The organism is Leucobacter komagatae (assembly GCF_000834055.1).
GTDB classification, from domain to species: Bacteria; Actinomycetota; Actinomycetes; order Actinomycetales; family Microbacteriaceae; genus Leucobacter; species Leucobacter komagatae_A.
Map to the genome: position 1 here is coordinate 1 of NZ_JXSQ01000024.1, position 49,139 is coordinate 49,139.

At 64.9% G+C, this 49,139-nt stretch carries 47 protein-coding genes; 19 read left to right on the forward strand and 28 right to left on the reverse strand.

Going from position 1 to position 49,139, the window contains the following annotated elements:
- A partial coding sequence (locus SD72_RS18040; protein ID WP_198141976.1) for a hypothetical protein occupies positions 1 to 220 on the forward strand: 220 nt, incomplete at its 5' end.
- 85 nt (positions 221 to 305) lie between these two features.
- Here SD72_RS18040 and hemQ read toward each other — a convergent pair.
- On the reverse strand, positions 306 to 1,031 hold the full coding sequence (gene hemQ / locus SD72_RS13475) for a hydrogen peroxide-dependent heme synthase (RefSeq protein ID WP_042544987.1): 726 nt from the start codon (positions 1,029 to 1,031) through the stop codon (positions 306 to 308).
- A gap of 11 nt (positions 1,032 to 1,042) precedes the next feature.
- Entirely contained in the window at positions 1,043 to 2,155 is a 1,113-nt protein-coding gene (locus SD72_RS13480; protein ID WP_042544988.1) for a ferrochelatase, read from the reverse strand.
- Between the two features lie 126 nt (positions 2,156 to 2,281).
- Between SD72_RS13480 and SD72_RS13485 the strand changes: the two genes are divergently transcribed.
- The 9 genes from SD72_RS13485 to SD72_RS13525 all read left to right on the forward strand — a co-directional run bounded on the left by SD72_RS13485 (position 2,282) and on the right by SD72_RS13525 (position 11,388).
- Positions 2,282 to 3,292: a FecCD family ABC transporter permease gene (locus tag SD72_RS13485; RefSeq protein ID WP_042544989.1), complete on the forward strand. Its 1,011-nt coding sequence runs from the start codon at positions 2,282 to 2,284 to the stop codon at positions 3,290 to 3,292.
- Positions 3,289 to 4,062, forward strand: coding sequence for an ABC transporter ATP-binding protein (locus tag SD72_RS13490; protein ID WP_052492700.1), 774 nt, complete (start codon positions 3,289 to 3,291; stop codon positions 4,060 to 4,062). Before SD72_RS13485 ends, SD72_RS13490 begins: the two co-directional genes overlap by 4 nt.
- Positions 4,063 to 4,099: 37 nt before the next feature.
- Entirely contained in the window at positions 4,100 to 5,110 is a 1,011-nt protein-coding gene (locus SD72_RS13495; protein ID WP_042544990.1) for an ABC transporter substrate-binding protein, read from the forward strand.
- Positions 5,111 to 5,197: 87 nt separating this feature from the next.
- Complete coding sequence (locus SD72_RS13500) at positions 5,198 to 6,097, forward strand: FadR/GntR family transcriptional regulator (RefSeq protein ID WP_042544991.1); 900 nt, start codon at positions 5,198 to 5,200, stop codon at positions 6,095 to 6,097.
- Between the two features lie 300 nt (positions 6,098 to 6,397).
- Positions 6,398 to 6,988 (forward strand): glucose-6-phosphate isomerase family protein, encoded by a 591-nt coding sequence (locus SD72_RS13505; RefSeq protein ID WP_042544992.1) that lies wholly within the window; start codon positions 6,398 to 6,400, stop codon positions 6,986 to 6,988.
- Entirely contained in the window at positions 6,985 to 8,481 is a 1,497-nt protein-coding gene (gene xylB / locus SD72_RS13510; protein ID WP_042544993.1) for a xylulokinase, read from the forward strand. Before SD72_RS13505 ends, xylB begins: the two co-directional genes overlap by 4 nt.
- Positions 8,481 to 9,473, forward strand: a complete 993-nt coding sequence (locus SD72_RS13515) for an NAD(P)-dependent oxidoreductase (RefSeq protein ID WP_042544994.1) — start codon at positions 8,481 to 8,483, stop codon at positions 9,471 to 9,473. Before xylB ends, SD72_RS13515 begins: the two co-directional genes overlap by 1 nt.
- Positions 9,470 to 10,411: a shikimate dehydrogenase family protein gene (locus SD72_RS13520; RefSeq protein ID WP_042544995.1), complete on the forward strand. Its 942-nt coding sequence runs from the start codon at positions 9,470 to 9,472 to the stop codon at positions 10,409 to 10,411. Before SD72_RS13515 ends, SD72_RS13520 begins: the two co-directional genes overlap by 4 nt.
- On the forward strand, positions 10,408 to 11,388 hold the full coding sequence (locus tag SD72_RS13525; RefSeq protein ID WP_042544996.1) for a phosphotriesterase family protein: 981 nt from the start codon (positions 10,408 to 10,410) through the stop codon (positions 11,386 to 11,388). Before SD72_RS13520 ends, SD72_RS13525 begins: the two co-directional genes overlap by 4 nt.
- A gap of 83 nt (positions 11,389 to 11,471) precedes the next feature.
- Here SD72_RS13525 and SD72_RS13530 read toward each other — a convergent pair whose 3' ends face one another.
- The 3 genes from SD72_RS13530 to SD72_RS13540 all read right to left on the reverse strand — a co-directional run bounded on the left by SD72_RS13530 (position 11,472) and on the right by SD72_RS13540 (position 15,133).
- Positions 11,472 to 12,464 (reverse strand): ABC transporter substrate-binding protein, encoded by a 993-nt coding sequence (locus tag SD72_RS13530; protein WP_042544997.1) that lies wholly within the window; start codon positions 12,462 to 12,464, stop codon positions 11,472 to 11,474.
- Positions 12,465 to 12,602: 138 nt separating this feature from the next.
- Entirely contained in the window at positions 12,603 to 13,631 is a 1,029-nt protein-coding gene (locus tag SD72_RS13535; protein ID WP_084767223.1) for an ABC transporter permease, read from the reverse strand.
- Positions 13,628 to 15,133 carry a sugar ABC transporter ATP-binding protein gene (locus SD72_RS13540; RefSeq protein ID WP_042544998.1) on the reverse strand — a complete coding sequence of 502 codons (1,506 nt, stop codon included), beginning with the start codon at positions 15,131 to 15,133 and terminating at the stop codon, positions 13,628 to 13,630. Before SD72_RS13540 ends, SD72_RS13535 begins: the two co-directional genes overlap by 4 nt.
- A 549-nt stretch (positions 15,134 to 15,682) precedes the next feature.
- On the opposite strand from SD72_RS13540, the gene SD72_RS13545 reads away from it, so the two are divergent.
- Positions 15,683 to 16,399: a FadR/GntR family transcriptional regulator gene (locus tag SD72_RS13545; RefSeq protein ID WP_042544999.1), complete on the forward strand. Its 717-nt coding sequence runs from the start codon at positions 15,683 to 15,685 to the stop codon at positions 16,397 to 16,399.
- Here the strand turns inward: SD72_RS13545 and SD72_RS13550 are convergent.
- Entirely contained in the window at positions 16,377 to 17,060 is a 684-nt protein-coding gene (locus SD72_RS13550) for a transaldolase family protein (protein ID WP_042545000.1), read from the reverse strand. The genes SD72_RS13545 and SD72_RS13550 overlap by 23 nt on opposite strands.
- A gap of 96 nt (positions 17,061 to 17,156) precedes the next feature.
- Here SD72_RS13550 and SD72_RS13555 point away from each other — a divergent pair, with 96 nt between their 5' ends.
- Positions 17,157 to 18,125: a ribokinase gene (locus SD72_RS13555; protein ID WP_042545001.1), complete on the forward strand. Its 969-nt coding sequence runs from the start codon at positions 17,157 to 17,159 to the stop codon at positions 18,123 to 18,125.
- Positions 18,122 to 18,937: a GntR family transcriptional regulator gene (locus SD72_RS13560; protein ID WP_042545002.1), complete on the forward strand. Its 816-nt coding sequence runs from the start codon at positions 18,122 to 18,124 to the stop codon at positions 18,935 to 18,937. Before SD72_RS13555 ends, SD72_RS13560 begins: the two co-directional genes overlap by 4 nt.
- A 100-nt stretch (positions 18,938 to 19,037) precedes the next feature.
- Here SD72_RS13560 and SD72_RS13565 read toward each other — a convergent pair whose 3' ends face one another.
- The 9 genes from SD72_RS13565 to SD72_RS13605 all read right to left on the reverse strand — a co-directional run bounded on the left by SD72_RS13565 (position 19,038) and on the right by SD72_RS13605 (position 31,204).
- On the reverse strand, positions 19,038 to 20,291 hold the full coding sequence (locus SD72_RS13565; RefSeq protein ID WP_232299788.1) for an alpha-hydroxy acid oxidase: 1,254 nt from the start codon (positions 20,289 to 20,291) through the stop codon (positions 19,038 to 19,040).
- Positions 20,288 to 21,013 carry an ABC transporter ATP-binding protein gene (locus tag SD72_RS13570; RefSeq protein WP_042545003.1) on the reverse strand — a complete coding sequence of 242 codons (726 nt, stop codon included), beginning with the start codon at positions 21,011 to 21,013 and terminating at the stop codon, positions 20,288 to 20,290. Before SD72_RS13570 ends, SD72_RS13565 begins: the two co-directional genes overlap by 4 nt.
- Before the next feature lie 2 nt (positions 21,014 to 21,015).
- Complete coding sequence (locus SD72_RS13575; RefSeq protein WP_042545004.1) at positions 21,016 to 22,743, reverse strand: branched-chain amino acid ABC transporter ATP-binding protein/permease; 1,728 nt, start codon at positions 22,741 to 22,743, stop codon at positions 21,016 to 21,018.
- A gap of 3 nt (positions 22,744 to 22,746) precedes the next feature.
- The gene (locus tag SD72_RS13580; protein WP_042545005.1) at positions 22,747 to 23,622 is read right to left on the reverse strand and encodes a branched-chain amino acid ABC transporter permease; all 876 of its coding nucleotides are present in this window, start codon (positions 23,620 to 23,622) and stop codon (positions 22,747 to 22,749) included.
- Positions 23,623 to 23,651: 29 nt separating this feature from the next.
- Complete coding sequence (locus SD72_RS13585) at positions 23,652 to 24,830, reverse strand: ABC transporter substrate-binding protein (RefSeq protein ID WP_042545006.1); 1,179 nt, start codon at positions 24,828 to 24,830, stop codon at positions 23,652 to 23,654.
- Positions 24,831 to 25,081: 251 nt separating this feature from the next.
- Positions 25,082 to 26,758 (reverse strand): ATP-binding cassette domain-containing protein, encoded by a 1,677-nt coding sequence (locus SD72_RS13590; RefSeq protein WP_042545007.1) that lies wholly within the window; start codon positions 26,756 to 26,758, stop codon positions 25,082 to 25,084.
- A 403-nt stretch (positions 26,759 to 27,161) separates the two neighbouring features.
- A complete protein-coding gene (locus SD72_RS13595; protein ID WP_042545008.1) occupies positions 27,162 to 28,175 on the reverse strand; it encodes an aldo/keto reductase family protein in 1,014 nt (337 codons plus the stop codon).
- A gap of 37 nt (positions 28,176 to 28,212) precedes the next feature.
- The gene (locus tag SD72_RS13600) at positions 28,213 to 29,043 is read right to left on the reverse strand and encodes an SDR family oxidoreductase (protein WP_042545009.1); all 831 of its coding nucleotides are present in this window, start codon (positions 29,041 to 29,043) and stop codon (positions 28,213 to 28,215) included.
- Between the two features lie 319 nt (positions 29,044 to 29,362).
- The gene (locus SD72_RS13605) at positions 29,363 to 31,204 is read right to left on the reverse strand and encodes an ABC-F family ATP-binding cassette domain-containing protein (RefSeq protein WP_042545010.1); all 1,842 of its coding nucleotides are present in this window, start codon (positions 31,202 to 31,204) and stop codon (positions 29,363 to 29,365) included.
- A 230-nt stretch (positions 31,205 to 31,434) separates the two neighbouring features.
- On the opposite strand from SD72_RS13605, the gene SD72_RS13610 reads away from it, so the two are divergent.
- The gene (locus SD72_RS13610) at positions 31,435 to 33,207 is read left to right on the forward strand and encodes a lipase family protein (protein ID WP_232299789.1); all 1,773 of its coding nucleotides are present in this window, start codon (positions 31,435 to 31,437) and stop codon (positions 33,205 to 33,207) included.
- Between the two features lie 149 nt (positions 33,208 to 33,356).
- Here the strand turns inward: SD72_RS13610 and SD72_RS13615 are convergent, their stop codons facing one another.
- Positions 33,357 to 33,545, reverse strand: a complete 189-nt coding sequence (locus SD72_RS13615) for a hypothetical protein (protein WP_042545011.1) — start codon at positions 33,543 to 33,545, stop codon at positions 33,357 to 33,359.
- 77 nt (positions 33,546 to 33,622) lie between these two features.
- Complete coding sequence (locus SD72_RS13620) at positions 33,623 to 34,300, reverse strand: DsbA family oxidoreductase (RefSeq protein WP_042545012.1); 678 nt, start codon at positions 34,298 to 34,300, stop codon at positions 33,623 to 33,625.
- 289 nt (positions 34,301 to 34,589) lie between these two features.
- On the opposite strand from SD72_RS13620, the gene SD72_RS13625 reads away from it, so the two are divergent.
- Both SD72_RS13625 and SD72_RS13630 read left to right on the forward strand, forming a co-directional pair.
- Positions 34,590 to 35,720, forward strand: a complete 1,131-nt coding sequence (locus SD72_RS13625; RefSeq protein ID WP_157000593.1) for a hypothetical protein — start codon at positions 34,590 to 34,592, stop codon at positions 35,718 to 35,720.
- A 34-nt stretch (positions 35,721 to 35,754) separates the two neighbouring features.
- The gene (locus SD72_RS13630) at positions 35,755 to 37,023 is read left to right on the forward strand and encodes a Glu/Leu/Phe/Val family dehydrogenase (RefSeq protein ID WP_084767225.1); all 1,269 of its coding nucleotides are present in this window, start codon (positions 35,755 to 35,757) and stop codon (positions 37,021 to 37,023) included.
- A gap of 48 nt (positions 37,024 to 37,071) precedes the next feature.
- Here SD72_RS13630 and SD72_RS13635 read toward each other — a convergent pair whose 3' ends face one another.
- The 5 genes from SD72_RS13635 to SD72_RS13655 form a co-directional block, all read right to left on the reverse strand.
- Positions 37,072 to 38,004 (reverse strand): 4-(cytidine 5'-diphospho)-2-C-methyl-D-erythritol kinase, encoded by a 933-nt coding sequence (locus tag SD72_RS13635; RefSeq protein ID WP_042545014.1) that lies wholly within the window; start codon positions 38,002 to 38,004, stop codon positions 37,072 to 37,074.
- Between the two features lie 24 nt (positions 38,005 to 38,028).
- A complete protein-coding gene (rsmA, locus tag SD72_RS13640; RefSeq protein ID WP_042545015.1) occupies positions 38,029 to 38,886 on the reverse strand; it encodes a 16S rRNA (adenine(1518)-N(6)/adenine(1519)-N(6))-dimethyltransferase RsmA in 858 nt (285 codons plus the stop codon).
- Entirely contained in the window at positions 38,879 to 39,823 is a 945-nt protein-coding gene (locus SD72_RS13645; RefSeq protein WP_420038430.1) for a TatD family hydrolase, read from the reverse strand. Before SD72_RS13645 ends, rsmA begins: the two co-directional genes overlap by 8 nt.
- Positions 39,820 to 41,415, reverse strand: coding sequence for a methionine--tRNA ligase (metG, locus tag SD72_RS13650; RefSeq protein ID WP_042545016.1), 1,596 nt, complete (start codon positions 41,413 to 41,415; stop codon positions 39,820 to 39,822). The genes SD72_RS13645 and metG overlap by 4 nt, the downstream gene beginning before the upstream one ends.
- Positions 41,416 to 41,535: 120 nt before the next feature.
- Positions 41,536 to 42,009, reverse strand: a complete 474-nt coding sequence (locus SD72_RS13655; protein WP_042545017.1) for an OsmC family protein — start codon at positions 42,007 to 42,009, stop codon at positions 41,536 to 41,538.
- A 45-nt stretch (positions 42,010 to 42,054) separates the two neighbouring features.
- Here SD72_RS13655 and SD72_RS13660 point away from each other — a divergent pair, with 45 nt between their 5' ends.
- Positions 42,055 to 43,395 (forward strand): aminotransferase class III-fold pyridoxal phosphate-dependent enzyme, encoded by a 1,341-nt coding sequence (locus tag SD72_RS13660; RefSeq protein ID WP_042545018.1) that lies wholly within the window; start codon positions 42,055 to 42,057, stop codon positions 43,393 to 43,395.
- 73 nt (positions 43,396 to 43,468) lie between these two features.
- Here SD72_RS13660 and SD72_RS17095 read toward each other — a convergent pair whose 3' ends face one another.
- Positions 43,469 to 44,197 (reverse strand): TetR/AcrR family transcriptional regulator, encoded by a 729-nt coding sequence (locus tag SD72_RS17095; protein WP_052492702.1) that lies wholly within the window; start codon positions 44,195 to 44,197, stop codon positions 43,469 to 43,471.
- Between the two features lie 103 nt (positions 44,198 to 44,300).
- Here SD72_RS17095 and SD72_RS13670 point away from each other — a divergent pair, with 103 nt between their 5' ends.
- The gene (locus SD72_RS13670) at positions 44,301 to 45,302 is read left to right on the forward strand and encodes an ABC transporter ATP-binding protein (protein ID WP_084767227.1); all 1,002 of its coding nucleotides are present in this window, start codon (positions 44,301 to 44,303) and stop codon (positions 45,300 to 45,302) included.
- Positions 45,299 to 46,087, forward strand: coding sequence for an ABC transporter permease (locus SD72_RS13675; RefSeq protein WP_042545019.1), 789 nt, complete (start codon positions 45,299 to 45,301; stop codon positions 46,085 to 46,087). Before SD72_RS13670 ends, SD72_RS13675 begins: the two co-directional genes overlap by 4 nt.
- A gap of 40 nt (positions 46,088 to 46,127) precedes the next feature.
- Here SD72_RS13675 and SD72_RS13680 read toward each other — a convergent pair whose 3' ends face one another.
- From SD72_RS13680 to SD72_RS13700, 5 genes are all read right to left on the reverse strand, one after another.
- Positions 46,128 to 46,514, reverse strand: a complete 387-nt coding sequence (locus tag SD72_RS13680) for a DUF1307 domain-containing protein (RefSeq protein ID WP_042545020.1) — start codon at positions 46,512 to 46,514, stop codon at positions 46,128 to 46,130.
- 118 nt (positions 46,515 to 46,632) lie between these two features.
- Positions 46,633 to 47,490, reverse strand: a complete 858-nt coding sequence (locus SD72_RS13685) for a PP2C family protein-serine/threonine phosphatase (protein ID WP_052492703.1) — start codon at positions 47,488 to 47,490, stop codon at positions 46,633 to 46,635.
- Between the two features lie 26 nt (positions 47,491 to 47,516).
- Entirely contained in the window at positions 47,517 to 48,299 is a 783-nt protein-coding gene (locus tag SD72_RS13690; RefSeq protein WP_042545021.1) for a YaaA family protein, read from the reverse strand.
- A 58-nt stretch (positions 48,300 to 48,357) separates the two neighbouring features.
- Entirely contained in the window at positions 48,358 to 48,618 is a 261-nt protein-coding gene (locus SD72_RS13695) for a F0F1 ATP synthase subunit epsilon (RefSeq protein ID WP_042545022.1), read from the reverse strand.
- A 2-nt stretch (positions 48,619 to 48,620) separates the two neighbouring features.
- A partial coding sequence (locus SD72_RS13700; RefSeq protein WP_042545032.1) for an ATP synthase beta subunit C-terminal domain-containing protein occupies positions 48,621 to 49,139 on the reverse strand: 519 nt, incomplete at its 5' end.

A 49,139-nucleotide genomic window follows, 5' to 3' on the forward strand; every position in this document is an offset into this window, starting at 1 on the left:
CGATCCAGATCCAGACCCAGACCCAGATCCCGATCCAGACCCCGATCCAGACCCGGACCCCGATCCGGACCCGGATCCCGATCCCGATTCGGTGACCTCCCCAGACGGAGATCTGGCTGAGAGCGGCAACGGCGGCCCACTGGCGGCGACTCTGCTCATGGCACTACTGCTCGCCGCAGCCGGCGGCGCGCTGGCACTACGGGCACGACGCACAAGCTAGGGCAGCACCGCACGGTGATACTCGAATGGGCCAGTCCGCCCCCACGGCAGCCTGGCCCATTCGAAGTTTTCAGGTGGAGTGTGCGCTACGCAGCAGCCCCGAGGACGCGAGCGAGCAGCGCCGCAGGCTCAGCCCGCGGCCCCGTGAAGAACGGGGTCTCCTCGATCACATGGCGGCGCGCATCGGTTGCGCGAAGCTCGCGCATGAGATCAACAATGCGCGTGAGATCTGCCGACTCGAACGCGAGCAACCACTCGTAGTCACCGAGTGCGAATGACGCGACGGTGTTCGCGAGCACGTCTCCGTAGTCGCGCGCTGCAGCGCCGTGCTCCCGAAGCATCTGTGAGCGCTCGTCGTCCGGCAACAAGTACCATTCCTTGCTGCGAACAAACGGGTACACGCAGAGATAATCGCCAGGAGTCTCATCCGCGAGGAACGCCGGAATATGTGAGCGATTGAATTCCGCTGCGCGGTGCACACCAATGTTCGACCACACCGGCGAGAGCCTGCCCTCCGCACCACTGAGCACGGTCCGGTAGGCGGCCTGCAGCGCCTCCGTGGTGGGCGCGTGCACCCAGAGCAGCACATCAGAGTCCGCCCTGAAGCCGGCAATGTCGTACCAACCGCGCACGGTAAGGCCAGCAATCTCGTCGAGGCCAGTGAGCGTGCGCGCGACCGCGCCGGCGGCGTCGGCCGGCGCCTGAGCGGCGCGCTCCTCACGGAACACGGCGAACATCGTGTAGTTCACCGCCTCATTGATGCTCTCTGCGATGGCGCTGTGGTCGATGACGGGGCGAACGTTGTCGGTCATGCTACTCCTCCTCAATCCTCGGTCCCGGCGATCACGGGAATTCCCGTGACCTCACCGTGACGCATGCGGCAGCTCCCTGGCGGAGCGACGTCTGGTAGCGCCGGGAAGGCCCCGACAGTGCGTGCGGGGGCGTCCTCGCCCCGTTCGCGCGCCGCGCGTTCGAGCACGAGGTCGACGAGGCCGCCAACGAAGCGATCGCGGACACCGACGGTGTCGGCGCGCACAGCGTGCATGCCGAGCTCCTGTGCGGTTTCCAGCGCCTCGGTGTCGAGATCGAAGGCCACCTCCATGTGGTCCGAGATGAACCCGATGGGCGCGATAACGACCTTCCGAACGCCCGCTGCCGCGAGCTCCTCGAGGTGGTCGTTCACGTCGGGCTCGAGCCACGGCGTGCGCGGGTCACCGGAGCGCGAGCAGTACGCGAGCGACGAGTCGAACGTGGGAGCGACGTCGCCTGCGAGCAGCGTATTGATGGTCGCGAGCACATCCTCGTGCTGCTCGCGGTACCCCGGGCCGGTCACGGCCGACGCGTCCTGCATCGCATCGGGAATCGAGTGCGTCACGTACACGATGTGCGCGCCGGCGAGGCCACCATCGAGTGTCGCCGCCGCCTCCGCGACCGCGTCAGCGTTCGCGAGCACGAAACCGGGATCGTTGAAGAACGGCCGCACAATATCAATCTCGGGCGCACCCTCGCCCAGCTCGGCCACGGCAGCGGCAAGGTGCTCGCGGTACTGCCTACTCCCGGAGTATGACGCGTATGCGCTCGTCACGAGAGCGAGCACACGCTTCGTTCCAAAGGCGGTGGCATCGCGGAGCGCGTCGACCGTGTACGGGTGCCAGTTGCGGTTGCCCCAGATCACGGGGAGCGTGACGCCCCGGCGCGCGAGCTCCTCCTGCAGCGCAGTCATGAGCTCAAGATTCTGCTCGTTGATGGGGCTTCTCCCACCGAAGTGCCCGTAGTGCTCGCCCACTTCGACAAGGCGGTCCTCGGGGATGTTCTTCCCGACGGTGACGTTGCGCAAGAAGGGGAGCACATCGTCCGGCCCGTTGGGGCCGCCGAAAGAACAGAGAAGCAGGGCATCGTAGGGAGCCGCAAGTGCGGCTGGCAAGATCTCAGTCACGCTCCGTACGCTATTCGACCGAACCTGAACGTCTGATGTGAAAGGTCTGACTTATTAGATCTGACCTACAGTTAGAGTGTATCCGGCGCCACCCGGCGCCCGCACCCCTCTGGCAACAGGAGACCCGTGAGCCGCACGCGACACCCAGTCCGCTGGACTGCGCTCGGCGGAATCCTAGCCCTCGCCGTCGCCGCGCTCGTGTCGCTCATGCTTGGTATCGTACGCCTGAACCCTGCTGAGACGTTCACCGCACTGTTCACTCCCGAACACGCCGATATCCAGGCTGCGACAGTGATCTGGTCGATCCGCTTGCCGCGAATCGTTGTCGCGGCGCTCGTTGGCGCAGCCCTCGCGGTCGTCGGTACGGTAATGCAGGCGATTCTCCGCAACCCGCTCGCCGAACCGGGCATCACAGGTGTCTCAGCGGGAGCGGCCGTCGGTGCAGTGGCCGGCATCACCCTCGGCTTTTCTGGCACCCACCAGTGGGGCATCCCGCTCGCCGCGTTTGCTGGCGCAGCAACGGTCGCGCTCGTCCTCCTCGGGGTGCTCCGAACGCGGCGCGACCTCGGGCCTGGCACCATCATCCTCGTCGGGGTCTCGATCAGTGCGCTCGCCGGGGCGCTCATCAGCGTCCTCATCGCCAACGCGAAAGACGACTCGCTCGTGCGGAGCGCAATGTTTTGGCTCGCCGGCGACCTCGAACTGCGCAGCTGGGATCACGTGCTCCTCGCGACCGGGCCCATCGTTATCGGCCTCACAATCCTCGCAACACGGGTGCGCGCCCTCGATGCCCTCGCGCTGGGCGAGCAGATAGCCGCGACGTCGGGGGTGAACGTAGCCCGCGAGCGCACCGTTCTACTGCTCGTCGCCGCGCTCGTCACCGGCGCTGCCGTCGCGGTGAGCGGCATCATCAGTTTCGTCGGCCTCGTTGTGCCCCACTTCCTCCGGCTACTCGTCGGCGCTTCACACGCTCGGCTCCTCCCCCTCGCCGCGCTTGGCGGGGCGCTGTTCCTCATCGTCGCCGACACGGTCGCAAGGACAGCGTTCGGCTCCGTTGTCGTGCAGACCGGCGTGGTCGCTGCCCTCGTCGGCGCCCCGGTCTTCCTTGCGCTCCTCCTACAAAGGAGCAGGGCATGATTCCGGCGCCGGCGTCGCATCGCCAATTGCAGCTCACCGAGTTCGGTGCGATTAGAGGAAACGCCGCGCTGCGGGATCCGCTGTCGCTCACGCTGGAGCCAGGAACAGTGCTCGGCATCGTCGGCCCGAACGGTGTGGGGAAATCCTCACTGCTCGGGGCTATCGCACAGTCAGGCGTCGCGAGCTTCGGGTCAGCCACATTCGGTGGCGAGGAACTCGTGAGCGCCCGCGCCCGCAGGCGAGCAGCGCTCGTCTCACTCATGGCGCAGGATCACGGTGCACCGGGCGAACTGCGCGTCCGCGAACTCGTCGGCGTGGGCGCGTTGGCCTCACGCCGGCCGGATCCAAGCCGCGCAATCGATGCCGCACTCATGCGCGCGGGGATTCCTCACCTCGCCGACCGCCGCTACGGGGCGCTCTCGGGGGGCGAGCGCCAACTCGTGCAGCTTGCGCGCGTGCTCGCGCAGGACACTCCGATTGTCGTGCTCGACGAACCGACGAGCGCGCTCGACCTCGCCCACCAGCGCACCGTCGAGCAGATCATGAGCGGGCTCGGCGCTCGGGGGCGGATCGTCCTCGCGGCGATCCACGATCTCAGCCTCGCACTGAACACCTGCACTCACCTGCTCCTCCTCGATCCAGGAGGCGCTTCCCACAGCGGCACCCCGCACGAGGTGCTCGGGCCTGACCGAGTGTTTGCCGCGTACGGTGTCCGCACCACGATCCACACCACCCCGCAGGGTCGCCGCATCCTCGCTGCTGACGACTAGCCAACGTGGCGCTCATGCGCCAGCGTGAAAGGAAGAGATGTCCACCTCAAGAACCACGGCCGCAGCGACGCTCGCGGCGCTCTCGCTCATCGCCCTGGCAGGCTGCTCCCCAGCCGCGGACACCCCCGAACCACAAGCGCCCGCCCCGGCAACTGCGGCCGAATTTCCGCGGACGATCGAGATCCCCGCCGGCGGTGGCGGGCAGGCACACAACCTCACAATCGATGCAGCGCCGCAGGCAATCGCGGCCCTCGACTACGAGAGTGCCGAAGTGCTCGCCGAACTGGGACTCGCTGACCGGCTCGTGCTCATCCCTGAGGCGGTACTCAACCCGACGCTCGGCGGGCACGTCGAATCGCTCTCGGGTGTGGCGACGACATTCCCCGTCGCGATGAACCTCGACACCGAGACCGTGATCGCCACCGCACCCGATCTCGTCGTGATGAGCCCGCGGCACGGCGCAGAGGACTCTATCGGCGCAGTACTCGAGCAAGCGGGCTTGGCCACCCTGCAACTCCCCGATTCATGGACAACCCCCGAGATGCTCGCGCAGAACGTCGCCCTCATCGGCGAGACAACTGGCACTGAGGATGCCGCGGGCGACCTCATCGAGGAGATGGAAGCAGGCTACGCGGCCGGAGCGGCCACCACCGCAGGCGCCGACAATGCCGACGCGCCTCGCGTGCTCGTGCTCACCAACCAGGCGGGCAGGCCGTTCGCAACCGCGGGTCACGCATTCCCGCTGCACCTCCTCAACCTCGCAGGAGCGGTCAGCGTCAGCGATGAGCTCGGCATGCGGGCAACCGGCCCCATCAGTGCGGAACAGATCGTGCAGGCCAACCCCGACGGGATTGTCCTCGTCGACATGAACGGCTCGGGCGACACGATGTATGCCGAGCTGCTTGAGAACCCCGCCGTTGCGACCGTTCCGGCGGCATCGGACGATCGACTCATGCGGGTCACCGGTCGCGACGTGCAGGCCCTCGGGCTCGGCGCCACGGTCTCCGGCCTCGCCTCCCTCACCGAGTGGGTCTCCGAACTCGGCTAGTTCCTACGACGCGTCGAAACACACATCAGGGAGCTACCTGAGCGCACGCGGCTCCCGGAGCTGGCGCGCGCTCGGTACACTCAGTGCATGTCCTCCACTCAGCTCGGTTCGCACAAGGTGCGAGAGGCTCATGTATTTCTCCGCTCACGTATCAGCAGCGGCGAGTGGGCCATTGGCCAGCTCATCCCCAAAGAGCCAGAACTCATGGACCTCATCGGTGTCGGGCGATCCACTGTGCGAGAGGCCGTTCGGTCGCTCACAACGCTCGGCATGCTCGAACCAGTGCCTGGCGTTGGCACCTTTGTGCGCGCCCGCACTCCCGTGAGTTCCCTGCTCACAGAGTTCCTCGTTGAGCAGGATCTTGAGGAAGTGCTTATCTACCGCCGGTCGCTCGAGATCGAGGCCGCGCAGACTGCTGCGGTGAAGCGCAGCGACGAGCAGCTTGCGGCCCTTCGCGCAAGCTACGAGCGCAGCCTCACCTTCGACGAGGCAACCGAGGGGGCCTCCCCCAACCCCGCGAACTGTGAGCGCTGCAACGACATCGCCCGACCCGACTCGTTTCACCGGCTCATCGTCGAGGCGAGCGGAAGCAAACTCCTTCTCGACCTCTACACCGGCGTCATGACGGTGCTCGGACGGGCAGTCGCGAGCGGGGTTGTATTCCTCGGCATCTCCTCTGACACCATGCATCTCGACCACGGTGCACTCCTCAAGGCGATTGAAGAGCGCGACGTTCGCGACGCGGCCCACTCGATGGCACTGCACGCAGACCGCGACCTCGGGGTCCACGCAGACATGCTTGATCTCAGCCCGAACACTGAGCGCGCGGAGAGCCTCATTGGCGCAGGCTACGACCCGCAGTCGATCACGGATGAGGCCATCATCTTGGCCAACATCGCCGACGCTCGAGATGTGGCGGCCGCGGTAGCCAACGCAGCCGAAGCTGACCCCGATGGCGCAGAGACCGCTGGAGCCTCGGGCAACTAGCCGCCAGCGCACACGGGGCCGCGGTGCGGCGGCTCCGCCAAACGGCGACCCCGCCAAGCGGCGACCCTGCCAAGCGTCGACTCTGCGGTGCGGCGGCTCTGCCAAGCGGCGACGCGGCGACTCTCCGGTGAGGCGACGCGGCGACGCCCGCCGGCCCCGGCGCTGACTTGTCGCCGCGTGCGAAGTGCGAAGTGCGACGTGCGACGATGTTCCCCCTAGACGCTACTTGTAATAACAGGGTAGTCTCTCCTGTAATTACAGGCAGCGCGTCCTGCCTTCCAGAGACTCGAGGGAGCCCACATGCCCGACTTCCATGCGCTGCCAATACAGCCCCAGGCAATCCAGTTCGACAGTGAGCGCCTCACGCTGACGCCCGAGGGGCCGACGCTGACGCGACGCATGTCTGATCTCGCTGGCCTCTTCCTCGACGAGGCCGCCCGGTCCGCAGCCGCAGCAAACGAGAACCCCGTCGTCTATACCGTGACGAGCTCACCCGTCCCAGAGGCAGACCGCGAACTCCCCCAATCGATCACCACGATCATGCCGGGAAACACCAGTGGCGAACTGTGGATGACCAAGGGACATCAACACCCGAACCACCAAGGCGAAATCTACCTCGCGCTCAGCGGCACTGGCGGGCTCCTGATGTTCGACGGCGAACAGACGTCGTGGATCGAGATGCGCCCCGGCACCATTGGCTACATTCCGCCAGGGTGGGCGCACCGGTCAGTGAACACGGGAGACGAGCCCTACGCCTTTCTCGCCGTATACCCTGGCGGTGCTGGCCACGACTACGGTTGGGTGCTCGAGCACGGAATGGGTAAGCGTGCGTTCCGCGGGCCAGACGGCGCCACCCTGCTCCGACCCTACGCGGAGCAACCCGGCACATGATCATTGCCCACGATCTCGGAACAACAGGCAACAAGGCCTCGTTGCACGGCGAAGACGGCCGACTCGTATCGGCCGTCACGGTGCCGTATCCCGCGAGCTTCGCCGCGGGCGGCATCGCCGAGCAGGATCCACTCGACTGGTGGAACGCAGTAGCTCAGGCGACCAGGGAACTCCTCGCACACGCCGGCACCGCCCCAGCATCGGTCACCGGCCTCGTCGTTAGCGGCCAGATGATGGGCGCTGTGCTCCTCGATGCTGACAGTCGCCCCGTGCGCCCAGCAATCATCTGGGCGGATACGCGCGCAGCGGCGCAGCACCGGGAACTCGAAGCGGCGCTCGGAGAGGCGCATGCGTACAGCATTCTCGGGCACCGTCTCAATCCCACATACTCCATCGAAAAACTCATGTGGGTGCGGGACAACGAGCCAGAGGTGTGGTCGAGGGTGCGGCGCTTCTGCGTCGCAAAAGACTACATTGTGCTCTGCCTCACCGGCCGTTTGGCAACCGAACGTTCTGACGCTTCAGGAACGAACGCGTACGACCAGATCGCCGGCGATTGGTCGGACGAGGTCATCGCCGCGGCCCGCCTCGACCGCTCCCTCTTTCCCGAGATCCTCGATTCAACGTCCATCGCCGGGCCGCTCTCAGCGACGGCGGCCGCCGCGCTCGGGCTCCACACTGGAGTCAGAGTAGTCATGGGCGGCGGAGACGGGCCGCTCGCCGCCGTGGGGTCGGGCGTTGTCGCCCCCGAAGACGGGGCCTACGTGAGTCTTGGCACCTCATCATGGATCTCGTTCGTGAGCCACGCACCGCTGCGTGATCCGCTCATGCGCACGTTTACCTTTAACAACGTTGTGCCCGACAGCTTCGTGCCCACGGCGACGATGCAGGCAGGCGGCGCCTCGGTGCAGTGGATTGCTGAGGCGCTCTCCCCCGACCCGCAACGACCGGACACCGCACAGCTCCTTGCCGACGCCGGAGGCGACCTCAACACCGACGATCTCTATTTTCTGCCGTACCTCCTCGGAGAGCGCGCACCACTGTGGGATCCGCACGCGCGCGGCGCGTTCATCGGCATCGGGCGACACCACACCCGCAGTCACCTCACCCGCGCCGTACTTGAGGGGGTCGCGTTCAACCTCTTCACCTGTATCGAAGCGTTCCGAGACTCTGGCGCCAGCATCGAACGTATCGACGCGGTCGGCGGTGGCGCGCAGAGCGACGTCTGGCTTGGGATCCTCGCCGATGTGTGGGGCATTCCCGTGCGGCGGCGCACGATCGTCGAGGAAGCGAACAGCCTCGGTGCCGCAATCACGGGCGCCGTAGGCCTCGGACTCGCCGACTTTTCGGCGGCCCGCGCACTGAGCGAGGTTACGGCAGAGTTCACCCCCGATCGCACACGCCACGCGAGCTATGCGAAGCGCCATGGGCGGTTCAGTGATGCCTACACGGCGCTCGCTCCGTGGTTTGGCCAGACGCGAGAGGCACACTGATGGCACATATTCTGGTGACGAGCAGGTCATTCTCCAGCGGCCAAATCGACCTGGTTGCGCGTGCGAGAGAGGCCGGCCACGACATCGTCCGCGGGCCATCTCATCATGCGCTCGACGAGCTCGCGCCGGCACTCGCACAGGCAGCCGGGTGGATCGCTGGAACCGGCCCAGTTCGCGCAGCGCACCTCGCTGCGGCGCCACAGCTGCGGATCATTGCTCGCTACGGAGTCGGAACGGAGGCAGTGGATCTCGCTGCAGCCGAGCGAAACGGCATCCACGTGACCAACACCCCCGGCGCAAACTCCGAGGCGGTAGCCGATCACGCCATCGCTCTCATCCTTGCCTCGCTCCGCTCGATCCCTCACGGCGACCGCTGCGTCCGGGCAGGCGACTGGGCTGTGACGCGCGGCAGGGAGCTCGGAGCTGCCACCGTCGGGATCATAGGTTTCGGCCGCATCGGCCAGGGAGTCGCCCGGCGTCTCAGCGGCTTCGGAGCCACCGTGGTCGCAGCGGATCCCTTCGTCGCAGCCGAAACGATCCTCGCGCACGGGGCGTCACCGGCGGATCCGGCCACAGTGTTCGCCACCGCGGACATCATTACGCTGCACGCACCGGGTGGTACGACGCTTGTCGATACGACCACGCTCGCGACCGTGCGACAGGGCTCACTCATCGTGAACACGGCGAGGCCAGACCTCGTCGACGAGCGCGCACTAGCCGCAGCGCTTCGTTCGGGCCGACTCGCGGGATACGCTGCAGACACGCTCGCAGGAGACACTGCGGCGAGCGCCAGCCCCCTCCTGGAGCCCGCGCTCGCGGACCGTGTGATCCTCACGCCGCATGTTGCGGCACAAACCACACAGGCGGTCGACACTATGGGGAGCATGTCGCTCGGCGAGGTCATCACAGTACTCGCTGGGGGGTCCCCGAAGCATCCGGTGCTCCCCCACCACGGCCTGGCCCTAGCACCCCAAGGAGAGCCCAAGTCATGACCGAACCCGCATCGTTTCAGCCAGGCGACTACATGGGATTCGTCGGGGTGAGCACCGCGTCTTCCTCGATCATGCGCGTGTTCCCGCGCTGGGCGGAGATCCTCGGCCTCCCCACACGCACGCTCGTTGGGCACGACCTCCCACTCACTGCTTCCCGCGACCAGTATCGTGCCCTCGTCGAGCAGATTCGCGACGACGCACACCACCGGGGAGCTTTGGTGACGACGCACAAGATGCGTGTGTTTGCGTCCGCATCCGATCTCTTTGATGACCTTGACCCGTTCGCTGTGTCGTGCGCAGAGATCTCGAGCATCGCCAAGCGCGGCGAGAGACTGTCGGGGCGCGCAAAAGACCCGATCACGGTAAACCTTGCGCTCGCTGATTTCCTGCCGCCAGACCACTTTTCCCGCACAGGGGCCGAGGTTGTGATCCTCGGCGCCGGCGGGTCAGGAACCGCGCTGAGTTGGGCGCTCGCCGAGCGCACCGACGTCCCAGCCAAGGTCACCGTGACCGCCCTCACCAGCGCCCCACTCGAGCAACTGCGCAGAGTGCACGCTGAGCAGGGTGCTCCGACACGGAACTGGGAATACGCGGTCACGGAAACACGAGAGCAGGCGGCCGCAATCGTTGCGGCGGCGCCGCCCGGGACGCTCATTGTCAACGCCACCGGGCTCGGGAAAGATCTCAAGGGATCTCCACTCCCTGATGGCGTCGTCTTCCCTCTCAACGCATACGTGTGGGAGTTCAACTACCGAGGGACGCTCGAGTTTCTGCAGCAGGCGAACGCGGTGCGGGCTGAGCGAGGCCTGCACGTGGTCGACGGCTGGAGATACTTCATTCACGGATGGACTCAGGTCATCGCTGATGTTTTCGACCTCATGCTCTCCCCCGCGACGATCGAGGAACTCGCCGCCGCGGCCGAGTTTGCGCGGCAATGAGCCCGAGCGCAGTACCGGCGGGGCCTGTCGTTCGCACAGTGCTCGGGGACCTTGCATCTGGTCTACTCGGCGCGACCAATTATCACGAGCACCTCTTCCAGGAGACACCGCTGCTGCCTGGGGATGAGCTCGATGACGAGAGCGCGTCAGCGCGTGAGGCTTCGCTGCTGCGTCAGAGCGGATTCGCTGCGATGGTCGACGCGACACCGTTCGGGCTCGGTCGCTCTCCGTCGGGCTTAGCCAGGATTAGCGCCGCTACGGGGCTTCGGGTCGTCGCAACGACAGGCAGGCATCGCGAGGCCCACTACGCGCACGACCACCCGACACGCGGCTGGGATGCCGACACCCTCGCCGCGCTGTGCATTTCGGACCTCACCACCGGGATGCCGGAAGACGACGCGGATCCGCTTGGCCCTCCCGCCGCAGCACCTGGCGGCGCTCCGGTGCTCGCAGGAATACTCAAAGGCGGGGTCGACTACTGGAGCATCAGCGAGTTCGAGCAAGTCACCCTCGAAGCAATCGCGGCGGCGCACGCGGCGACGGGTGCTCCCATCATGATCCATCTTGAGTTCTGCACGGCGGCACACGAGGTGCTTGACCTGCTCGAACGCGAGGGAGTACCGGCGCAAAGGGTTGTACTCGCGCACGCCGACCGCGACCCGGATCCGCTGCTGCACGCAGCACTCGCTGAGCGCGGCGCATATCTCGGGTACGACGGTGCAGCCCGGCCACGGACGCGCAGTGACGCTGAACTCGTAGCACTCACGGCGCGCCTCGTAGAAGCGGGGCACGCGGAGAGGATCCTGCTCGGCGGGGACGTCGCCCGGCGTTCGCGCTACGTCTCCTACGGCGGCATGCCTGGGCTTGGCTATCTCGGTGAGCGGTATCTTCCCAGGCTCCGCGCCGCCGTCGGCAACGCCGCCGTGAACACCATGGTGTGCGAGAACCCCGCGCGCCTACTCACGATCCAACAGTAGTTTTGGGCGACTGCCGCCGGAGACGGCCGTGTGGCCCCCGCCGTTTGGCGGGGGCCACACGTCCGTGCTGCGGGGTGAACTGATTAGTCGTAGAGCACCGCCGCGATCTTCGGATCGTCAATGTTCGATGCGTCGTACCACAGCGAACCGGTGTCGTAGAACTCGTCAACTGACTCACCGTTCGCAGCGTCGTACGCTGCCTGGACAACCTGGGCGCCGATGCCGATCGGGTCTTGGGTGATCGCACCGGCCATGAGACCGTCCTTGATTGCCTTGATCTGTGCTGCACCGGAGTCGAAGCCGATGATGACAATCTTGCCGTTCTCCAGGCCGAGCTCGTTGGCCGCGTTTACGACGCCGATTGCCGAGCCCTCATTGGTCCCGTAGATCCCCTTGAGGTCAGGGTGAGCGGTGATCATCGCCTTCGCGATATCCGCCGACTTCAGGTGGTCGCCATCGCCGTACTGGATGTCGACGATCTCAATGTCCGGATAGTCGGATTCGATCTTCTCAACGAAGCCATCGCGACGCTCAACGCCGGTCGAGTTGATCTGCGAGTGGCCGACAATGGCGACCTTGCCCGAACCGCCTACGAGGTCGGCCATATGCTCGGCCGCGAGCGCGCCCGCGACCTTGCTGTCTGTCGCCGAGAGGCTCAGCCCAACATCACCGTTGCACGGTGCGTCGAAGTACACGACGGGAATGTTCGCGGCATTTGCCTTATCGAGGTAGGGCACGCACGCTTCCGGGTCGAGCGAGGCGTAGGCGATCGCATCAGGCTTCTTGTCGATTGCCGTCTGCAGCATCTGCAGCTGCGCGTCGACTTCGGTCTCTGCCGCGGGCCCCTCGAACGTGATCTTCACGCCGAGTTCACTTGCGCGTTCCTCTGCGCCCTTCTTTACTGCCTGCCAGAACTGGTGCTGGAAGCCTTTCGAGACCAAGGCGATATACATTTCATCGCCGTTCGCCTCATTGCCACCAGCGGGCGCTTCCGAGTTGTTCCCTGAGCAGCCGGCAAGCACGAGAGCCGCTGACGCGAGCAGTGCCGCGTATGCAGTCTTCTTTCCAAATTTCATTACAACTCCGTTGTTATAAGTGCCAGCGAAACCGCCGGCCTGATAGAGATGGTTACTGTGCCTGTGCGGATTGCTCCGCGGGTATCGGCCATGGCCGATCAGACAGCGGTGGGCACGAGCGTCACCGCCGACTGGGGTCTACGTTCGATCGCGGTTGCGCAGCGAGTCGAAGAACACGGCAATGAGGACGACAACGCCGACGACAATGTTCTGCCATTCAGACTGGATCGACATGATCCGCAAGCCGTTCACGAGCACACCCATGATGAGCGCGCCGATGACGGTGCCGAGGATGGATCCTCGCCCACCGAGCAGCGAGGTACCGCCAATGATCACGGCAGCGATGGCTTGCAGCTCATAGCCCTGGCCGATTTGCGGCTGTGCGGAGTCGAGTCGCGCGGCGATGAGCACGCCGGCGACGCCGGTGAAAGCGCCAGACAGCATGTAGACAAAGATCTTCCAGCGCCGAGTATTCACACCCGATAGCCGCGCCGCCTCCTCGTTCGAACCGATCGCAAAGGTGTACCTGCCGAGCATGGACTTGTTGAGCACGAGGTATGCCACAACCGCCAGGCCCAACATGATGAGAACAGCGTTCGGTAGGCCGGGGATGAGCGTTCCCGTCGCCAGGAGCTTAAAGTTCGGCGCCGAAGAAGAGAAGTAGATCGGGGCAACACCGGAGATAACGAGGGCGAGGCCGCCGGCGATCATCATCATCGCGAGCGTCGCAATAAACGGTGGCAAGCGCAGGAATGTGATGTTCACGCCATTGATGAGCCCCATGACCACACCCGTGAGGATTCCGCCGAGCACGCCCACGGCGACGGGCAGCCCCATGTTGGTGATGAAGACGCCGGTCATCACCGAGCAGAGCGCCATGCCAGTGCCAAGCGACAGGTCGATCCCTCCCGTGATGATCACGAAGGTGGTGCCGACCGCGAGTACCGCGATAACGGCAGTAGCAAGCAGCACCCCGGAGATGTTCTCCCAGGTGAGGAAGTACGGGCTCGCCAGCGAGAAGAAAATGAGCAGAGCGATGAGGGTACCGAACGCGAGCGACTGCTGGAGCTGCTTCTTGAGGAAGCCGCGCACGCTGCGCGTATCGGTGTCCTCGTTGACGGCGATCTGCACAATCGAGGTAGTGGATCCGTGGTCGGGGATGCTCATGCGGCTTCCTCCCCGTGTGCTGCTAGCTGCATAATTTTCTCCTGGTTGGCCTCTTCATTGCGAAGGGTGCCGGTAATTCGTCCGTTTGCAAACACTGCGATGCGGTTGGCTACACGGAGAATCTCCGGAAGCTCAGATGAGATGACGATGATCGATTTTCCGGTGTCGGCGAGCTGCCGCATCAGACGGTAGATTTCTTCCTTCGCCCCAACATCAATACCGCGGGTCGGCTCGTCGAAAATGAGCACATCACAGTCACGCATCAGCCAACGCGCGATGACCACTTTCTGCTGATTGCCGCCTGAGAGGAGCTTTACGACCTGATTCACCGAAGGCGTTTTGACCCTGAGCTGTTCAACATATTTCTTCGTGTCGTTCTTCGCACTGCGGTCGCGCATCCACCCGATGCCACTTGCATACGACTCGAGCGAAGCGAGGATCGTGTTGAACGTGACATCCTGTTCGAGCATGAGGCCGAGGAGCTTTCTATCCTCGGAGAGGTAGCCGACACCACGCTTGACCGCGTCGGATGGCTGCCGGATCTTTGCGACCTTCCCAGCGAGCGTAATGGTTCCGCCGTCGCTGGGGTCTGCGCCGATGACCGCGCGAGCGGTCTCGGTGCGACCCGCCCCCATGAGTCCAGCGAAACCCAGGATCTCTCCTCGATGAAGCTGGAACGACACATCCTTCAACAGCGCCTTCGTTGACAGCCCCTGGACGTCAAGCACGACGGGGTCACTCAGGTGGTCCCGAGCCTGCGGCCGAGTTCCCTCGTCGATCGGGCGTCCGACCATCATCTCGATAATCCGTGGGATTTCGATCTCGTGCTTCTCGAGTGATCCGATGTACGCGCCGTCGCGGAGCACGGTGACTCGATCCGCGAGGCGACGGAGCTCATCCATTCGGTGCGAGATATAGACGATGCCCGTGCCGTTCGCGCGCAGTTGGTCGATGAGCACGAAAAGGGTCTCGACCTCGGTATCTGTCAGCGCCGATGTTGGCTCATCCATAATGAGTACCTGCGCGTCAAACGACAGCGCCTTCGCAATTTCCACCATCTGCTGCTCTGCGACAGTGAGTTCACCAACGCGCGTTCGAGGATTCAACCGAATCTTCAGCCTGGTGAGCAGTTCCGCTGCCTGCGCGTTGAGCTTGCGCTCAGACAGCAGTGGGCCAGCCTTCGGCTCGCGTCCGATGAAGATGTTCTGGGCCACGGTGAGGTCATTCATCAGGTTCAGTTCCTGGTGAATAATCGTCACGCCGAGCTGCTGGGCTTGCAGCGGACTCGTGAGTTCAACCTCTGCACCGTCGAAGGTGATCGTGCCCTCGTCCTTGCTGTAGATCCCCGAGAGTATTTTCATGAGCGTGGACTTGCCCGCGCCGTTCTCTCCGACGAGTACGAGCACCTCGCCGGCATAGACCTCGAGACTTACGTCCCTGAGCGCCTGCACGCCTGGAAAGCCCTTACTGATACCAGCCACGCGGAGTATCGGGTCCCCCATGCTTTCACCCACTTCCTTGAAGGTTCTATACGATGCCGAGGTTACACTAAACATCGGAGCAATTCTGCCTGAGCATTTGCCGCCGTGCAAGTTGTATCTAAATGTACCCAAGCGGGAGGAAAAGCGGAACACTTGTAATAACATCTTGGTCACGGCTACGCACCTCTGCCACCCGCTTCCACTTGAAACCCACCGCACACGGGCTCACGCACGCCGGTATCCAGCGGAATTCGGGCACTGAGCAGATTTCCCCTCACTCCAGTTGGACGGGGAGAGGGAGGTCGAATACCGCCAAAATACGGCGCAAGGTGAGAAAAAAACATCGGCGACGCGCCCACCAGGAATCTTCGGTCCACCAATGACTAGGCTGTGAGTATCCCGGTTGGGATCTCACAGTGCACCGACCTCAGCACGGCGAGGCCCGCAGGCGAGCGGCTCAGGTTTCCGCCGCTTCCCCGCCCGACTTTTTCTCCTTTTCCCCTCACCGTTCAGCGGCGCCGCGCGCAAAGGTCGGAGCGAAACATCCAACCCATGATTAAGATGACATGCATGGCTGTCACTGATGAGGCGATCGAAAAGATCAAGGCGATGATCGTGTCAGGCGAACTCGCGCCGGGAGACAGGTTGCCACCCGAGAAGGAACTCTCTGACCGGCTCGGGCTGTCACGCAACTCAATGCGCGAAGCAGTGAAAGCCCTCGAGGTGATCCGAGTGCTCGACGTTCGACGCGGAGACGGCACCTATGTGACAAGCCTTGAGCCGCACCTGCTCCTCGAAGCTATCTCGTTCGTGATTGATCTCCACGACGACGACTCGCTCCTCGAAGTATTTGCCGTTCGCAGAATGCTCGAGTCGCAAGCGACCGGGCTTGCCGCGACATATGCCACTGCAGGCACGCTTGCGGCTCTGCATGGTGAAATCGAAGCGGGCGCACGCTCCGAGACGTTGGACGAACTCGTCGAACACGACAGCAGATTTCATAGCGAAATCGCACGAGCAACCGGGAACGGGTACCTAGCGAGCCTCATTGAGAGCTTAAGCAGTCAGACGATCCGTGCCCGAATCTGGCGGGGGCTCACTGAGCAGGATGCGGTGCAGCGCACGCTCCTCGAACACCAGGCGATCGCCGATGCCATCGAACAGAAAGACGCAGTACTCGCTGCCGCGCTTGCTACCGCGCACATTGCTGGCGTCGAACGCTGGCTCGCGCAGGCCGCAGCAAGTGGCGACCCGAGCGCTCCGGCTACGGGACCAGCGGGACGCTAAGCCGAGCCATCTCCGCGTCGAACTCCGCTGCTGACGTTTCACTCACTGCGTGAAAGAGCATCTCTTCAATGACCGAAGGTGCAGCCGTGAAGTACGGGACATCAGCGAGCCGAAGGGCGACGATGTCTGCTGCCGACCGGAGACTCGCGGCGAGGACATTCGTGTCCGTCCCTGCACACACGGCCTGCATCGCGGAGATCAGTCCATCCCCATCCATCCCTGCATCCCGCATCCGCCCAAGGTAGGGCGCAATGTAGGCGACGCCGAGTGTCGCGCACGTGAGCGCCTGGGCGACGGAGTACACCGCCGTCACCAGCACGGTCACCCCCTGAGCGGCGAGCCACCTCGCGGCGGCAAACCCCGCTGCCGTTGCTGGAACCTTGACCACGACGCGCTCACCGAGAGCGATGAGTGCTTCCGCATTGCGCAAGTATGCGGCGGTGTCGCCACCCCACGTCTGAAAGAAGATCTCCCGCGCCCCCTCGGACTCCCACCTCGCGTAGAGCTCAGGAATATCACCCGCGACCTTCCCTCCCCTGGCGAGAATCGTCGGGTTGGTCGTAACGCCGTGGACGAGACCCGCATTGAGAAGCGAAGCAACCCGATCCACCTCGGCGCTGTCTACGTACAGCCGGGGGCGCACCGAAGCGAGATTGGTCATGAAGAGCCTCCGTATCACGCAGCCTGTCATTACAGGCATGAATTCCGCTAGTGTAATGAGCAGCAGTCCACGAAGTCAACGAGGATCAGGAGCACCATGTCCGTAACCGAGATCCCCAGCCGACGCGGCGTGGTTGTTGTCGGCAGCGTCACCGCCGACCTCACCACCTTCTCCCAGCGACTCCCGGCCAGGGGTGAGACGATCCTCGGCGATGACTTCACACTTGTACTCGGCGGCAAAGGCGCCAATCAGGCGGTCGCAGCCGGCCTCGCAGGCGCACCAACCAGCTTCGTCGGCTGCGTGGGCGACGACCTCTTTCACCGGCTCGTTGTCGAGAGCCTGAGCGCGGCAGGGGTAGACATCACCCACCTACGCACCGTGCAGGGGCCGACCGGCATCGCCCACATCAGGGTCGATGACTCGGCGCAGAACGACATCGTCACAGTGCCGCTCGCCAATTCCGCACTCGATGCGACCCAGATCGACCGTGCGCTCACCGCGCTCGCCCCGACGACCGCAGTTCTCCTTACGCAGCTGGAGACCCCGTCCACGCTCACCGAGTACATCACGGGGCGGGCGCGAGAACTTGGGATCACCACGATCCTCGACCCAGCACCCGCCGCGCCGCTACCCGACGCAGTGTGGCGCAACGTCGACATCGTCACACCGAACGAGACCGAGGCGACCCTGCTCAGCGGCATCACCGTCACCGATGCGCCCTCGGCAGCACTCGCAGGAGCGTGGTTCCTTGAGCGCGGCGTTGGGGCGGCCGTCATTACGCTCGCAGATCAAGGCTCGTGTGTGGTCACGCCAACGTCAACCACCGTGATCGGCGCGTTCCCCGTGACGGCGATCGATACCACGGCCGCCGGCGATGCTTACGCCGGCTACCTCGGGGCGGCGCTCGCAAGCGGCGCCGAACTCGCCGACGCGGTGCAGCTGGCCGCAGCAGCAGGAGCGCTCGCGGTGACCAAGCGCGGTGCCTCCCCCAGCCTGCCGGGGCGCGAAGAAGTCGATGCCCTTCTTGCCGAAAATGCCGCAGCCGAGGGGGCGACAGCGCTATGACTACCGAACTCAGGTCAATCGACCGCCACTCAGCTGCCCCGATGTACGACCAGCTGCGGCAGCTCCTGATCGACTCCATCGAGCGCGACGGGCTACAGCCGGGCGACCCGCTCCCCGGTGAGCACCGCTTGTGCGAGCAGTACGGGGTGTCCCGCACTGTGGTGAGACAGGCGCTTGCCCAACTCGAGCACGAAGGCCTTGTCGAGCGCGTCAAAGGCAAGGGGACATTCGTGTCGCGGCCCCGCACGAGCGAAACACTCGCGCACACGCTCGTCGGACTCTTCGAAGATGTCGGAAGCCGTGGTGGCCAGGTGCGCAGCGACGTACTACGCCACGAACGAGCCGAAGCAGACACGGAAATCGCTCAGGCCCTCGAACTGCCACTCGGGGCGCCCGTTGTCGTCCTCCAACGACTGCGCTACGTTGACGGGGAACCGTGGTCGCTCTCGACCACGTGGATGCCGGAGGGCGTCGGCCGCTCCACCCTAGGAGTGGACTTCTCTGAACGTTCGCTCTACCAGTTCCTCGCACGAAACGGCATCGCCTCGAGTCGTGGGGTGCGCTCAGCCGAGGCGACCGTTGCGACTCACGAGCAGGCACAGTATCTCGGGGTGAGTGCCGGCTCCGCGCTGCTGAGGCTCCGCAGCGTCAGTCGAGATGAAGCCGACCACCCCATCGAATACTTCGTTGCGTATCACCGCGGCGACCGCTCACGCTTCGAGTTCGAGGTCAAACGTGAGCAGTCACTCGCCTCGCTGCTACACATTGACGACAGTGGAGATGCCTCCCGGGCAGGCAGCATCCACCTCTAGCCACCACCGGGCCCCACGAACAATGGGTCCGCGCCCCACACCCGTCGAGGTGCGCGGTCACTCCGCGCCAGTCCGTGAGTCTCAGCGCGGCTACGTGTCGCTAGCGCGCGTCGCGGAGAGTGACCCTCCCACGCAGTTCCGCTACGCTTTCGACGCCGGTGAGCTGCATCGTCCGCAGCGCCTCCGAGCGCATGATCTCGAACATGCGGTCGACGCCTCGCTCGCCACCGGCCATGAGCCCGTAGAGGTAGGCTCTGCCAACCATGCAGGCATCGGCCCCAAGCCCAACAGCCGCGAGCACATCGGCCCCCGACAGAATCCCCGTGTCGAGGAAGATCTGGGCGCGGCCATTGACGGCCTCCGCGACGTGCGGGAGCAGCTCGAGGGGCGTTGGTGCGCGGTCGAGCTGGCGGCCACCGTGGTTCGAGACGACGATCGCGTCGACGCCAAGATCCACAACGCGCCTCGCGTCCTCGACCGACTGGATGCCCTTCACCACGAGCGAGCCCTCCCACTCGTCCCGCAGCCACTGCAGGTCCTCGAGGCTGAGGCTCGGGTCGAACATCTGCCCAACAAGCTCAGCGACGGTGCCGTCGAACGATTTCAGGCTCGCGAACTCGATCGGCTCGGTGGTGAGGATGTTCGCCCACCAGTTCGGGTACATCGCGAAGTCGATGAAGGTCTTCATGCTCAACGACGGCGGGATCGTCAGACCGTTGCGGGTATCGCGCAGACGATTTCCTGCCACTGGCGTGTCGACCGTGAGCACGAGTGTGTCGTAGCCAGCGGCCCGCACCTGCTCGATGAGCTGCCTCGTCGCGTCGCGGTCCTTCCAGAGATACAGCTGGAACCAGTTGTCACCGCTCGGAACCGCGCGCTTCAGGTCAGCTGGTGCGGTCGTGCCCATCGTGGAGAGCGTGTATGGCACGCCCGCACGTGCTGCGGACCGCGCGACAGCGATCTCGCCCTCGTGGTGCATCATCCGGGTGAACCCGGTCGGCGCGAGGATGAGCGGGAAGCTCGCCTCCCTGCCGAGGATCGTCGTGCCAGTACTCACTGCGCCAACATCGTGAAGCACCCGGGGCTCGAACTCCACACGAGAGAAGGCATCGCGTGCGCGCCAGATGCTCAGCTCGGACTCCGCGGCACCGTGCACGTAGTAGAAAACCGACTTTGGCGTGCGTCGCCGTGCCGCCGCCGCGAGGTCTTTCACGGTGAGCGCGCGCTGCAGGCGCCGCTCTACGGGGTCAAGTTCTGGTTTCTTGAACCCCAACAGCGGAGCGAACTCACTCCACTTGGGGAGCTTGCGTTCGATCTTCCGTTGCCCGAGCCCGTCGCCACTGGTCCCACTCACTTCGTGCTGCCACCCGTTCCGAGGTATGCCTGGATAATTCCGTCGTCCGCGAGGAGATCCGCTGCCGTGCCCGAGCGGACGATCTCGCCGTTCTGCAACACGTGCCCCTCATCGGCCGCCTGCAGCGCACGGCGTGCATTCTGCTCAACAAGCACGACCGTTGTCCCGTCAGAGCGGATCTCTTCGATGACGTTGAAGACCTCATCAACGATCATTGGTGCGAGGCCCATCGATGGCTCGTCCATGAAGATGACGCGCGGCTGCGCGAGCATCGCGCGACCGATCGCGAGCATCTGCTGCTCTCCGCCAGACAGCGAGCCGGCAGGGAGTTGCCTGCGCTCGCCGAGCACTGGGAAGCGGTCGTAGATGCCGTCGATCGCCGCAGCGGAGCCTGAACGCAGCAGCCGCGCACCGATCTGGAGGTTCTCGGCGATGGTGAGCGTGCTGAGCACCTGCCTGCCCTCTGGCACCTGCACGAGGCCGCGCTTGACGAGCTTATGCGAACCCGTCCGCGTGATGTCCTGCCCCTCGAAGAAAATCTTTCCGCTCGCAGGCTTGACGATGCCGGTGATCGCGTTGATGATCGAAGACTTCCCTGCGCCGTTGGCACCGACCAGCGTCACCAGCGACCCTGCACGAACATCAAAGGACAGTCCCCTGACTGCCTCGACTTTGCCGTAGGAAACCTTGAGGTCGGTCACGCGAAGAATTGGATCAGCCATGCTTAGGCCCTCCCGTCTGTCGGCGCGGAACCAGAGTCGCCCGCTGTCGTCTTGTCCGACTGGTCATCCTGGGCCGCACCGAGGTACGCCTCGATGACGCGCTCGTCCGCTTCGATCTCAGCTGGCGTGCCGCTCGCGATGAGCTGGCCGAAGTTCAGCACCGCGATGTGGTCGCAGGTTCCGAGCACCATTCCAACGTTGTGCTCGATGAAGATGATCGTGAGACCATCGTTCGCGAGTGATCGGATGAGTTCGGAGAGCGCCTCAGCCTCAACGTGGTTCATGCCTGCCGCGGGCTCGTCGAGGATGAGCACTGACGGGTCAGCGGCGAGGGCGCGCGCGATTTCAAGTCGGCGCTGGTCGCCGTAGGACAACCCCTTTGCTTCAACATTCGCCTTCTCGATGAGGCCGACGCGGTCGAGGCAGCGTGCTGCCTGCGCGAGCGCAGCGCGCTCATCTCGCCGCGCAGAAGGCAGCCAGATGAGACGGCGGAGGAACGTTGGCTTGGCGACCAGGTGCGTGCCGATGAGCACGTTTTCGAGCGCTGTCAGCCGGTTGAAGAGCTTCGAGTGCTGGAAGGTACGGGTGACACCGGCTGCTGCGATGCGATGCACTGGAGTCTTGCCAACCTCGACGCCGAGCACCGTTGCCGATCCGCTTGACGGCGGGATGAGGCCGCTGATCATGTTGACCAGCGTCGTCTTGCCCGCACCGTTCGGGCCGATGAGCCCGACGACGTCGCCGCTTCGCACGGTGAGGTCGACGCCCTGTACCGCGTGCACTCCCCCGTACTCTTTCGCGAGTGCGTTGAGCTGCACGACGAGCTCGCCCTTTGCGGGGTGAGAGCGCCCGGCAACTGGAACGTCAGAGACCCCGAGCGAGGACACGTCGATCTTCTGCTTGCGCCTCGGCACGAGACTCGCAATGCCGCCAGGCAGGTAGAGGATCACGATGAGCAGCAGGAGTCCCGAGATGAACGGACGCAGCCAGCCGGCTTCGATACCGATGCTGCGCTGGATCTCGGGGAGCATCGTCTGGAAGCCACTGCCGAGAATCGGCCCGAAGAAGTTCGTCGAGCCGCCAACCACCGCGGTAACGAGGCCATCAATCGCTGTCGAGAAGCTGAAGTCCTCCGGTGCGATGATCCGCATGAAGTACGCCCAGAGCACGCCGTAGAGGCCCGCGATCGCGCCAGCGGACACGAACGCCGCGAGGCGGTGTTTTCCAACGTCGATGCCGATCGAGCGAGCGGCGAGCTCGTCTTCGCGGATCGCCTCGAGCGCGCGGCCGTAGCGGGAACGCCCCTGCCGCCAGAACCAGTAGGCAACGACGATGAGCAACACCCACGCCACCTCGGGGCCGACAATTTTCGGCACGGACATGCCCTGTGCCCCGCCAGTCCAGGACTGGTTGAGGATGAAGATGCGGATGCCCTCGGCGAAGCCGAGCGTTGCGATTGCGAGGAATACCCCGCGGAGCCGCATGGTTGGCAGACCGAGGATCACGGCAGCGAGGGAGCCGACGACCATACCGATGACGATCGCGACGATCAGCGTCGGAACGGCGCCCCAGCTCGCCGGTGTCGGTGCGAGCGTCGCGGCAACGAACGCGGCAATGCCGGCGAACCCAGCCTGGCCAAGGCTCAGCTGACCTGCCACCAGCACTGCATAGAACGAGTACGCAAAGATGCCGTTCAGGGCAATGAATACGAGAACTGATTCGGTAAACATGGTTTAGACCTCACGCACCTTCCGCTTGCCGAAGATCCCCTGCGGCATCACGAGCAGAATGACGAACAGCAGCGCGAACGCGATGAAGTCGCGCCAGCTCGAGCCGATGTACTGGATCGCGAACACCTCTGCGACCCCGAGCACGAGGCCGCCGACGAGTGCGCCCGGGAGGGATCCCATGCCCCCGACGATGATGACGGCGAGGCCCTTAAGCTCAATCGCCGTCCCCATCCCGAGTTGCGCACTGTTCACGTTCAGGGCGAAGAGCACGCCAGCAACCGCGCCGAGCGCTGACGAGATCGCGAAGGTCATGGCAGTGACGCGGTCGACATTGATGCCGAGCACGCGAGCGGCAGTGGGGTTCTCTGCGACTGCGCGCATCGAGCGGCCAAGCGAGGACCGCTTCACGAGCACGTTGAGCGCAATAACGAGCCCGATGCAGATGATGACGATGGCGAGCTGCACATACGTTGCGCTCGCTCCGAGCATTTCAACCTTGCCCTCCGGCGCCGTGCCCTCGGGGAACCTGCGTGTTTGCGGCCCAAAGAAGGCTTGGAGCACCGCGACAATCATCCCCGCCATCGCTATCGATGCGATGAGGCCGGCGAAGTGGGCGTCTGGTCGGTTCTTCAGCGGGCGGAACGCGACCCGCTCGATAATGAGGCCGAGCACCGCACCAAAGAGAAACACGAGAACGAGGATCACCCAGATCGACAGCTCGAAGGCTTCGGCAAGGCCGATGCCAACGAACGCCGACGCTGCGAACACGGCAGGGTGCGCCAGGTTCAGGCGATCAAGAATGCCAAACACCAGCGTGAATCCGATGGCGAAAAGCGCGTAGATCGAGCCAATAAATAGCCCGTTAAGCAATTGCTGCATGGGTGATCCTCGTTCGAAGCGAAGCGGGCTTAGCGCAGAACGGCGAACTTGCCGTCCTTGACGATCTGCACGACAGCCGGGTGCTCTGCGTCACGATCCGCGTTGATGCTCACTGCACCGAGCGGGGTCGGGACGTCCGTGAGCTGTGCGATCGAGTCGCGCAGGTCGCTACGCTCGGCCGAGCAGTCGGTGCGGATCGCCTCGTCGATGAGGTACAGGGCCGAGTAGGCCTGCGCAGCGAACTGGTCGGGCTGTGCGCCAAACTTCTCTTCGTACGCTGCGAGGAATGCCTGGTTCTCGGGGTTGTCCGAAGCAGAGTTCCATGCCGCACCAACGACGACGCCCTCGGCTGCCGCGCCAGCATCAGCCATGAGCTTCGGGTTGTTGAATCCGTTGCCGCCAACGATGGGCTGATCGATGCCAAGCTCACGCGCCTGCGTGACGAGCGGGATCGCTGCCTCGATGAGCGCGGACACGACGATGGCGTCAGGGTTCTGATCCTTCGCAGCGGTGAGTAGGCTGCGGAAGTCGGTGTCGGCCTTCGAGAACGTGATGGTGTCGAGCACCTCGACGTCGCTCTCACCGAGCGTTTCGGTCATAACCTCGTAGCCCGACTCGGTGAACGCGTCGTCGTTGGAGTACATGACGACAACCTTCTTGAGGTCGTACTCATCGATCACGGCATCAATGGTCTGCGGGATGACCTGGGCCTCGGTGAGCGAGTCACGGAAGACGTACTCGCCGATGTCGGTGATGCCTCCCGCTGTGGTCGAGATGCCCATGACCGGCATGCTGCCCTCGTTCGCGATCGGCATCGCAGCGACGGCGGTGTTGGAGAGCGTCGGTCCGAGCACGATGCTGGTGCCGTTGCCAACGAATGTCTCCATAACGCTGATGCCCTGGCGTGCTTCCGAAGCATCGTCTTCGATGCTCAGCTCGTAGACAACGCCGTCCTTCTCGTTGAGCTCGGCGAGCGCGAGCTCGAGGCCTTCCTGCTGCGAGGCGCCGTAGCTGCCTGCGCCGCCCGTGAGGCTGAGCGCCGCTCCGACCTTGACGGGGCTTTCGATGACGCAGCTCTCACCCGAGCCGGTTCCGACGAGGCCGCCGGTTTCACCTTCTGAGCCACCCGTATCGCCAGAGTTGCTGCAGCCAGCAAGTAGCAAAGCAGAGGCTGATACGACGGCGGCGGCACGAAGCTTCATCTTCATTGAGTTCTCCAAGCAGATCAGGGCACGCTCACGCGTGAACCTCTTAACATATAGGTATCGGATAACGCTGGCACAGGAGTCCAGTTTTTTCAAAGACTCGCCGTGTGCGCGGACAAGATGTAGCCAAACCGCAACATATGTGGTCTGGTGGGGTGCAGAATTCTCGCCCGAGCCTGCGTGCGTCCGGCGATTCCGGCGATTCCTGCGATTCCTGCGATTCCTGCGATTCCTGCGATTCCGACGCTGAAGGCCTAGGCTGCGCGCCGTCCAGCCCCGGTTGCCTCCGCAGGATCGTGCGCGATGCAACGTGGAGCGCTTGCCGCGTCAAGCCTGAGTTCGCGATCGCACATGGCCCGCGCCACCGCCCTGCTCGACGTAATAAGCACGAGCGCAACGTCAGCCCGCTCGCGCACATCAGCGCAGAGCGCGAGTATGCGGTCCCCGGCACGGTCAAAGCGCGGCCCCTCGCACATCAGCACACTCGGATCGTGCGCGAGTGCTCTCGCAATCGCGATCCGCAGCGCCTGCCCGCTCGACAGGTCGCACATCCGTGCGATCAGCAATTCTGGCCCTACTCCCACAAGTGAAAGCAACTCGAGCGCGCGGGTGCCAACGCCGCTCGATGACGCCGCAGGTCGAGTGCGTCGAATGACCCGGCGAAGATGCGTTCGCACCGTGTGTGTCTCGGCCGTCGCACGCGCTGGATCATGCACCACGAGCTGGATCGCCCTGCGCTGCTCCGCGGTCCGCGCTGCGGCCCTTGGCTCCTGCGCCTCACCGGAGAGCAACAACTGGCCTCCAATTCGCAGCGCTGAGCTGGGCCGGAGCCCTCCGACAATCGCCTGTGCGAGCATGCTCTTGCCGCTCCCAGGCCCACCGGTGATCGCGAGCGCACCTCCTGCGGGTAGCTCGACCGAAATGGGCGGCGTGACACGCTGCCCGTCAGGGAGCACGACGGAGAACTCACGCAGCTCTAGCGCGGGGATTGAGGGGGTGTGGTCGCTCGCCTGGCCTGCCCGATCCGCCCCCTGAGCGCCCGCCGCCCGAGGCTTGGTGGCGACGCCCGCGGCGGCCACACGCGCTCCCGTCACGACGCTCATGTTCGTGGCGTCGCGCACAAGCGATACCGCTTGAGCCGCAGAAAAGGCCCGCTCAGGGGTGAATGTCTCGATGATCTGGCCGCCCTCGAGCACGGAAATCTCGTCGGCGAAGCGCTGCGCAAGCGCGAGGTCACGGGTGAGGAGGACCACGGAGGCTTGCAAGACTCGCCGCATTCCGGCGAGCGCGTCAACCACTTCGTCAGCAACCGCGCTGTCAAGGCCGAGCAGCGGCTCATCAAGCACGACGAGCTTAGGGTGCTGCGCCGTCGCTGGCCTCGCGAGCGCCTGGGCGAGGGCCACCCTGCGCCGCAGCCCGGCGTCCAGTGTTGCAGGATCGCGGTCAAGCAGCTTCGCGTCATTCATGCCAAAGCGCGCAAGTGCGGCGACCAGCGTGAGATCGTCGAGCTGCCACCCCGGGAATCGCCCTGCCATCACGGCAGCAATCGCATCCCGCACCGTCGCGAATCCGCCCAGTGCCCCCTCCGGATCCTCTCCAAGCCACGCGACGTGCTCGGCTGGGGAACCAGCTGCGCGATCGAGCGGATCGAAGGCGCCGATGTGCACGCTCCCCGAGGTTCGGGTCAGCCCAGCGCCGAGGGCGCCGCGAAGCGCGGAACCCAGGACGGTCTTTCCTGATCCCTCTCCACCGACGATCGCTCTTACCTGGCCGTGAGGAATACGTGCGGTGAGGTTTCGCAGCACCACCCCGCCTGACTTCGCGTCGCAGCCGACCGTGAGGCGCTCACACGTGATCATTGTCCACCCCTCTTGCCCGCACACCGGTGCCGACTCGTCCTCGCCGCGGCCAAAGTTGCGCTTCGGCCACATTCATCTGATGATTGATATAGGCGAGATCGTAGCACCTTTCTTAGGTAAACCTCACACACATCTGATGTGGAGCGGTGTCGTCTCTCTGTAGGGTCGAACTCACCAGGCGCGCCAAACCGCGCCCGCCGACGCGCACCGCTCCCCGCCGAAGCCCGTGGGCACGGCGGGCATCGGCGCGTCTCAGCGCGGACGCTGGCTCCGGCCAAAGCATACGGTTTCCGCAAAAGTACATGGAATCTACGCGCAGAAACCATGTGCTTTTGCAGAAACCATATGCACTCGTCGGCGGGCGCGGCGCACGGGCGGGCGCGGCGCACGGGCGGGCGCGGGCGGGCTCGGGTCGACCCCGGGGCGGGCGACGAGCGCCGACGGTACCCGTTGGCCGCGGGGTCGGTGCCGCCCGCTAGCTTAGACGGGTCCTAGGCGCGACGTTGTACGTGTCCTCAGCGTCGCGGTTCACCACTGTGCCCAAGGCGTCATCGATCGCGGTGAGCGTGTCGGCGTCGAGCGTGATCCCAGAGGCCTTGACCGTGTCCGCGAGCTGCTCCGGCCGCGACGCCCCCACAAGCGCGGCTGAGACGTTCGGGTTCTGCAGCACCCACGCGATCGCCAGCTGCGGCATCGTGAGGCCGGCCTCCTGCGCGACGGGCTTCAGCCGCTGCACGGCATCGAGCAGGTCGTCGCGCATGAACGACTCGATGAACCGCGAACCACTGTGCGGATCCGTGGCCCGTGAGCCCTCGGGCCGGTCAGCGCCAGGCAGGTACTTGCCCGAGAGGACGCCCTGCGCCATCGGGGACCAGACGATCTGCGAGATCCCGAGTTCCTCCGACGCAGGCACGACCTTCTCCTCGATGACGCGCCAGAGCATCGAGTACTGCGGCTGATTCGAAATCAGTTGCACGCCGAGCTGCTGCGCAAGCGCGTGCCCCTCGCGCAGCTGCTCCGCGGTCCACTCGGAGACGCCGATGTAGAGGGCCTTGCCCTGCCGCACAATGTCGGCGAACGCCTGAAAGGTTTCCTCAAGCGGCGTCTCGTAGTCAAAACGGTGTGCCTGATACAGGTCGACGTAGTCCGTACCAAGGCGCTGCAGTGAACCATTGATCGACTCGAAGATGTGTTTCCGGCTCAGCCCGGTATCGTTTGGCCCTTTTGCGCCGACGGGGAAGTAGCACTTCGTGAAGATCTCGAGACCCTCACGCCGCTGCCCTGAAAGCGCGTTTCCCAGGACCACCTCGGCCGCCTGGTTGGCGTACGAGTCTGCGGTGTCGAACGATGTAATGCCGGCGTCGAGCGCGGCGTGCACCGTCTTCACCGCAGCCTCGTCCCCCACCTGCGAGGCGTGCGTCACCCAGTTTCCGTAGGTGATTTCCGAGACCTTGAGACCACTGTTTCCGAGATAGCGATAGTTGACCATGGGCCCACGCTAACCCCGTTTTGCTCCGTGCGGGCTCTTAGTTAAGGAAGATGTCAGGGAAGAGCCGGTCGTCGGGTGTGCCCGGCACGGCTGCGTACCCCGAAAAGTCCGTCACACCGGCGGCGGCAAGCACCTCTTCGACGATGAGCGTCTGCCCCGTGTACCCAGCGGCCGGCTGCGTGAGCACAGCGTACGCCGCGTCAGCGTAGATCGCGGGCGTGCGGCTTGCTGCCATGACCTTGTCACCGCCAAGGAGGTTCTGCACGGCGGCAGTCGCGATCGTTGTCGCGGGCCAGAGCGTGTTCGCGGCGATGCCCGCGTCTGCGAACTCTGCCGCGAGACCGAGCGTCGCCATCGTCATGCCGTACTTCGCGAGCGTGTAGCCAGTGTGCGCGCCGAGCCACTTTGGCGTCGCGTTCAGGGGCGGCGAGAGCGAAAGGATGTGCGGGTTATCCGAGTTCTGCAGCGCCGGAATTGCGGCGCGCGAGAGCATGAAGGTGCCGCGCACGTTCACATCTTGCATGAGGTCGTACTTCTTCGGTTCGAGGTCGAGTGTGCGCGAGAGGTCGATGACGCTGGCGTTGTTCACGACAATGTCGATCCCACCGAACTCGGCGCGCGTCTGCTCAACGGCACCCGCTACGTCCTCGTCGTTGCGCACGTCGCCAACGATTGCGAGCGCGTTGCCCCCAGCGGCGCGAATCTCCTCGGCGGCGGTGTGGATCGTGCCCTCAAGTTTGGGGTGCGGGGTGTCGGTCTTCGCGAGCATCGCGATGTTCGCACCGTCAGCGGCGGCTCGAAGCGCAATCGCGAGGCCGATGCCGCGGCTGCCGCCCGACATGAGGATCGTCTTTCCGGCGAGGTTCATAACTACTCCTTCGTAATGTGCAACGCCCAACAGGTGCCAGCGTGTCCCCAGCTAATCAGATAGCCGGGAAAAGCTGCAACGTTTTGCGTTTCTTTGCACATCGCCGCCAAGTGCGGCGCCGATACGCCGCGAGTTTTGCAACAACTCGTGCGGCGCATCGGCGCGAGGGAGTCCAGCTCAGCTGTCGCCGGCGTCGCCGGGCAGCGATCCACTCGGCACCGCTCCCCCGAGTAGCTCCCCCAAGTAGCTCCCCCGGGTAGCGCGCCCGCAGTAAGCCGCCCCGCGCGCCCGCAGTAAGCCGCCCCGGGGGCTCAAATCGCTAGTTCAGCAGTTCCGAGAGCTCCAGCCAGCGCAGTTCGAGCGCGTCAACGTCCGATTCGAGCGCGGTGATCTTCGCCATCTCGGCGTTCAGCAACTGGTAGTCGCCCTGATCGAGCGTCGCGAGGCCCTCGCGGCCCTTCTTGATGTCGCCCTGCATGCGCGCAATCTTGCGCTCAACCGAGGCGATCTCCTTCTGCGCGTCGCGCAGCTCGCGCCCCGACAGTTTCGGTTCGGCCTTCGGCTGCTGCTTCGAGCCAGAAGCGCTGCCCGATCCGCCGCCTGCAGCAGCCGCTTCCTTCGCGCGCTCTTCGGCCTGGCGCAGCTTGAGGTACTCGTCGACGCCGTTCGGCAGGTGCCGCAGCTTCTTGTCGAGGATCGCGTACTGCTGATCGGTCACGCGCTCAAGGAAGTACCGGTCGTGCGAGACAACGATGAGGGTGCCTGGCCACGAGTCGAGCAGGTCCTCCATCGCGGCGAGCATGTCGGTGTCGAGGTCGTTCGTAGGCTCATCGAGGATGAGCACGTTCGGCTGATCGAGCAGGATGAGGAGCAGCTGCAAGCGGCGCTTCTGCCCACCAGAGAGATCCTTCACCGGTGTCGACAGCTGCGCGCTCGTAAATCCCATACGCTCGAGCAGCTGGCCGGGCGTGAGATCCTGCGCCTTCGATCCTGAGCCGACGGTGAAGCTCGTGCGCAGCCGCGAGATCACGACGCGCACTGGCTCGTTGAGGTGCGCCTCGAGCTCGTCGAGCCGCTGGGTGAGCTGCGCGACCTTCACGGTCTTGCCTGTCTTCACGGTGCCGCTCGTTGGCTCGACCGCGCCCGAGATGAGGCCGAGCAGCGTCGACTTGCCTGCGCCGTTCACGCCGAGGATGCCGGTGCGCTCGCCCGGGGCGAGGCGCCACTCGATGTCCTTGAGTACCTCGCGCGGCTCCCCCGATGCTGGATCGGTGTAGGTCACGCCGACGTCGAGAATATTCACGACCTCCTTGCCGAGGCGCGACACAGCCATCGACTGCAGCGAGACCTTGTCGCGGATCTCGGGAACGTCGGCGATGAGGTCGTTCGCTGCGTCGATGCGGAACTTCGGCTTCGCCGTGCGCGCTGGCGCGCCTCGGCGGAGCCACGCGAGTTCCTTGCGGGCGAGGTTCTGGCGCTTCTGCTCGACGACGGAGGCCTGCCTGTCGCGCTCGACGCGCTGCAGAATGTACGCAGCGTAGCCGCCCTCGAAGGGCTCGACCAGGCGATCGTGGACCTCCCAGGTCTGGGTGCTCACCTCGTCGAGGAACCACCGATCGTGGGTGACGACGAGCAGCGCGCCCTGGTTCGCCGGCCAGCGGCGCTTGAGGTGCTCTGCAAGCCAGGCAACGGCCTCAACGTCAAGGTGGTTGGTTGGCTCATCAAGGAAGAGGACCTCCCAGTCACCGACGAGCAGCCGCGCGAGGGCGACACGGCGTCGCTGACCGCCGGAAAGTGAGTCGAGTTCCGCGTCCCACGGGAGATCCGCGACGAGGCCCGCAATGACGTCGCGCACCCGCGGCTCGCCCGCCCACTCGTACTCGGGAGTATCGCCGACGATCGCGTTGCCGACGGTCTCGCCGTCGTCGAAGCGATCCGCCTGGTCGAGCACGCCAATCGTCGTGCCGCCGCGGTAGGTCACGCGGCCCGAATCCGGCCCGCGGCGACCCGCGAGCATCATCAGGAGCGAAGATTTACCGTCGCCGTTTCGGCCGACGATGCCGATGCGATCTCCCTCATCGACGCCGAGCGTCACTGAGTCGAATACGACCTTCGTCGGAACTTCCAGGTGCAGGGCCTCGGCCCCAAGAATATGCGCCATAACCCCCTAAGCGTAGTTCAGTTCGATGTGGATCAGCACCGCGCCGATGCGGCGCCGGAGTTCTGCGGTGTTTCACCGCTTCGCCGCGCAGTCCCAGCTCGGAAGACGCAGCCCGCCGCGAACCGGATACGACTCCCCTGCGTGCGCGCGATCCCGGTATTCTGAGGGGTGTCGCCAGTGGCGACTCCCGGCCTAGCCGCAGACACACGAACAGGGAGAAAGGCGTCACCGTGCCGCTGAGAACACAGGTCGCCGCATCGCTCTCGGTGTTTGCCGGGCGAGCGCGCGCCGTCATCGGCATCGCAGCAGTCGGACTTGGACTTGCGCTCGTCCTCGCGCCACTCTCAACGCACCAGATCGCTGTCGTCACCGGCATTGGACTCGTGCTCGCGGGAGTCGCCGCCTACCTCCTCCCAACGCTTGATGGGTTCACCAGGGCTTCGGCGCGAGTATTCGGCACCGTGTTTGTTGTGCTCGGTGGCATCATCGCACTGTGGCCGGCCGCCGGCGCACCATGGCTCGCGTTCCTCGTTGGCGTCTCCCTCATCGGCCATGGGATCTTGCAGGGCGTTCAGTCGTTCCGGCACGGCGGCGACCAACGGGCCACCAGCTTCATCGTTGCGCTCGCGAGCGTGCTCCTCGGTATCGTCGCATTCTCCTGGCCCGTCCTCACGCTCACGTTCTTCCGCCTGGGCGTCGGTGCCTGGTTCGTTTTCTTCGGGCTGCAGCTCACCATGTTCGCCCTCTATCGCAAGAATCCACGGGCAGCGAAGCCACGCTCACGCGCGGCACGCTGGTCCCGCACGATCGGGGCGAGCCTCGCGCTCGTTCTCGCGGTCGCTCTCGCCGTCGGCAGTGGTTGGGCCCTCGGTGGGGTTCCGCTACCGCAACCCGGGAAGTTTTACGATGTGCCAGCGAACGTCCCAGCTGAGCCGGGGAGGCTTATCCGCTCCGAGCCGATCAAATCGGGGCTCCCGAAGGGCGCGGAGGGATGGCGGATCCTCTACACCACCACACACTTTGACGGCTCCCCCGCGGTCTCGAGCGGCACGATTGTCGCACCGAAGAAACGCACTGGGGAGCAGCTCCCGCTGCTGTCGATCGCACACGGCACAACCGGCGTCGCCGCGAAGTGCGCTCCGTCGCTGAGCGCGACGCCGCTCGCCGATGGCGCCGGTGCGGCGCTCGCGCAGATGGTCTCGGACCACGGCTGGGCGGCCGTCACCTCCGACTACATCGGGCTCGGAACCGCGGGGGTGCACCCCTACCTCATTGGCGATTCTGAGGCGCGCAACGTCCTCGACGCGACACGTGCAGCGCAGGACTTCGCCGAGATCAATGTGGGAAACGAGACCGTGGTCTGGGGGCACTCGCAGGGCGGGCAGGGCGCGCTCTGGACCGGGCAGATCGCCGCGGAATACGCCCCAGAGATCACGGTGCAGGGCGTCGCAGCGTTTGCCCCGGCAGCGGACCTGTTCGGGCTCGCAGAAGTCAACAAGAGTGACGCAGCAGGCAAGACCGTCTCTGCGTACATCGCATCAACGTGGGCCGAGCTCTACCCTGAGCTCGACCTCGCATCACAGCTCACCCCCGGTTCGGCCCGCGGCGTCGCGAAGATTCAGGATCTCTGTTTCAACGGCCAAGACGCACTCGCTGCGATTCTGCACGGCACGCAGGTTCCGAACCAAATCTTCCCGGACCGTGTGCTTGACGGGAAGTTCGGCACGCTGCTGCGCGCGCAGACCCCAACAGGGCCGTTCCCTGCGCCGGTTCTCGTCGCGCAGGGCGGTGCGGACCCACTCGTGAAGCCGGATCAGCAACGGGCCTGGGTAGCCGACCGTTGCGAGGCAGGCGCAGAGATCGACTACCGCGAGTTTCCCGGCCGCGACCACCTGTCACTTGTCGCAGGCGACTCCCCGCTCACACCCCAGCTCGTCGCCTGGACCCTCGATCGCGCAGCGGGCGCTGCTGCAACACCAAACTGCGATCTCGCATCCGAGTAGCCGGCCAAGCCACGGCCCAAGCGCTGCCCCCTCGGCAATCCCTGCGGCGGCGCGCTGCTTTGAGGCAGGGTGCCCCTGACGGGAATACCCCCAGAACGACCTCTGGCGGCACACCACGGATGGGTGCGCCGCCAGAGTGGAGTAAGAGCCTAGCCCTCGCCGGGCATGCAGCAGCTTCCGCCGCAGCACGACCCTGCCGCGGAGCTGTCTCCGAGCAGATTGAGGATCTCGGCTGTCTCTGCGCCAGCAAACGCGGCCGCGCCAGCAATGCTCGCGTCGGTGTTCAGCCCGATTGGCTGGGCGTCTGCCTCAGTGTTCTGTGTGGTTGTCTCGTTCATTGTGGATCCTCTCCTACGTAAATCCTACGTCGCGTCGCGGACTCCGGTCCGCTTGCGCAATTTCTCTCAGCGGGCCCTCAGTCCTGGGGGCCACCTTCAGCTTCGAGGGTGAGCACCTGCTCGAATGCGCTCACAAACATCTCTGGCTGCTGCGCGCCGGACACACCGTACTTCTCGTTGATGAGGTAGAACGGCACACCCGTGACACCGAGCATGCGAGCACGTGTGATGTCGCGCTCGACTGCTTCGCCGAAGCGTTCGTCCTCGAACGCGTCGTGAACTTCTTCCGGGTTGAGACCGACCGCATCGAGAACTGCCGCTACCTGCTCTGGGTCGCCGACGTTGACGCCCTCTTCGAAGTAGGCCTTGAAGAGCCTGGCGAGGACTTCGTCGTAGATACCCTGCTCCTTGGCGAGGTGCAGCACACGGTGCGCCGCCGCGGTGTTCGAGTGTGCGACCTTCTCGAAGTCAAACGTGATGCCCTCGGCTGCCGCCATTCCGGTCATCTGACCGAGCATGTCTTCAACCTGCTCGCGGGGCATCCCCTTGTGCTTCACGAGGAAGTCAATCTCGCTGCCCTCGAAGTTCAGCGGGGTATCTGGCGCAAGTTCATAGCTGTGGCCCTCGATCTCAAACTCGACTTCGGGGTTCTCCGCCCGAAATTGCTCAACTGCCGTGTGGAAGCGGTTCGCCCCGATGTAGCACCACGGGCAGGCAATGTCGGACCAGATGTCAATGCGGATCGTATTGTTCACGTCCCGTGCAACCCCAGGCGCGCGAGTTCTATTCCGTTCCCGAGGGAGATTCGCCCCGTTTGGGCTGCCCGCGCGAAGTTCATGTCAGTTTGGGCGGGTTTTCGGTCAAATTCGGGGCCAAACCTGCCCAAACTGCCATCGACTTCCCTGGGGGCGGATCCAAGCCCTCAGCTCACCGCCTCGCACCCAAACATACGCCCACACATGTTGCCTATTGACCGAACGTGACGCCCGTTCTAACATAAAGAACGATCATTCGTTTTAATGAAATAACGAAGTGGAGAACCCAATGAGCACACATGAGGCACCCCAAAACGCCGGGCGACGGTGGGGACGAACGTGGGGCGTCGCGCTCGGCGCGGCCCTCGGCCTCGCCATACTCGCGACAGCGTTTGTGTGGCCCGCCGTGTCGAACGAGCCGGACGGGCTTTCCGTTGCGATCACCGGCGACGCCGAAGCCGTAAGCGCGTTCACGCAGAGCACCGCCGACAGCCTCGGCGAAATCGTGGAGATCACTGCCGTCGACGACAGGGATGCAGCCGTAGTCGGCATCGAAGATCGATCATTCATTGGCGCACTCGTCCTCGGCGAGAACCCAGAGGTGCTCATCGCTTCTGCCAGCGGGCAGGTTCCGACCGCGTTTATGAACCAGATAGCCGGGCAGCTGCAAGCCAACATCGACGGGGCAATCTACGTTGGCGTCACTGATGGGATCCGGGCCATGCTGGCGGCGCAGGGTCCTCCGCCAGCCGGCGCGCCGGACGGCAACCCCGCGGCCGCAGCGATGAACAACTTCCCGGAGAGCCTGCCAACTGTCGCCGTCACCGACATCGTGCCATACGCGGATGGTGATCCCAGCGGCACCGGCATCACGTCAGCAGGCATCCCCCTCACCGTCGGGAGCCTCCTCGCGAGCATCCTCATCGCATTCAGCGTCGCTGGCAGGTGGCAGCGAGTGAGCGCAGTTCTCTGCCTCGGCATCGGTGGCGGACTCGCACTTACCCTCCTCCTCGGCACCTGGCTTGAAGCGTTCCCTGGCCCCTTCGGACTGGTGTGGCTTGCACTCTCGCTCTCGGTCACGGCGACGAGCGCGCTGTTCGTGGGACTCCACTCTGTGATGGGGCGCGCGGGGCTAGGGATCGCGGCAGCGGTGACGCTGTTGGCCGCGATGCCGTTGGCGGCCTTCGCGGTCCCGTACCAGTTCCTCCCCGGCGGGCTCGGCTCGTTTGGGCAGGGGCTCATCCCTGGAGCGACGTCGTCACTCGCCCGAAGCGTCAGCTACTTCCCCGAGGCCGCCACCGCCGCTCACTGGTGGACGCTTGCAGCGTGGGCTGCAGCCGGCCTCTTGCTCGTGTTCATCGCACGCACCGCGAAGCGGCCACCGGTTGCACCTGCACCGGCTCGGCCGGTCCCCGCGTAATGCTGTGCGCTGCCGTCCCCCGTTAAGGAGCATCATGCAAGATTCCTCAACTGCCGTATTGGACGAAGTCTCGATCGAGGCTTCTGTGCACGCGCTCGTAGACCGGGCTGCGCGAACGATCGGCCTGCGCGAAGACACCGCCGCAGTGCTGGCGACGAACTACCGCGAAACGAGTGTGCAGGTACCGGTTCGGCGCGACGACGGTAGCCTCTTCGTCGCACGTGGACACCGGGTGCAGCACAACGGTGCGCGCGGGCCGTACAAGGGCGGGATCCGCTACCACCCCGACGCTGATTTGGACGAGGTGCGCGCCCTCGCCTCCCTGATGACCTGGAAAACCGCCCTGCTCGATCTGCCGCTCGGCGGCGCGAAGGGTAGCCTGCAGATCGACCCCGAACAGTTCTCGGCTCGCGAGCTCGAAGCGCTCACGCGCCGACTCGCGCTCTCGCTCAGCCACGTGCTCGGCACGTACCGGGATATTCCGGCTCCCGACGTCGGCACGGACGCCAGGACAATGGCGTGGTTCATGGATGCGTACAGCAGCAGGCACGGCTACTCCCCCGCCGCCGTCACAGGCAAACCCCTCGTGCTTGGGGGCGCCCCGGGCCGAGTCGCCGCGACCGGCCGCGGGCTCGTGTACGTGATGGAAGCCTTCGCCCGCCGCGCCGGCTGGAGCCTCGAAGGGACCCGTGTCGCGGTGCAGGGCTTTGGCAATGTTGGATCGTGGGCGGCTCACGAACTTGCCGAGCTCGGCGCGACAATCGTTGCCGTGAGCGACGTGCGCGGCGGGGTCGCGAACGATCAGGGGCTCGACATCGATGAGCTGATCCGCACAGTAGCAGCGGGCGGTTCCGTTGGCGACGCCTGCGCGGTCAACGATCACCTCGATCACGCCGAGGTGCTCACGTACGACTGCGACGTACTCGTCCCGGCGGCGCTCGGCGGCAGCATCTCGAGCGCGAACGCGCAGGACATACGCGCTTCACTCATCGTCGAGGGGGCGAACCATCCGATCACGGCCGCGGCAGATCAACTACTCGCCGAACGCGGGGTCACCGTGATTCCCGATATTCTCGCCAACGGCGGAGGCGTGACCGGCTCGTACTTTGAGTGGACACAGAATATCCAGCAATTCACCTGGCACGAGCGCCACTTCAACGACACGCTCCGCGACCGAATGACGACGGCATTTGACCGAGTGTATGACACGGCAGCAGCCGAGGAAGTCACCCTCAGGGAAGCCGCGTACATCATCGCCCTCGAGCGAGTCGCGCACACCGTGGAGTTGCGGGGCTACGTGTGACAGCGAGCTGGGCGCGGCCTGGCAGAAGCGACCGGCACCCCAACCTGGCTAGCCTTCGATGATGCGCGCACCGTGCACGGGGCCCGTTGCGGTGAGTGCGCTAATGCCGGCACGCATGAGCACCGAACGCAGCTCCGAGGCCTCCTGCGCGCTTTCGACAAGAAACGCGACCGTCGGCCCTGAACCCGACACGATTCCCGCGAGCGCGCCGCGAGACTCCCCGAGTTCAAGCAGCTTGGAAAGCTCTGGAGCGAGCCGGAGCGCAGCCGCCTGCAGATCGTTGTGCATCGAGTCTGCGAGCGACTCGGCGTCGCCGACACGCACCGCCTGCAGCACCGCCGTTTCGACCTTCACGTATTCGGGTTGTTGCCCAAGCTCGGTGCGGTGGTCGTCGCGGTGCCTGTCGAGCATGTCGTATACCTCGGGGGTCGAAAGCCCGCCGTCGGAGAGCGCGAGTACCCAGTGGAACGTTCCCTTCGCGAGCGCCGGGCTGAGCTCGTCGCCGCGTCCGGTGCCGACCGCAGTGCCGCCTTCGAGCGCGAAGGGCACGTCAGCGCCAAGCTCGGCCGCAAGGGCGACGAGCCCCGCCCGCCCGACGCCGGTCTCCCAGAGCTCATCGCAGGCGAGCAATGTCGCGGCCGCATCCGCTGATCCGCCGCCCATACCGCCGGCGATCGGCACACGCTTGAGCACCGTGAGGTCGACTCCGCCCCGATACCCGGTGTGCGAAGCAAGCAGGCGTGCCGCCCTGATGGCAAGGTTCGACTCATCGGTTTCGAGCCCGTTTGTGTCGATCGGCCCGCCAAAGCGCAGCGTGAACGTATCTGATTTGACCGCGGTGACCTCTTCGAACAGAGATACGGCCTGGTAGAGGGAGGCAACCTCGTGGTAACCGTCGTCCTGGAGCGCTCCTACACGGAAGTACACATTGATCTTGCCGGGCGCTCGCACGGTGATCGATCGTCGCTGGTCGGTCCGCATGGTTCCTACGCTAGCGCAACTCTGCTACTGCCCGCTGCGCGCGATCGCGAGGAAGTCATCGATGTGCAGCTGCTCCGCACGCGCTGTCGGCGCGATGCCCGCTGCTTCGATAATCTCCACCGTGCGATCCGCACCCAGAACTGTTTGCAGCGCCTGGCGAATCATCTTGCGACGTTGCGCAAATGCCGCGTTCACGATCTCGAATGTGCGCACGCGTTCTGCCTCGGTGCCGATCGGCTCGGCGCGCTTAACATAGGAGACGAGCACCGAGTCCACGCCTGGCACCGGCCAGAACACGCGTCGGCTCACGGTGCCTGCGATGCCCCATTCGCCGTACCAGGCTGCCTTGGCGCTCGGTGAGCCGTACTCCTTGGAGCCGGGGCCGGCGGCGATGCGGTAGCCAACTTCTGCCTGCACCATCACCAGGCCGCGATTCAGCTGCGGGATGAGTTCGAGCAGGTGCATCAGGATCGGGACCGAAACGTTGTACGGAAGATTCGCGACGAGGGCTGTTGGGTGGCCCGGAAGCGTCGCGAGGTGTTGCTCTGACAGATCGAGGGCGTCGGTGTGGATCACGCGGAACCGTGCGGCCGCATCTGGCTGCATGGCGCGGATGGTGTTCGGCAGCTCGGCGGCGAGGCGCGAGTCGATTTCGATGGCGGTGACGTCGGCGCCCACCTCGGTGATGCCGAGGGTGAGCGAGCCGAGGCCTGGGCCGATCTCGATGACGAGATCGCCAGACTCGACGCCCGCGAGCCGCACGATCTTGCGCACGGTGTTCGGGTCGATCACGAAGTTCTGGCCGAGCTTCTTTGTCGGCGAAACGTCGAGGCGTTCGGCGAGCTCGCGAACCTCGACCGGGCCGAGCAGTGCGCTACTCATCGGTGTCCATATCCCACGTGCCGTACACGCGTTCGGTGTTGGCTGCGAGCCGCTCGCAGACGAGCTCGAGTGGCTCCCCTTGGACCTCTGCGAGGCGGCGCACAGTGTGCGGCATGAGGTAGGGAGCGTTTGGGCGTCCGCGGAGCGGCTCCGGGGTGAGGAAGGGTGCGTCGGTCTCGACAAGCACGAGCTCCGGACGGGCGACGGCGAGTGCTTCGCGGAGCGCCGGGGCGTTCTTGAACGTCATTGTGCCGGCGAACGACATGTACCAGCCGCGCTCGTTGCAGATGCGCGCGAGCGCGGCGTCACCGGAGAAGCAGTGGAAGACGGTGCGCTCGGGGGCGCCAACCCGCGTGAGCGTTGCGACGACCTCCTCGTGCGCGTCGCGATCGTGGATCTGCAGCGCGATGCCGTGTGCCTTCGCGATCTCGATGTGGGTCTCGAACGACTCGTACTGCGCGTCGCGGCCGTCCTCACCGGTGCGGAAGAAGTCGAGCCCTGTTTCTCCGACTGCGCGCACTCGAGGCGCTGCAGCGAGCCGGGCAATCTCCGAGAGATGTTCGGAGAGCATGCCAGCTGCGGCGAGGCGCGGCGCTTCATTTGGGTGCAGGGCGACCGCGGCGAGAACGCGTGGATCGTTGGCAGCGAACTCGGCGCTCCACCGGCTCGTCTCGAGGTCCGTTCCGACCTGCACGACGCCCCGCACTCCCGCCGTCGCGGCGAGCGCGAGTGATTCGAGCGGATCGAGTTGGTCAACCCCGTCTTCGAATTCGAGGTGTGTGTGGTTGTCGTAGACGGGAAACGGGAGCGGATCGGGGCTCGCTGGTCGCGTGAGGTCGCGGGTCTGCGTTCCGCTGCCGTCGGAGCCCGACTTGCGCTTTCGCAGCCCCCCGGCTGGGGTGAGCGAGGGTGCGCCGCCCTCGGCGGCCGCGGTCACTTGCTGTCGCCCTCGGTCTCGATCCGGGGGAAGAGCACGGCGAGCGGGTGCTGCTGGGTGCCCGCAGGCAGTCGACCCCAGGTTCCCGCTTCGCGGAGTGGCTGCTCGCTGAGTTCACCGAGAGTTTCCTCAGCGCCGAGCGCGTGCCAGAGCTTCGCGGTAGCTGCCGGAATGACGGGGTGCAGCAGCTCTGCGAGTACCCGCAATCCGTCGGTCACCGTGTAGAGCACTGTTCCGAGCCGCTCGCGCTGCGCGTCGTCCTTGGCGAGCACCCACGGCTGCTGCTCGGTGATGTAGCCGTTCAGCGCGTCAACGAGCTCCCAGATCGAGCTGAGCGCCTCGTGGATCGCAAAGCGGTCGATGTGGGCGTCTGCCTGCTCGGTTGCCCGCGCTGCAAGCTCGCGGATCGCTGCGTCTGCCGCTGTCTCGGTACCGGCCTCGGGCACGCGTCCCTCGTAGTACTTCACGTTCATCGCGAGCAGGCGGCTCGCAAGGTTGCCGAAGCCGTTCGCGAGCTCAGCCTGGTAGCGAGCGGCAAGATCTTCCCAGCTGAACGAGCCGTCGTGCCCGAAGGAGACAGCGCGCGAGAAGTAGTAGCGGAACGCGTCGGCACCGAAGGTGTCAGTGATCTCGTTCGGGGCGATACCGGTGAGCTTCGACTTCGACATCTTCTCGCCGCCAACAAGCAACCACCCGTGCGCGAACACGTTTGATGGCACCTCGAGCCCAGCTGCCATGAGCATCGCGGGCCAGATGACAGCGTGGAAGCGGAGAATGTCTTTTCCGACGATCTGCACTGCTGGCCAGTGAGTGAGCTCGGCCGCCGGGTTCTCCGAATCAGCGCCGTACCCGCGCGCAGTGATGTAGTTGAGCAGCGCGTCGAACCACACGTAGGTGACGTGTGAGGAGTCCCACGGGATGGGGATGCCCCAGTCAAATGAGGTGCGTGAGATCGACAGGTCTTCGAGCCCCTGCTGCACGAACGCGATGACCTCGTTGCGTGCGCTCGCCGGCTGCACAAAGTCTGGGCGCTCTTCGTAGAGCGCAAGCAGCCTGTCCTGGAACGCGCTCATCTTGAAGAAGTAGTTCTTCTCGTGGAGCAGTTCGAGCGGCTTCGAGTGAATCGAGCAGACCTTTTCGCCCTCGTATGGGCCGACGCCGTCGACGATCTCACTCTTCGGCTTGAACTCTTCACAGCCAACGCAGTAGAGCGCCTCGAACTCGCCCGCGTAGACGTGGCCGTCGTCGTGCAGTCGCTGCAGGAAGAGCTCGACGCCTGCCTTGTGGCGCGCGTCAGTGGTGCGGATGAAGTCATCGTTCGAGATGTTAATCGTGTCGAGCAGCGGCTTCCACGATGCCTCGACCAACCGGTCAGCCCACTCCTTCGGGTGCACGCCGTTCGCCGTGGCTGTGCGGAGAATTTTCTGGCCGTGCTCGTCGGTCCCGGTGAGGAAGAAGGTGTCATCTCCTGCCTGCCGGTGCCACCTGGCGAGCACGTCAGCGGCCACCTCGGTGTACGCGTGCCCGATGTGGGGCGCATCATTCACATAGAAGATCGGCGTGGAGACGGAAAACGAAGACGACTTGGCCATGGCTGCCATTCTATTGCCAGTGCGCAGTGCACGTGACCGTATTACGCCCTGTGCGGCTTTCGGCGGTGCCGCGGGCACGCGGCACCGCCGAATCGCCGGGAGCGTTTCGCTTCGGAAGGCTTACGCTGCGGTGACGAGAATCGTCGGAAGGTGGTCGACGGGGAAGTTCACCGACCGCGCAATAAAGCAGTTCTCGGACGCCTCGGCGTGGGCCGCGCGCGCCGCGTCAACCATCGAGGCGTCAGCGACTGTGACTTCTGGCCGAAGCGTGACCCCGGTAAATTCACCACCAAGCCCGGCCTGCCGCATTACCCCGACGGCGCTGTCCCGGTATGCCGTCACGACGATCCCCGCGCGCACCGCCATGTGGAGGTAGGAGAGCATGTGGCACTGCGCAAGGGCGGTGACGAGCAACTCCTCCGGATTCCACCGGTCGCGGTTGCCTCGGAAGGTGGGATCCGCTGAGCCGGCGAGGTCATCCTTCCCGGCGGCGCGGATCACGAGTTCTCGCCCGTAGTCGCGGTACCCGCTGGTACCAGTGCCACGGTTGCCTGCCCACTCGACTTCAATGAGGTACTCATGCTCGCTGGTCATGCTCCCATCGTAGAGCGCACGACTTCACGGGAGTAAGCTTGTCGCATGAGCTCAGACATGTTGGAAGCAGAAATCACTCAGGAGCGGAAGCTCATTACCGAGATTCCCGGGCCACGCTCGCAGGAAATCCATGAGCGTCGCAAGCGAGTGGTTCCGCCTGGAGTGCACACCGTCTTCCCCGTCTACATCGAGCGCGCACATGATTCCATCGTTGTTGACGTCGATGGCAACCAGCTCATCGACGTGTGTGGCGGCATCGGTGTCACCACCATTGGGCACACCGACGAAGCTGTCGTTGCTGCCGCTCGGGAGCAGCTGGGCAAGGTCACCCACACGCTCTTCACCATGAACGCCTACGAGCCCTACGTCCGCGTTGCTGAGCTGCTCGCAGCGCACGCCCCGGGCGACGGCGAGTACAAGACGTTGCTCATGAACTCGGGCGCTGAGGCAGTGGAGAACGGCGTGAAGATCGCGCGCAAGCACACCGGCCGCCCCGGTGTGGCAGTGCTCGAGCACGCCTACCATGGCCGCACGATGCTCACGAGCAGCATGAACCACAAGGCTTCGCCGTATGCGCTGGGCTACGGACCGCGCGCGGGCGACATCTACCGTGCACCGAACTCGCACCCGCTGCACGATGGCCTGAGCGGCGAAGAAGCAGCGAAGCGCACGATCAACCACCTCGAGAAGACCGCTGGTGCGTCGGATCTCGCGTGCCTCGTCGTCGAACCGGTGCAGGGCGAGGGCGGATTCATCGTCCCAGCAGAGGGCTACCTCCCCGCGCTGGCCGCGTGGTGCAAGGAAAACGGCATCGTGTTCATCGCCGATGAGGTGCAGGCAGGCATGGCTCGCACTGGCAAGATGTTCGCCATCGAGCAGTTCGGTGTGCAGCCGGATATCATCCTCACCGCTAAGGGCATCGCAGGCGGCCTGCCGCTGTCTGGCATCACCGGACGCGCTGAAATCATGGACAAGTCGATCCCCGGCGGCCTGGGTGGCACCTTCGGCGGAAACCCTGTCTCCTGTGCAGCAGCGGTTGCAGTCTTTGAGCAGATTGAGAAGCTCGACCTGCTCTCAGAGGCGAAGCGCATCGAGCAGACATTCGGTGATGGTCTCCGCCAGCTGAAGGCCGAGTTCGATTGCATCGCTGAAGTACGTGGCTTCGGTGCAATGCTTGCGATCGAGATCACGAAGCCAGGAACGCTCGAGCCAGATGCTGACCGTGTTTCAGCGGTCATCGATTTCGCTGGCAAGCACGGCGTGATCCTGCTCTCGGCTGGGCTCTACGGAGAGGCGATCCGCTTCCTCCCATCGCTCAAGATGACCGACGAGCTGCTGCTCGACGTAGTCAGCGTGCTGCGCGAGGCGTTCACCGCTACCGCATAACCCGCAGCGCATCACGAACGCGGCCCGGAACTTTGGTTCCGGGCCGCGTTCTGCGTTCTGCGTTCTTCAGCGCCTAGTCGGTTGCGTCTTCGGGTTCAGCAGCGAGGCCGAGCAGCAGCGTGCGCATCGCGAGCTCCCCAACGGCGGCCTCATCTCGGTCGAGAACGCGAGGCTCGGTCTGATCCGCAGCAGCCATGGTGCGCTCGGCTGCGGCTAGTTCAGCGATAAACACCGCAACAATTTCGCGCACTTCCGCTCGACGCTCCGGGACCCGCTGCCCAAACATCATCGCTTCGAGCGCCAGGGTCACGCCCTGCGTAACCTCCTGCCGCGTCGCGTGCACCGGAGCCGGCTGCGCGTCGGCGTCTGGCTGCCCCTCGCCGCTGGTAGCCGCGTGCCGGATGGCGGCCAGTGCTGCGGTTTCAGCGCGGAGCGCTGCGAGGAAGGTCTGTTCCTTCGACCCAAAGTGACTGTAGACCGCACCCTTGGTGAATCCGGCCGACTGGGCGATGTCCTCGAGTGACACACCGGCGTAGCCGCGCTCGGCGAAGAGCCGCGCTGCCTGTTCGAGCAGTCTCTCCTTCGTGCTCAGCGGCCGTGAACGCTGCTCAACCCACGCACTTGCCTGGGCAAGCGCTTGCGCGGCCGCCAGCAGCCCCTTCGTGACGCCAGCTTCCGCCTGTGTTCCGGCCGCGCCAAACGAGTGACCAAACTGACCTGCGGCCTCCGCGAGCGCGCGCGCTGCATCGCGCAACCGCTGCTCGCCTGTCGGGTCGCTTGCCCCGGGTTGTTTCGAGTCCATACGCACAGCGTACCGCACATACCGGCAAAAATACTCTTGCGTATTCAAGATACTCATGGGTATATTCATGCCGTAGGTATTCGCCCCCACGGATTGGACCCTCATGCACCCCTCACCCTCCGCCTCCCCAGATCGGCCCCGCACGGCCGCAACGCCCCCGGATTCGCTGTGTACAGCAGACCCCGTCCTCACCGTCGCGGGTCTCACGAAGCGGTACCGCGGAAAGACACATCCCGCCAACGACGATGTGACACTCACCGCAAGCGCTGGGCGCGTGCTCGGTGTGCTCGGACACAACGGGGCAGGGAAGACGACCCTCGCGAACCAGATCGTCGGGCTCCTCAAACCGACCGCAGGCTCTATTACGGTGGCCGGAGTCGACGCAGTAGCTCATCCGGCACGCGCCCGCGAGATCGTAGCCGTGCAGGCACAGGCCAACGTCCCCATCACTGGCCTCACTCCCCGAACTGCAATCGAGCTCGTCGGCCGGATCCGCGGCGGCACCCCCAGCTTCGTCCGGCGCCGGGCTTCTGAGCTCCTCGACGCGCTCGACCTTGGCCAGTGGGCAGACACGCCAGCGCAGAAGGTCTCGGGCGGGGTCGCACGGCTCACGGCCTTCTGCATGACCGTCGTCACTCCGAGCGCGCTCGTCATTCTTGATGAGCCAACGAACGATGTCGACCCAGCACGAAGGCGGCTGCTGTGGGACGCAATCCGAGCGACAGCAGCATCGGGCTCCGCCGTGATGCTCATCACCCACAATGTCCGCGAGGCTGAGCACGCTGTCGACGATCTCATCGTCCTCGACAGCGGCAAGGTGCTCGCTGCTGGGACGCCAGCCCAACTCACGAGCCACCTGAGCGGCGAGCTCTTCCTCGAGATCGACGGCGAGCACATCCCAGAGCTTCCCACCGGGTTGCGAGCGACATCCGCGCGGGCCGCGCAGGCGACCATCGCGGTGCCGTCGGAGCGAGGGGCAGAGGTCGTCTCCTGGGCCCAGATCGCCGTTGGCAGGGGTGAGATCGAGCGGTTCTCCCTCACCCCAGCGTCGCTCGAGGACGCCTACCTCGAGCTTGTCGGTGCAGGGACGGAGGAGGCGGCATGAGCGCCATCACGCAGCACGCCACGACCCCAACTTCGCCCATACGGCACACGCTCCGCGGCCTGCGAGGAACCATGCTCCTGATGCAATGGCAGGTGCGCAGGCAGGCGCAGATGCTCCCGCTGATGGTGGTGGTGCAGACCGCGCTCGCGGTCTCGACCGTGCTGGGGTACGGGATCCTCATCGGCGATGTCTCACCCGAAGCCGCACTGTTTCTCGCGACAGGTGCGCCGACTATCACCTTGATCACCGTTGGGCTCGTGATGACGCCACAGGCTATGGTGCAGTCACGAATGGAGGGCAGTGCGGATTGGCTGCGCACGCTCCCCCTGCCGCGGGGCGCCTTTCTCGCTGCGGATCTCACGGTGTGGACGCTGCTCGCGCTCCCCGGCCTCGTACTCGGGGCGATTGCCGGCGCCCTCTACTACGACATCACGTACCAGCTCTCGGCCTGGATACTCCCCGTCGCCATACTCGTATCGCTGACGGCCGCAGCTATCGGCTACGCGTTTGCGACGCTGCTGCCGCCCCTCATCACGCAGCTTGTGTCACAGCTTCTGGTGTTTCTACTGTTGCTCTTCTCGCCGGTAAGCTTCCCGGCGGCAAACCTGCCGGGTTGGCTGAGATCCGCCCACGAGGTACTCCCCATTGAACCGATGGCAAACCTTATGAGAGCGGGCCTTGCAGGCCAAACGTTCGACGCAAGCCTCCGCGACCTCGTGGTCGTGCTGTGCTGGTGTGGCGCTGCGGTTGCCGCAGCTGTACTCGCACTGCGCAAGCGCGGCTAGCGAACCGCTGACGATCGTGCGGTAGGGGGCGGCTCGCCTCCTACCGCGCCTGACTGTAGTTGTCGCGTTTCAGCGCCGCGACCGCTTCCTTAAGGCTCACCTGACGGGCCTCGTCAGGGTCGTCAACAGGCCCGGCACCGGTTGCCAGCGCGAGTGCTGCGACGTCGAGCTCGCTATACGTGAGTGTCACGATTTCAACGAGTTGCGTTTCACCGAACTCAATCGAGTGCTCGACGCCGTCGATCGCCGCGAACTTCTCAGCGAGGTCGCCGTACTGCGCCTCGGCAGCGTCGCGATCCGCGATCCCGCGAGGCTCGTAGTGCAGCACGTTCTTCGTCATCTGCGTCGTCACGCTGTCGCCATCGGCGACGTAAGTGACGGTGGTGAATGCACCGTCAGCTGCGCGCGTGAGAATCGTCTCCGTCACGTCCGGCTCCGCTCCCCCGGCGCTACACCCGGCAACAGCAAAGGTCAGGGCGAGGCACACTCCGCCGATTTTCCCGAGAGCACTCGCCCTCCGATTCTTCCGATTCGTCACGGCGACTTTACGCTGCTGGAGCGTCATCCGCCGGGTCGAGTTCAACACCGCTCGAAGCTAGGCTCCCCGTGTCAATGACATCCCCAACGGCGTGGACGTCGATAACCACAACGGTCACGTTATCGCGGCCGGCGTTGTTCAGTGCCTGCTCTACCAGCGTTCGAGCGGCATCCTCGGCGCTCACCTGCGTCGAGAGGAAGTACTGGATCCCCACGTCAGTGAGCTCCTTGGTGAGCCCGTCTGAGCACAGCAGAATACGCTGCCCAGGAATGAGTGCGAGGGAGGTGTAATCGGGAAGCGGGGCCTCGCCGAGGCCAACAGCGCGGGTAATCACGTTGGAGTGCGGGTGAACCTCGGCCTCTTCCTCAGTAATCGCGCCGGTATCGAGGAGGTGCTGCACGACGGAGTGATCCACCGTAATCTGGCTGAGGGCGCCCTTGAAATACTGGTAGACCCGAGAGTCGCCAATATTGAACACTCGCCACACGGGAACGTCGCTCTGCTCGCTAACGATGACGCCAGTCACCGTCGTACCAGCGCCAAGCTCCGTCTCACCGGCATCGATCTCGATGTCGTCGACGGCCTGCGTGAGGATGTCGAGCACGTCATCCTCGGTCACGGCGAGGTCGCCAGCAAGCTCATTGAGTCGACGCACGACTGCAGCGGAGGCGACTTCCCCGGCAGAGTGTCCGCCCATGCCGTCGGCAACGGCGAACACGGGGGGAACCGTGATGTAGCTGTCTTGATTCGTCTCGCGTCGGTTGCCGACGTGAGTGATCGCATGCCAGGAGAGCTCGATGTCGGCTTCCCCGCCCTGACGGTACGCGAGGCGTCGCCTCACCGCGTTTTCACCGTGGGTGGTCACCAGAGATTCTCCTGCACTCATGTATTCTATCGGCTCGCCGCCGGAACGCCCTGTTCTGTGACGAGACGAACGGTTTCTGACTCAGGGTCCGCGTGAAGCTCGAGACCCGCAGCCGCCGCCCAGTCGAGCAAATCCTGCCGCGAAACGATCTCGGGGGCTGCGGAAGCGAGTCGGCGTACAAGGTCACCCTTCGCCGCCTTGTTGAAGTGATTCAGTGCGCGAACCTCGCCGTCTTGACTCCTCGCTACGACGTCGAGGTAGTCGCTTTGGGCGGCTCCGAGCTGCGCGAGTGGTGCCAGCGCGGCGTAGTCCTTTGAGCGCAGATCCAGCACGTACGGCGCACCCTGAAGGGAATCCGTGTGCGTGCCCGCCCACAGCTTCGCGAGCGGCTTCCCAAGCTCGGGCAACCGAGATGACGCAGACAGTCTGTAGCCAGGAATCCTGTCACCTGCGCGGATAAGCCCAAACAGCGCAGACTGCACGAGCACGTGTTCACTGATCCAGTCACGCGCGCTCGCGGGCAGCTCGGTCGCAGCAAGCGCGTCATAGAGCACGCCGGTGTAACGCTCGATCGCTGGCATGGCCCCGCTCGACTCGAGCTCGAGGTTCCGCAGGCGCTCGTCCCGGTTCTTCACGCCGAGCTTGAGTGCGCGTGTCGCAGCCTCCTCGTCGCGGCTGACCTCTTGCAGGGCCGACCGGACGAGCCCGCGCGGCGTATCGAGGGCGTCTGCGAAGGACAGTTCCTCGGGCGAAAACGAGTGCCGCCCTCCGAGACGCTTGGTCTCGGAGGGCGGCAACAGGATACGCATAATGGTTCTAGCCTAGCGCGCGATGGGCGTACGCCCTGACGAACGGTCCGCTCGTCGCCTACGCTACGAGCACAGCATCGCCAGCGACGATGGTGACCGTGTCGTGATCGACTGAGAGGAACCCGTCATCGGCATTCACGGTGACCTTCTGGCCGTCAACCGTCGTTACACGCACCTCGCCCTTGGCGAGGAGCGCGAGCAGCGGCTGATGGCCGGTGAGGATACCGATTTCGCCCTCGACGGTGTTCGCGATGACCTGGGTGCCTTCGCCAGCCCAGATCTCGCTAGTCGCCGAAACAACCTTGACGTTGAGCGCCATGATTAGGCCATATCCTTCTGCATCTGCGCCCACTTCTCTTCAACGTCGGAGATTCCGCCAACGTTGAAGAATGCCTGCTCGGCGACGTGGTCGAACTCGCCCTTGGCGATCGCGTCGAACGACTCGATGGTCTCCTTGAGCGGAACCGTCGAACCCTCAACACCGGTGAACTTCTTCGCCATGTAGGTGTTCTGCGAGAGGAACTGCTGGATGCGGCGTGCGCGCGATACGGTGATCTTGTCCTCTTCAGAGAGCTCGTCAACGCCGAGGATCGCGATGATCTCCTGGAGTTCCTTGTTCTTCTGGAGGATCTGCTTCACCGTGGTTGCAACGCGGTAGTGGTCAGCGCCCAAGTAACGCGGATCGAGGATACGCGAGGTCGAGGTCAGCGGATCCACGGCCGGGTAGAGGCCCTGCGAAGCGATCTCACGCGAAAGCTCGGTGGTAGCGTCGAGGTGGGCGAAGGTCGTCGCCGGGGCCGGGTCGGTGTAGTCATCGGCAGGCACGTAAATTGCCTGCAG

Bases quoted from the DNA above. Each gene is read 5' to 3' on its own strand.
- hemQ (WP_042544987.1), bottom strand. From the start codon at position 1,031: ATGACCGACAACGTTCGCCCCGTCATCGACCACAGCGCCATCGCAGAG.
- SD72_RS13490 (WP_052492700.1), top strand. From the start codon at position 3,289: ATGATTCCGGCGCCGGCGTCGCATCGCCAATTGCAGCTCACCGAGTTC.
- SD72_RS13495 (WP_042544990.1), top strand. From the start codon at position 4,100: ATGTCCACCTCAAGAACCACGGCCGCAGCGACGCTCGCGGCGCTCTCG.
- SD72_RS13500 (WP_042544991.1), top strand. From the start codon at position 5,198: ATGTCCTCCACTCAGCTCGGTTCGCACAAGGTGCGAGAGGCTCATGTA.
- SD72_RS13505 (WP_042544992.1), top strand. From the start codon at position 6,398: ATGCCCGACTTCCATGCGCTGCCAATACAGCCCCAGGCAATCCAGTTC.
- xylB (WP_042544993.1), top strand. From the start codon at position 6,985: ATGATCATTGCCCACGATCTCGGAACAACAGGCAACAAGGCCTCGTTG.
- SD72_RS13515 (WP_042544994.1), top strand. From the start codon at position 8,481: ATGGCACATATTCTGGTGACGAGCAGGTCATTCTCCAGCGGCCAAATC.
- SD72_RS13520 (WP_042544995.1), top strand. From the start codon at position 9,470: ATGACCGAACCCGCATCGTTTCAGCCAGGCGACTACATGGGATTCGTC.
- SD72_RS13525 (WP_042544996.1), top strand. From the start codon at position 10,408: ATGAGCCCGAGCGCAGTACCGGCGGGGCCTGTCGTTCGCACAGTGCTC.
- SD72_RS13530 (WP_042544997.1), bottom strand. From the start codon at position 12,464: ATGAAATTTGGAAAGAAGACTGCATACGCGGCACTGCTCGCGTCAGCG.
- SD72_RS13535 (WP_084767223.1), bottom strand. From the start codon at position 13,631: ATGAGCATCCCCGACCACGGATCCACTACCTCGATTGTGCAGATCGCC.
- SD72_RS13540 (WP_042544998.1), bottom strand. From the start codon at position 15,133: ATGGGGGACCCGATACTCCGCGTGGCTGGTATCAGTAAGGGCTTTCCA.
- SD72_RS13545 (WP_042544999.1), top strand. From the start codon at position 15,683: ATGGCTGTCACTGATGAGGCGATCGAAAAGATCAAGGCGATGATCGTG.
- SD72_RS13550 (WP_042545000.1), bottom strand. From the start codon at position 17,060: ATGACCAATCTCGCTTCGGTGCGCCCCCGGCTGTACGTAGACAGCGCC.
- SD72_RS13555 (WP_042545001.1), top strand. From the start codon at position 17,157: ATGTCCGTAACCGAGATCCCCAGCCGACGCGGCGTGGTTGTTGTCGGC.
- SD72_RS13560 (WP_042545002.1), top strand. From the start codon at position 18,122: ATGACTACCGAACTCAGGTCAATCGACCGCCACTCAGCTGCCCCGATG.
- SD72_RS13570 (WP_042545003.1), bottom strand. From the start codon at position 21,013: ATGGCTGATCCAATTCTTCGCGTGACCGACCTCAAGGTTTCCTACGGC.
- SD72_RS13575 (WP_042545004.1), bottom strand. From the start codon at position 22,743: ATGTTTACCGAATCAGTTCTCGTATTCATTGCCCTGAACGGCATCTTT.
- SD72_RS13580 (WP_042545005.1), bottom strand. From the start codon at position 23,622: ATGCAGCAATTGCTTAACGGGCTATTTATTGGCTCGATCTACGCGCTT.
- SD72_RS13585 (WP_042545006.1), bottom strand. From the start codon at position 24,830: ATGAAGATGAAGCTTCGTGCCGCCGCCGTCGTATCAGCCTCTGCTTTG.
- SD72_RS13590 (WP_042545007.1), bottom strand. From the start codon at position 26,758: ATGTGGCCGAAGCGCAACTTTGGCCGCGGCGAGGACGAGTCGGCACCG.
- SD72_RS13595 (WP_042545008.1), bottom strand. From the start codon at position 28,175: ATGGTCAACTATCGCTATCTCGGAAACAGTGGTCTCAAGGTCTCGGAA.
- SD72_RS13600 (WP_042545009.1), bottom strand. From the start codon at position 29,043: ATGAACCTCGCCGGAAAGACGATCCTCATGTCGGGCGGCAGCCGCGGC.
- SD72_RS13605 (WP_042545010.1), bottom strand. From the start codon at position 31,204: ATGGCGCATATTCTTGGGGCCGAGGCCCTGCACCTGGAAGTTCCGACG.
- SD72_RS13615 (WP_042545011.1), bottom strand. From the start codon at position 33,545: ATGAACGAGACAACCACACAGAACACTGAGGCAGACGCCCAGCCAATC.
- SD72_RS13625 (WP_157000593.1), top strand. From the start codon at position 34,590: ATGAGCACACATGAGGCACCCCAAAACGCCGGGCGACGGTGGGGACGA.
- SD72_RS13630 (WP_084767225.1), top strand. From the start codon at position 35,755: ATGCAAGATTCCTCAACTGCCGTATTGGACGAAGTCTCGATCGAGGCT.
- SD72_RS13635 (WP_042545014.1), bottom strand. From the start codon at position 38,004: ATGCGGACCGACCAGCGACGATCGATCACCGTGCGAGCGCCCGGCAAG.
- rsmA (WP_042545015.1), bottom strand. From the start codon at position 38,886: ATGAGTAGCGCACTGCTCGGCCCGGTCGAGGTTCGCGAGCTCGCCGAA.
- metG (WP_042545016.1), bottom strand. From the start codon at position 41,415: ATGGCCAAGTCGTCTTCGTTTTCCGTCTCCACGCCGATCTTCTATGTG.
- SD72_RS13655 (WP_042545017.1), bottom strand. From the start codon at position 42,009: ATGACCAGCGAGCATGAGTACCTCATTGAAGTCGAGTGGGCAGGCAAC.
- SD72_RS13660 (WP_042545018.1), top strand. From the start codon at position 42,055: ATGAGCTCAGACATGTTGGAAGCAGAAATCACTCAGGAGCGGAAGCTC.
- SD72_RS17095 (WP_052492702.1), bottom strand. From the start codon at position 44,197: ATGGACTCGAAACAACCCGGGGCAAGCGACCCGACAGGCGAGCAGCGG.
- SD72_RS13670 (WP_084767227.1), top strand. From the start codon at position 44,301: ATGCACCCCTCACCCTCCGCCTCCCCAGATCGGCCCCGCACGGCCGCA.
- SD72_RS13675 (WP_042545019.1), top strand. From the start codon at position 45,299: ATGAGCGCCATCACGCAGCACGCCACGACCCCAACTTCGCCCATACGG.
- SD72_RS13690 (WP_042545021.1), bottom strand. From the start codon at position 48,299: ATGCGTATCCTGTTGCCGCCCTCCGAGACCAAGCGTCTCGGAGGGCGG.
- SD72_RS13695 (WP_042545022.1), bottom strand. From the start codon at position 48,618: ATGGCGCTCAACGTCAAGGTTGTTTCGGCGACTAGCGAGATCTGGGCT.